Genomic DNA, 57,671 nt, shown 5'->3' with positions numbered 1-57,671 from the left:
GGATTAGGAAACTTAGACAAGTTTGCTTGGATAGGCGGATTTTCATCGGCTCCAAATACTAAGAAAACAGAAGAGTTAGTGCCTAATCCCGAAGAAACCAAAAAGAAATTGAAACTGCTTTGGATTTCTTGTGGAGACAATGACTGGCTGCTGGAAAACAGCAGACGAACTCACGATTACTTATTTAAAAACAATGTGCCTCACATTTATTATCTCGAACCTGGGGTTCATGATTTTAAAGTATGGAAAAACAGCTTATACATGTTCTCTCAGTTATTGTTCAAATCTGTGGACCAGTCAAGTTTTGCAAAATATACCGTTTTAGGAACGACAGCCCAAACAAACATACGTAACGCAAAATATCCTCAGATTCTGCCGGATAACAGGGTAGTATTCAAAGTAAACGCACCTGAAGCATCAAAAGTGCAGATAGATCTTGGAAGAAAGTACGATATGCTGAAAGACGGTCAGGGGATTTGGAATGTTACAACTGATGTAATAAACGGAGGATTCAATTATTACTCGCTATTAATTGACGGTGTGGCAGTTGCAGATCCATCAAGCGAAACTTTTTTTGGAATGGGGCGTATGGCCAGCGGAATAGAAATTCCTAAAAGAGATGGCGATTTCTATGAATTGAAAACCGTTCCGCATGGAGAAGTAAGAATAATGAAATATTTTTCTAAAGGAACTAATTCATGGCGTGAAATGTATGTATATACGCCTCCAGGATATGAAACTTCATCCGAAAAATTCCCTGTGCTGTATCTATTGCATGGAGGAGGTGAAGACCAAAGAGGATGGAGTACTCAGGGAAAAGCAAATTTGATTTTAGATAATTTAATTGCAGAAAACAAAGCAAAGAAAATGCTTATTGTAATGCTTGACGGAAACATGGGAAACACAGGTGGTATTGCAGGTTTTAGCGAAGAAACATTAAAAGCATTTGAAAATGAGTTGAAAAATGGAGCAATACCTTTTATTGAAAGTAATTTTAAAGTTGCAACAGACAGCAAAAATAGAGCTTTAGCAGGTTTATCAATGGGAGGGCTTCAGACGCTTTATGCAGGAATAAAAAACTCTGGTATGTTTTCAAGTCTTGGAGTATTCAGCTCAGGCTGGTGGGCAAATAATCCAAAATTATCAGATCCTCAATATGAATTTATAAAAAACAACGCACAGTCTATTAATGCTAATCTAAAAGATTTCTGGATTTCTATGGGAGGAAAAGAAGATATAGCCTATGAGAACTGTAAAATCATGATGCAGAAATTGGATCAATCAGGCATTAAATATAAATACAGTGAATATTCTGGCGGGCACACCTGGCCAGTATGGAGACATGATTTGTTCCTGTACTCACAGTTGCTGTTCAAATAACAGAATAAAACAGAATTTAAAGATTTTGATTTAAAATAAACTATCTGGAATGTATTGATAATAAACACCTCATGAAAAACTATTTGAAATTTATAAGCACTGTAATTATTGTTTTAATAAGTACTATTTCAAAGGCCTCTCAGCCCTTTATAACAGAAGAGAGAAACCAGAACGTTATGGTGCTGAAAGAAAAGTCTTTATCACTCTCTCTTTGGGTAAATCCAAATTTGGATGCAGGTATTTTGCGTGCTGTAAATAATCTTCAGTCAGATTTTGAAAAAGTTACCGGCCAGCGTCCTAATATTTTAAATCAAAATTCCAATACTTCATCACCACTCATTATTATTGGAATGATAGGGACAAATTCTGTTATTGATGATTTAATTAAACAAAAAAAAATCGAAGGAAAAGAACTCAATGGCAAAAATGAGAAGTTTATTATACAGCAGATTAAAAACCCTTTCAAGGGCGTAGATGAGGCGCTTGTAATTGCAGGAAGTGATAAACGCGGTACAATTTACGGAATTTATGAGTTATCCAGACAAATTGGCGTTTCTCCATGGTATTACTGGGCAGATGTACCCGTAAAACATAAAGAAAATATTTATTTTATTAAAGGAATTTATACAGATGGAGAACCAGCTGTAAAGTACAGAGGGATTTTCCTGAATGATGAAGCACCTGCATTAAGCGGCTGGGCAAAAGCTACTTTTGATGGTTTCAACAGCAAATTTTATGAAAAAGTTTTTGAATTAGTACTTAGGTTAAAGGGCAATTACATGTGGCCTGCAATGTGGGGAAATGCATTTTATGACGATGATGCGGCCAGTGGGCCTTTGGCAGATGAAATGGGAATTGTAATGGGCACTTCCCATCATGAGCCAATGGCTTTGGCGCAGACAGATTGGCGTCGATACATCAAAAAAAATAATCTGCCTAATATATGGGATTACTCCAAAAATAAGACAGTTTTAGACGAATTCTGGAAAACAGGAATTCAGCGAAGCAAAAATTGGGAAAAGCTGGTAACCATTGGAATGCGCGGTGATGGCGATGAAGCAATGAGCGAAGGCACTAATATTAGCTTACTGGAGAATATTGTAAAAGAACAGCGTAAAATTATTGAGAAAGAAACAGGTAAAAGCGCCAATAAAACACCTCAGGTTTGGGCTTTATATAAAGAGGTTCAGGATTATTACGATCAGGGAATGCGAGTTCCTGATGATGTAATTCTCTTGTTCTGTGATGACAACTGGGGAAATGTCCGCAAACTTCCAGATCTTTCAAAACCCTTACATAAAGGCGGATACGGAATGTATTATCATTTTGATTATGTGGGCGGTCCAAGAAATTCAAAATGGATTAACATAAGTCCGATACAAAGGGTCTGGGAACAAATGAATCTTAGCTATGAAAACGGGGTCGATAAAGTTTGGATTGTTAATGTTGGTGACTTAAAGCCAATGGAATTCCCAATCAGCTTCTTTTTGGACATGGCTTGGAACCCTAAAAATTTCAATTCTCAGAATCTCTTTCAATATACAGAAAACTGGGCAGCAGAGCAGTTTGGGAGCAAATATTCTAAAGAAGTAGCCAGACTATTAAATACCTATCCGAAATTTAATCGTCGCGTTACTCCAGAAATGCTGGACAGCAAAACCTATTCTTTAGAAAATTATAATGAATTTGAAACAGTTGTTAATGAATATAAAAACTTAGCCCTTGATGCTTATAGAGTCTACAATGAACTTCCTAAAGAATATAAAGATGCTTATTTTCAACTGGTTTTATATCCAATAGATGCCTGCTGTAATCTTTATGAAATGTATTTTGCACAGGCAAAAAATATGAAACTGGCAGCCGAAAAAAATAGGCTGGCCAATTATTATGCAGATCAGGTTAAAGTTAAATTTGAGCGAGATTCTATTCTTCAAAATAAATACAATAATGAGATTTCTGGCGGCAAATGGACTCATATGATGGATCAGATGCGTATAGGCTATAAAGCTTGGCATGATGGTCCTAAAAATATTCTTCCAGACGTAAAATATCTTTCTGATAAGGAAATTGTTGATCCGAAAGTTTTTATAGAAAAAGATGGCTATGTATCGATTAATGCAGCTCATTTTTCTAAAATGAATAATTCTAAAAAAATACATTGGGAAGTAATTCCAGATTTTGGAAAAACATTGAGTGGTATTACAACATTTCCGCAAAATAGTTACTCAATGGAAGCAGATAATGTTTTTGTGGAGTACGAAATTAATTTTACTTCAGCGGGAGAATTTACGGTAGAACTTTTACTTGCTCCAACGTTGAATTTTAACAGTAATAAAGGACTTCGATATGAAATATCTTTTGATGGAGAAAAACCACAACTCGTAAATTTTAATGGTCATTATAAAGGAGAATTAGGAAAATGGCAGGCAGAACACATGATTCATTCTGTCACTAAACATAACATTCTGAAATCAGGAAAACATATACTTCGTTTCAGGGTTTTAGATCCAGGAATTGTGCTTCAAAAAATTTTGATCGATACAGGCGGTTTGAAGCCTTCTTATTTGGGAGCTCCAGAAAGTGATAGAGTAGCTGAATAAGTTTTAGGAGACTTTTGGTAGATAAAAAAATATTAAAATGATTAAAAAAAACATGAAAAAGCATTTATTTAATCTGCTGTTTTTCTTTGGGTTTTCTACATTAGCTCAAGCGCCATCAGATCTAAAAGCCAATGTATCGGCTCAAATGCAGTTATTTGATTTAAGCGCAGTAAAACTAAAAGAAGGACCATTTAAAAATGCGCAGGATGTAGATCTGAAATATATTTTAGCATTAGATCCCGATAAACTTTTAGCGCCTTATTTATTAGAATCTGGGCTTCCGCCAAAAGCAGATCGCTACGGTAACTGGGAAAGTATAGGACTTGACGGACATATCGGCGGACATTATCTGTCTGCTTTATCTTTAATGTACGCATCTACTGGAAATAAAGTACTTAAAGACAGATTAGACTATATGCTTTCAGAATTGGCACGCTGTCAGGATAAAAATGGCAATGGTTATGTTGGCGGTATTCCGCAGGGTAAAGTGTTTTGGGACAGGATTCATAAAGGAGATATTGACGGAAGCAGTTTTGGATTAAACAATACCTGGGTCCCGATCTATAACATTCATAAACTTTTTGCTGGTCTAATTGATGCTTATCAGTATACTGGAAGCAAGAAAGCGAAAGAAATAGTAATAAAATTAGGAGATTGGTTTATAGAATTAATCCGTCCGCTTTCTGATGAGCAGATCCAGAAAGTTTTAGCTACTGAGCACGGAGGCATAAATGAATCTTTTGCCGATCTGTATATCATTACAAAAAACAAAAAATATCTTGAAACGGCTGAACAATTATCTCAAAAAGCTTTCCTGAATCCGTTATTGCAGAAAGAGGACAAACTCACTGGTCTGCATGCCAATACACAAATACCAAAAGTTGTTGGTTTTGAAAAGATTGCTGTTCTTTCTGATCATAAAGAATGGTTAGATGGGGCAGTGTTTTTTTGGGATAATGTTACACAAAAAAGAACAGTTGCATTTGGAGGAAACAGCGTTTCAGAACATTTTAATCCCGTAAACGATTTCAGCGGAATGGTCAAATCGAATGAAGGTCCGGAAACCTGCAATTCGTACAACATGGAACGTCTTGCAAAGGCTTTGTTTCTCGATAAAAAGGATGTGCATTATCTGGATTTTTATGAACGTACGCTTTACAATCATATTCTTTCCAGCCAGCATCCAGAAAAAGGTGGTTTTGTTTATTTTACGCCTATTCGTCCAAATCATTACCGTGTTTATTCTCAGCCCCAGACAAGCATGTGGTGCTGTGTGGGAACGGGGCTTGAAAATCATGCCAAGTACGGCGAATTAATTTACAGCCATTCCCAAAATGATCTTTTTGTAAACCTTTTTATTCCGTCGGTTTTAAAGTGGGAAGAAAATGGAATAGAGATAGAACAAACCACAAAATTCCCTTATGAGAATCAGACAGAGTTAATCTTAAAACTTAAAAAATCAAAAAACTTTACCTTGAATATCCGTTATCCAAAATGGGCTGAAAATTTTGAAATACTCGTTAACGGAAAAGAGCAGAAAACAGCATCTCAACCATCTGAATATGCTGCGATTTCACGAAAATGGAAATCGGGAGATAAAGTAACCGTCAGATTTAAAATGTCGGTACATTTAGAAAATCTTCCTGACGGCTCTAATTGGAGTGCATTTGTAAAAGGACCGATTGTGCTGGCTGCAAAAACTTCAACCGAGGGATTAGACGGTTTATTTGCAGATGACAGCCGAATGGGACATGCTGCCAGAGGAAAATTTATTCCACTTGATAAAGCCTATGCACTGGTTGGGAATAAAGCAGCTTATATTTCAAAACTTCAGGATTTAGGAAACTTAAGATTTCGTTTAGACTCATTAGAATTAGAACCTTTTTTCGAGGTGCATGATGCTCGTTATCAAATGTATTTTCAAACGTACTCCAAAGAAGAATATAAGGAAAAGCAGAAGTTGCTGAAACAGCAGGAAATCGAGGCTATGGCGCTTGAAGAGAAAACAATAGATAAAATAAATTGCGGAGAGCAGCAACCAGAAGTTGATCATTTGTATAAAGGAGAAAAAAGCAGTTCTGGCTACGAGGACGGAAAGTTCTGGCGAAATACAAGCTCTTATATTTCTTATCAGATGCTCAACAAAAACAGCGGCGGACGGTTTTTGCATATAAGCGTTTTAGATGAATTGAATATTGACAACATTAGTATTTTGATTAATGAAAAGCCGGCTGTAATAACTTCGGCCGATAAAAAAATGATCAAAATAAAAATAGACAGCAGGGATGTGCTGAATATTAAAATTCTAGCTAAAGACGGAAAAATCAGCCCGAAATTCTATCAGCTTAGAATTGTTACGAATTAACGAATAATATCTCGGCTGTACATTTTTCAGAAATTCCGAAAATAAAAACTAGGATGAAAACAAAAGATTTTATATATGCTGTTCTGGCAATTACATCGATCGTTTTGACGAGTCAGGCGCAAAAAGGACAGGCGCAGAATCCCATTATTTTCGCAGATGTCCCTGATTTGTCTATAATCAGGGTTAACGACACTTACTATATGAGCAGTACCACAATGCACATGAATCCTGGGGTGCCAATTATGAAATCTAATGACTTGGTGAATTGGCATCTTGTTAATTATGCCTATCTAACTTTAGAAGATAACGATGACAGACTGAATTTAAATCATGGCAAAAATGACTACGGCAGGGGTTCATGGGCGAGCAGTCTGCGTTATCACAATGGTGTATATTATGTGAGCACTTTTTCAGGCACGACGGGTAAAACCTATATTTTTTCTACAAAAGATATTGAAAAAGGACCATGGAAGAGGACTGTTTTAAACAATTCCTATCATGACCATTCCCTTTTCTTTGACGATAATGGTAAAGTCTACCTTGTTTGGGGTGGAGGAAAACTTCAAATTGTAGAATTAAAAGAAGATTTATCGGCAGTAAAAGAAGAAACTAAGAAAGTTTTAATAGAAAATGCCAATACTCCCGCGAAGAGTGATATTATGCTGCCGGCAGAAGGATCACAGCTTTTTAAAATTAAAGGAAAATATTATCTATTTAATATCTGCTGGCCCAAAAATGGGATGCGTACCGTAATCATACACAGAGCAGATAATATTATGGGGCCTTGGGAAGGAAAAATAGGACTTCAGGACTTGGGCGTTGCACAGGGCGGGATTATTGATACTCCCGACGACAGATGGTTTTCTTATTTATTTAGAGATGCAGGTGGTGTTGGCCGCATCCCTTATCTGGTTCCTGTAAAATGGGAAAACGGCTGGCCAATACTAGGAGAAAATGGTAAAGTACCTCAAACGCTAGATCTTCCAGTCAATAAAAGCTTAATTCCCGGAATTGTAAACTCAGACGAATTTAATCGTAAAAGTGGAGAAAATGACCTGCCTTTGGTTTGGCAGTGGAATCATAATCCAGATAATGCGAACTGGTCTGTTAAAGAAAGAAAAGGTTATTTAAGATTAAAAACATCCAGAATAGACAGCAGTTTTACGCAGGTAAAAAATATTTTGACACAAAGAACTTTTGGGCCTGTATGTTCTGGAACTACAGCGATCGAGATTTCAAACATGAAGGAAGGAGATTTTGCAGGGCTTTCATTGCTGCAAAAGGATTTTGGCTGGGTTGGAGTAAAAGTGGATCATGGAACAAAAAGGATTGTCATGATAGATGCTGAAAAAGGAAATCCAAAGGAAGTAGAAAGTGTTCCATTAAATCAGGACAAAATATATTTAAAAGCCGAATGTGATTTTAGGAATCAAGCAGATCAGGGAAGATTTTATTACAGTATAGATGGAAAAAAATGGATAAGTATAGGAAAATCTATCAAGATGCCATACACAATTCCGCATTTTATGGGTTACCGATTTGGGCTGTTTAATTACGCTTCTAAAACTGCTGGCGGTTTCGCTGATTTTGATTATTTCCGTATTGACGATAAGATTTCAAAAAACAATTAATCTTTATAAAAGGTTTAAAGTACAATCTAAAAATAGAAACAATGAAAATAAAATATTGGTTTGTCATAAGTTTGTTTTCAGCAGTTAGCAGTTATGCACAGCTGTTGCCATATAAAAATCCTTCTTTAAGTTCTTCCGATAGGGCAAAAGATTTAATTTCAAGATTAACGCTAGAAGAAAAAGCAGCGTTAATGTGCGATCAGTCTGATGCTGTTCCAAGACTTGGAATTAAAAAATTTAACTGGTGGAGCGAAGCTTTACATGGCTATGCAAATAACGATAATGTGACCGTTTTTCCTGAACCTATAGGAATGGCAGCCTCATTTGACGATCAATTACTTTATCGCGTTTTTAATGCTGTTTCAGATGAAGCAAGAGCCAAATATAACCAATGGATTAAAGATGGAAACGAAAACAAACGTTTCTTAAGTCTGTCAGTATGGACTCCAAATGTCAATATTTTTAGGGATCCGCGATGGGGGCGCGGGCAGGAAACTTACGGTGAAGATCCTTACCTTACATCAAGAATGGGAGTTTCTGTTGTAAAAGGACTGCAAGGGCCCGCAGACGCTAAATATCGTAAACTTCTAGCTTGTGCCAAACACTTCGCCGTACATTCAGGTCCCGAATGGAGCAGGCACGAACTGAATTTAAATAATGTAAATCCGCGCGAACTTTACGAAACTTATCTGCCAGCTTTTAAGGCATTGGTGCAGGAAGCAGATGTTCGTGAAGTAATGTGCGCTTATCAGCGTCTTGATGATGAACCTTGCTGTAGCAATACCCGATTGTTGCAGCGTATTCTCCGAGATGAATGGGGATATAAATATATGGTAGTTTCAGATTGTGGGGCTGTAACAGATTTTTATACCACACATAAAGTTTCTTCAGATGCTGTGCATGCTGCATCCAAAGCTGTACTGGCAGGAACAGATGTAGAATGTGTCTGGGAGAAATATCCTTTTAAAAATCTGCCTGAAGCGGTTGAAAAAGATTTAATTAAAGAAACCGATATCAATAAAAGTTTACAGCGTGTCTTAGAAGGCCGTTTTGAACTTGGAGAAATGGATGACGATGCGATAGTGCCATGGACGCAGATTCCAGCTTCAGTTCTTAACAGTAAAGAACATCAACAGCTGGCATTAGAAATGGCGCAGAAATCTATGACATTACTGCAAAATAAAAACAACATTCTGCCATTGGCTAAAACATCGAAAAAAATCGCAGTTATTGGACCTAATGCAGCAAATGAACCTATGTTATGGGGTAATTATAACGGAACGCCAGTCAAAACAATTACAATCAAAGAAGGAATAGAATCCAAGACTGGATCAGATAAAATCTTTTATGATAAAGCCTGTGATTTGGTAGAAGATAAAGTAAATCAAAGTTATTTCGATCAGATTTCGTTTGAAGGTAAAAAAGGAATGAGAGCCACTTATTGGAATAATCCAAACAGAGAAGGAAATAGTGTTATTTCAACGCAGATTACCAATCCGATAAAAATGACTACTGCTGGACAGCATGAGTTTGCTTCTGGAGTTAAGCTCGAAGGCTTTTCTGCAAAATATGAAACTGAATTTACCGCAAAAGCAACTGATAACCTTGTATTTAAAACCGGTGCGACAGGATTTTTTGAATTAATTGTTAATGGAAAATCTATTGCAAAATATACCAACTGGAGAACTGTTCCAGGAAATATTTCATTTCCAGTTGAAGCAGGTAAAACTTATAAAATTGAAATTCATTTTGCCCAGTCAAACAACTGGCAGGCTAATCTTGAATTTGATTTTGGAAAAGAATTTGACATCAATTTTGCATCTTTAATCCAAAAGTTAAATGGTATTGATACTGTAGTTTTTGTTGGCGGTCTTTCTACTTTATTGGAAGGAGAAGAAATGCCGGTTTCTTATCCGGGTTTCAAGGGAGGGGATAGAACCAATATAGAATTGCCGGCGGTACAGAGAAAATGTTTAAAAGAATTAAAAGAGGCAGGAAAAAAAGTAATTTTTGTAAACTGTTCTGGCTCAGCTATAGCTTTAACGCCCGAAACCACTAGCTGTGATGCTATTTTACAGGCATGGTATCCAGGAGAATCCGGAGGCCAAGCTGTTGCCGATGTGCTTTTTGGGGATTATAATCCTGCTGGAAAACTGCCTGTTTCATTTTACAAAAACTCGGAAATATTAAGAGATTTTGAAGATTATTCCATGAAAGGACGCACCTACAGGTATACGACAGATGTATTATTTCCTTTTGGTTTTGGATTGAGTTATTCTAAGTTTATTGTTGGTACAGGTAAATTGAACAAGAGTAAAATAAAATCAGATGAAAATATTCAATTGACTATTCCTGTGCAAAATACCAGTAAGCGTGATGGGACAGAAATTATTCAGGTGTATGTTAAAAAAGTAAATGATACTGATGGTCCTTTAAAAACATTAAAAGCCTTTAAGCGCGTTGCTGTCAATGCTGGAAATAAAGAAAACGTGATGATAGATTTACCCGCTTCGTCATTTGAATTTTTCGATGCAGCATCTATGGCTGTTAAAGTAACTTCTGGCGAATATGAATTGTATTACGGCACTAGTTCAGCGGCAAAAGATCTCAAAATGCTTAAAGTATTGGTACAGTAAAAACGATTTAAAATAGCAATATGAAATCTACATTAAGTCTTGTTTTGGTTCTGTTTACTATCGTCTGGTCGTACGGGCAAAAAGCAGTTTTAATCTCTCCCAATAAAAAAATAACTGTTGCATTATTTAACAGTCAGAATAATAGTTCTGGAAATTGGTATTTGCAGGTTAATTATGCTAATAAAGATAAACATGACGAAATAATTCCAAAAATAGATTTGGGAATTGTACGAAACGACCAATCATTTTCAAAAGGCTTAAAACTAAAAAAGATCGGCAAGGTAGTACTTATTAAAGAGAAGTACAAAGTATTGCATGGAAAGAAATCGGACTGTTCTAACACAGCAAATGAATTGGTTTTCTATTTTGAAAACGAATCGAAATCGCTCTTAAATGTAATTCTGAGAGTTTACAACGACGGTGTGGCATTTCGTTATGAATTTCCAGAAAAAAAAGGAACTTATACCATTTCAGATGAACTAACAGCTTATTCTATTCCCGAAGGTACAGAAAGATGGCTGGAGAAGTTTGATTTGTCTAATGAAGGCCTGTACAATAGCATGAAAAATGGAGATATACAGCAAGATTGGTGTTATCCTGCACTGTTTAAGGCAAAGTATAGCCCTAGCTGGTATCTGATTCATGAAGCCGATTTAGACAGAAATTATGTAGCTTCAAAACTGACTAATACCCAAAACAAAGAACGGTATAAAGTTACGCTGCCTGGAGCAGAAGAGGGCATAGGAGAGCCTTTTGCCAAAATAGCACTGCCTTGGAAATCTCCTTGGAGAGTTATAATTGCAGGAGAGCTTGGAGATATTGTAAAATCTACATTGGTTGATGATATATCGAAACCGTCTGTTTTAACTGATACAGATTGGATTCAGCCCGGTATAGCGTCGTGGAATTACTGGTCGAATAATCACGGAACAAAAGATTTTAAAACCGTAACCCAGTTTGCAGATTTAGCCGTTGCTATGGATTGGCCTTATACGCTTTTAGATTGGGAGTGGGATCAGATGGGCAATGGCGGCAACTTGGAAGATGCCATAAAATATATTCATTCGATAGGTATTAAGCCCTTAATGTGGTACAATTCAGGTAAGTTTAAATGGATCACTTCCACACCTGTTGACCGTATGCTGACTCACGAAAACCGAGTTAAAGAATTTGAGAAGCTAAATAAGCTTGGCGTTTATGGGATCAAAGTTGATTTCTTTTTAAGTGAAAAACAAGAAATCATAAATTATTACTTAGACATTTTAGAAGATGCAGCGAAGTATAAAATCATGGTTTATTTTCACGGATGTTTAGTACCGAGAGGCTGGCAGCGGACTTATCCGCATCTTATGACTTATGAAGCTGTCCGCGGAGCAGAATGGTACAACAATGGACCAGAATTAACCGCAACGGCGGCAGAACACAATAATATACTGGCTTTTACCCGTAATGTCGTAGGATCAATGGATTACACTCCGGTAACTTTTACAAATTCACAATTTCCTCATATTACTTCTTATGGTCATGAACTTGCATTAAGTGTAGTTTTTGAATCGGGAATACAGCATATGGCAGACAGACCGGAAGGTTATTATGAATTGCCAGATGCAGCCAAAACATTTTTAAAACAGGTTCCTGCCTCTTGGGATGATACCATCCTGCTTGACGGCTTTCCTGGAAAATATACGGTTATCGCAAGAAGAAAAGGAACAGATTGGTTTATTGGAGGTATTAATTCCGGAAGAAAAGAAAGAATCCAAAATTTAAAATTTGATTTTTTACCAGCAGGACAGACTTTCAAGCTCACATTAATTGCCGATGGAAATCATGATAAAGCTTTTTCTACGCAATATTTACTGGTAGATAAAACAACTTCGCTGGATGTGAAAGTATTAAATATGGGTGGTTTTGCAGCGTCATTAGTATTAAATAAGTAAATGTTTTTTAACCTAAATTAATTAACAATCAGATAATGTATTTTATAAAAAAAAGATTTTTAACAGCATTTATTATTCCTGTATTTAGTTTTGCTCAAAACCCAATTGTACAGACAAGCTACACAGCAGATCCAGCACCGATGGTTTACAATAATAAACTGTATTTATATACTTCGCATGACGAAGACAATTCTACATGGTTTACCATGAATGATTGGAAATTGTATACTACAGAAGATATGGTAAACTGGACAGATCATGGTTCTGTACTATCGTATAAAGATTTTAGCTGGGCTAAAATGAATGCATGGGCAATTCAATGCATAGAAAGAAAAGGCAAATTTTATTTGTATGCCCCAATTACAGATAATCAAGGACGAAATGGCATTGGTGTAGCAGTATCAGAGAGTCCGTATGGACCATTTAGAGATCCATTAGGAAAACCTTTGATACAAAACAGCAACGCCGATATTGATCCAACCGTTTTTATCGACGATGATGGACAAGCCTATTTATTATGGGGTAACCCTGTTTGCCATTATGTTAAATTAAATGAAGACATGATCTCTTACAACGATGAGTTAAAGATCTTTCCAAACACAATTGAATCATTTGGAAAACGTACTGGAAAAGAAGATACCCGCAGACCTACCACTTATGAAGAAGGACCATGGCTGTATAAGAGGAATAAATTGTACTATCTGTTTTTTGCCGCAGGACCTATTTCTGAGCATATAGGATATTCAACAAGCAAAAGTCCGCTTGGACCATGGAAATATCAAGGAGTTGTAATGCCAACACAGGGAGAGAGTTTTACAAATCATCCAGGAGTTGTAGATTTTAAAGGAAAAACGTATTTCTTTTATCATAATGGAGCTTTACCGGGAGGCAGCGGTTTTACCAGATCTGTAGCAGTTGAAGAATTGTTGTTTAATTCTGATGGAAAAGTCAAAGAAATGAATATGACAGAGGGTATAAAAAAAGGAATCAGTACTCTAAATCCTTATGCTAAGTCAGAAGCAGAAACGATAGCTTGGTCAAAAGATGTAAAGTCAATGCAGAATAAAGAAGTAGGCGTCTTCATTACTGCCATGAAAAACAATGCATTCACGAAAGTAAAAGATGTTGATTTTCGCGAATCGGGTGCTGCAAAATTTACAGCTCGTGTAGGTACCACCCACAATGGAAATGTGTCAATGGAAATTAGACTTGATAGTCTGGATGGGGAATTACTAGGAACAGTAAAAGTTCCTATGACGGGAGGAAATGACAGATGGGCTGTTGTTACAACAGATATTAAAAAAGTTTCTGGAGTGCATGATCTTTATTTTGTATACAAGGGTAATGCTTCTGATAAAATCATGTATTTTGATTACTGGATGTTTTCTAAATGACATTTTTAATTAACAATACTATTTCTTGCAATGAAAAGGAGTTCAATCATTAACAAAAAGATAAATCTTAAAAGGTCATGAATCTTAAAAATTTAATATTCGTATGTTTAGCGGGTTTCCTTAAACTAAACGCCCAGCCAGCAGTAAAAAGTCCAGACGGAAAACTTGCGGTGTCGATTTCTGTAAATAACGGAATGCCTCAGTATAGTGTAACATACAATGAAAAAACATTTATAGAAAAATCTCCATTAGGCTTAAAAACAAATGCGGGGGATTATAGCTCTGGATTAACTTTAGAAAAAAATAGCAGCCAAAATAAAATCGACGAATCCTATAAGCTCCGAAACATAAAACAAAGCAGTGTACATTACAGTGCTAACGAAGCCGTTTTTTCATTCACAAAAGATGGCAGACCTGCTTTAGATGTAATCTTTAGAGTAAGCAACAACAATCTGGCATTTAAGTATAAATTATATCCGCAGAAAGAAACACTTTCCTGCATAGTTCAAGAAGAAGTTTCAGGATTTTTACTGCCAAAAGGAACCACGACATTTCTTTGCCCGCAAAGTAATCCGATGACTGGATTTGCCAGAACAGCTCCCAGTTATGAAACTTCATATACACTAGATGATGTTCTCGGAAAGAATGGCTTGGGAAATGGATATACGTTTCCATGTCTGTTTAAAGTAAATAACAACGGATGGCTTTTAATTTCTGAAACAGGTGTAGACAGCGGATATTGTGCAAGTAGATTAATAGGACATGATAACGGATTATATTCTATTGGATTTCCGATGCCGGGAGAAAATAACGGAAACGGGACAACAGGACCAGGAATACCGCTTACAGGAGAAACGCCATGGCGTACTATTACAATTGGAGAAACACTTGCTCCGATAGTTGAGACCACTATTCCGTTTGATTTGGTTAAGCCAAAATATGAAGCCTCTAAAGAGTATCAGTATACAAAAGGAACTTGGAGCTGGATCATGAAAATGGATAACAATACCACGTTTCCTGTACAAAAGCAGTATATTGATTTTAGTGCTTCAATGGGATATGAAACCATTTTAGTTGATGCACTTTGGGATACGCAGATTGGTCGTGATAAAATAGCAGAATTAGCAGCATACGGTAAACAAAAAGGAGTAGGACTCTATTTATGGTATAATTCAAATGGATACTGGAATGATGCTCCTCAAGGCCCCAAAGGACTAATGGATAATACAGCACTCCGTCGAAAAGAAATGGCATGGATGAAAAGCATCGGAATTAAAGGCATTAAAGTTGACTTTTTTGGAGGCGATAAACAGGTGACCATGAAATTGTATGAAGATATTTTGACAGATGCTAATGAATTTGGAATAATGGTAATTTTTCATGGCTGTACTTTACCTCGAGGCTGGGAACGCATGTATCCAAATTATGCTTCTAGTGAAGCAGTTTTGGCTAGTGAAAATCTGCATTTTGGACAGCAAAGCTGTGATAATGAAGCTGTAAGTGCAGCAACACATACTTTTATTAGAAACACTGTAGGAAGTATGGATTTTGGAGGAAGCGCTTTAAATAAATTCTATAATAGTGATAACATTGCCAATAAAGGCTCCAAAAGAATGACCTCTGATGTATTTGCGTTAGCGACTTCGGTACTTTTTCAAAGCGGCGTGCAGCATTTTGCCTTAGCACCAAATAATTTATATGATGCTCCAGACTGGGCTATACAATTTATGAAAGAAGTACCAACAGTATGGGATGAAGTTCGTTTTTTAGAAGGATACCCAGGAAGGTATGTTGTAATGGCCAGAAGAAAGGGGGCAAAATGGTATATCGCTGGAATTAATGCTGAAAATAAACAGTTAAAGACAAAGATAAAACTAGAAATGCTTAATTCTGGTACGGCAGTAAATTACTATGCAGACGATGACCAGTTAAACGGAAAAGTGAGTAAACTGACAATAAGTAAAAACAAAGAAGTTGAAATAAGCATACCTCACAACGGAGGAATATTAATAACAAATTAAAAGCGTAAGAAAGTTGATGTCAACACTAAAATTAAATAAAAAAATATAATAGCAATTTATGCAGCAGTAATTGGTATTCTGAATAGTACATAAATGAGTTTCAATTGAAAATTTTGAGCCTGGTGGAAATTAATTATTAATTACCACTAGGCTTTTTTGTTACAATATTTATTATATAAAGAAGAAATATTTTTTAGCAACCGATTGTTGTTTTGATCTGTATAATCTATTTTTTTTCTTTTAAGTATAAGGTAAATTTTATAAAACTTTTTATAAAAGCCTTTTTAATAGTTTTTTACCTATATAATCGCCCTTTTAATCAATTTTTTATTGTTTTTTTAATATTATGTTTTTTGTAGAAAATCTGTCATTTGGCTGTTAAATCCATTGTTTTTTATTTTTAAATTAATTTTGAAATGAATAATTATTATTATTTAAATAAAAATATTATTCTTTATGTTTTTATATTGGTGTTTTTTTATATATAATTTAAAAATATCAATAGACAACCGATTGTTTTTTAAATTGTTTTTTTATATTTGTTACTGATATATTTAGTGTATTAGATTGATTCACATTAAAGTACTCAAAGATTAATTAAAAAGAAATTATGAACCACTAATTCAATTAAAACAAAAACAAACCACTAAACTATTTAACCAAACTAAAACAATAATTATGAAGTTAAAACTCAAAATTGCACTAATCGGACTGCTGATCGCGAGCAGTCATAGTATAATGGCGCAGTCAAAGACCATTAATGGCGTTATTACAGACCCTTCAGGATTTCCATTACCAGGTGCCAGTATTAATGTAGAAGGCAGTCAGAATAGCACATCAACAGATTTTGATGGTAAATACACTTTAAAAGGAGTTAATCCTACTGATAAAATAACTTATTCCTTTGTTGGTTTAATTTCACAAACAATTACGGTTGGAGAAAGAAATTCAATAAATGTTGCCCTTGTGCAATCGACACAAAATTTAAATGAAGTTGTAATAGCCTACGGTACTCAAAAAAGAACAAAGATTACGGGAGCAGTTTCGACAGTAAGCTCAAAAGATATTGCGGCAGTGCCTATTACGAATGCTGAATCAGCATTACAGGGACGTGCTGCAGGGGTTACAGTTGTAAATGGTGCGCCAGGTTCTAATCCTACAGTTAATATTCGTGGGCTGGCTACAATGGGAAACAGTGCACCCTTATATGTCATAGACGGAGTATTAACAGGTAATCTTTCAGGTTTAAGTCCTAATGATATTGAGAGTATCTCTGTATTAAAAGATGCATCGACCACAGCTTTATACGGTTCTAAAGCTTTTAATGGTGTAATTGTAGTTACTACTAAAAAAGGTAAAAAAGGACCAGGGCAGTTAACTTTTAGCACTTATGTGGGCGGGCAGGAAGTAACTAAAAGATATAGTGTTTTAAACACTCAGCAGTATCTTCAATATGCGAAAGATTTAGGAAGTGATTTAACAGCAAGAGCAGCTGAATTTGGAAACATAAATACAAATTGGCAGGATCAGATTTTTCAAACGGGAATTATGCAGGATTACAATTTGAGTTTTTCAAATGGTACAGAGAATTCTACAAGCCGTTATTCTGCAGAATATATGAAGCAGGATGGCGCTATTGTAAATACAGGTTTCGAACGTTATTCTTTTAGAGCTAATAACACGCAGGATATTGGTAAATTAAAAATAGGAAGCAACATTGGAGTTTCTTTCAGCACCATTAATCCAGAACGTACGTCAGGAGGAAGAACATTATTAGAGCATGCTATTAAAATGGCGCCGTACTTGCCAATTTACAATGAAAATAGCTTAGGAGGCTATCAAGGACCAAGTGCTATTGATGGGAATGATGCAGAAAATCCTGTTCGTGTCGCTAATTTAGGATATCAGAAAATTAATAACTTGTCTATAATTGGTAATATTTTTGCTGAATTAGAAATTTACAAAGGATTGAAATTCAGATCACAAGTTTCTTTAGATTACTATACAAGTAAAGACCATACTTTTATTCCAAGCTTTCAGGATGGTTCTTATCACAAACAGGCATTTTCTTCAACAAACGAAACAAATTCACAAGGGCAGACTATCGTTTTTGACAATAGCTTAACCTATAAAACGACTATTGCTCAAAAGCACAATCTTGAAGTGTTAGGAGTTATTACTAAAATTGATGGAAAATCTCAAAATCTAGCAGCCGGAAGCCGTTATTATATTTCAGATGAAATTGATCAGCTTCGTTATAATGAAGGAAGTTTAGGATCTGCTAATTACGAAGAAAAAAACATAGGATACATTGCCCGTATCAACTACGACTACGATGATAAATATCTTCTTGCTGTTTCAGGACGTAGAGATGCATCTTCTCGTTTTGGAGCTAATAACCGCTGGGGGAATTTTTATTCTGTTGCAGTTGGTTGGAATATAGCTAAAGAAAATTTTATGCAAAATTCTATTTTCAGCACATTAAAACTTAGAGCTAGTACTGGAACAACAGGAAACGACAGAATAGATAATTATCAATATAGTGCCACTTTATTGGCAAACTATAATTACCCTATTGGAGGAGCAAACGCACCCGGTGTTTCTTTGGGAGTTGCCGCTAATCCTAACTTAAAATGGGAGTCAAAATTAGATAGAAATATCGGTTTAGATTTTGGTTTTTTTGATGAAAAACTAACGGGTTCATTCGAATATTTTAACAATAAGAGTAGTGATATTCTGTTTGCAGTTCCTCTTGCAGCTTCTGTTGGGTCTGCAGGCGGCGGGACTCAGATTCAAAATATTGCAGACGTAAAAGTAAGCGGTTATGAAGTTTCAATAGGTTTCAATGACAGAAAAGGGGACTTTACATGGTCTGCAGTGGCAAATTTAGGGACAAGTAAAAATGAGGTAGTAAGTTTAGCGCCAGGAGTAACTAGTGTATTAGGCGGACCTTCGGCAAGAGCAGGTTTAGAGAATTTTTCAAGACTAGAAGTAGGTCAGCCGTTATTTTACTTTTATGGATATCAGACCAATGGAATTTATCAAAACCAAGCAGAAGTTGATGCGGTTTTTGGACCAGGACAGACTACAATTAAACCAGGTGATCTAAAAATTGTTGACCGCGATGGCAATAAAGTAATCAACGCAGATGACAAAACAAACATTGGAAATCCATATCCTGATTTCACTTATGGTTTAAATCTTAGTGCCGCATATAAAAACTTTGATTTCAATTGTTTCATAACTGGAGTTGCAGGTAATGATATTTACAATGCAAACACCTTTGATCTAAAAGGAATGAACCGTTTGTTTAACGCAAGCACAGATGTTTTAGATAGAGCAGTTGTTGTAAATGGCGTTGTAACAAATCCTTCAGCTACATTACCAAGAGCACAGGGAGCTGATATAAACTGGTCTTCAGCCAACCAGCGCTACATCGAAGATGGTTCTTTTACAAGATTAAAAAATATAGCCTTAGGATATACACTATCAGGAGATTCATTTAAGAGTTATTTCTCAAAAGCAAGATTCTACGTAAGCGGACAGAACCTTATTACTATCACAAATTACTCAGGTTTAGACCCAGAGATTGCACGTGCAGATGGTAATGCAAATTCAGCAGGAATTGATTTAGGAAGGTATCCACAGCCAAAATCTGTAATTTTTGGAATTGATGTTACATTTTAATATTTAAAGATGATGAGAAAAATAAAATATATACTTATAGTACTGTCTGGGGTTTTAACCATTACTTCATGTGACACTAGCGAATTAGAATTGAATAATCCCAATACTTTATCGCCTGAAACTTTCTTTAAAACCGAAGCACAAGTGCAGTCTGCAGTAAATGCTTCGTATGCAAATCTTCAGACAAGAGGACTCTATGGCAGAAATCTTTTCTTCGCGATGGATCTTATGGGGCATGATGCTTTAGGAAACCCACAGTTAGAAGGTAACAAAAAACCTTTCCAGGATTTTTCTTTTAACGGAGGAAACGATATTATTCAATATTACTGGGAATCTTGTTATATAGGAATATCCAGAGCTAATTTTGTGCTGGATAACGAAGAAAAAATCAATGCTCTTCCAAATTCTGTTTTATCTCAGGAAAAAAAGAATAAATATTTAGGAGAAGCTCATTTTTTAAGAGCATACTATTATTTTCTATTGGTAAGACGTTTTGGAGATTTACCAATTTATAAATCAGGTACTATTATTGGAAACGCAAGAAGCCCTAAAGCAGAAGTGTATGCCTTGATTGAAGAAGATCTTGTATTTGCATCGCAAAATCTTTTACCCAAAGCATCAGAATCAGTAGGAAGGGCAAATAAAGAAGTGGCTTATGCACATTTGGGTAAAGTATTGTTATATCAAAAAAAATACGATGAAGCCTTAGCAGCCTTTAATAATGTGACCAGTTACAGCCTCGAAGATAAAGGCAATTTTTACAACAACTTTATGGAAGAAACAGAACATGGTAAAGAATCTATTTTTGAAATTGAGTTTGACGAAAAAAATGGAACAGGTGATCAATGGGGAGCTGTTGGTGATAGCGGAGGAACAGGCTTTGATGAGTCAACGCTTAGAGGTCAGGAATATGGAAATCTTAGCTGGTACAATGTTTATCCGTCAGATAATCTTTTAGATTCATATGAAGCAGGTGATAATCGTTTTGGAGATACTTTTTATGTGCCAGGTTCCTCTTATTTAAAAGGAACAAAGGTAATGGTAGCAGGTAACTTTACTACCTCTGCAGGTATTAGAAGAGCCGGCTGGAAAAAATACCAAAACTATTACAATAGAGAAGATGAAGCAACCCGATCAAGCATTAACTTTAAAGTAATGCGTTATGCAGATGTACTGCTGATGAAAGCCGAATGCGAAAACCAAAGAAACGGCGGTTCTCAGACAGCTGCAATAGCATACATTAAAGAAGTGCGCGATAGAGCAAATCTGACAACTAATATTGCACCAACAAAAGACGCTGTTTTTGCAGCAATTGTGCACGAGCGTCAGGTAGAATTTGCCGGGGAACAATCTCGTTTTGATGATATCATAAGATGGGGTATAGCAAGTACTGTATTACAAGGAACAGGTTTTACTGCTGGTAAAAGCGAGTTATGGCCAATACCAAACAGAGAAACCTCGTCTAATCCTAAAATAAAACCAAGTGATAATAATCCTGGTTATTAAGGTTTTAAATTTTGGTTAGTTTAAGTTAAGTTAGTTTTGTATAAACAGCGCATTTACTGCGCTGTTTATTGTTTACGGTTTTCTGATTAGGAATATATTTAAAAAAATAAATATGGTTGTATATAAAAAAAACTCAAGCAGGTCTGTAATTAAAATTTCGTTTTTTTTAATGATCGTCATGATGACAACACCCATTCGAGTTACTGGACAGGAAAAAAAGAAGACGGAAAAAACACAATCCGAAAGACCGCAATGTAGAAATCTATTTAAGGAAGCAGGTTACAGCCAAGACGAAATAGACAAGAAAGTAGCCAAAGCCTATTATGATATATTCGAAGGGCCAAACAAAGTATATTTTGAAGAAGGAGAAACTTTAGGATATGTTTCTGATGTTAAAAATAAAGATGCCCGTACAGAAGGAATGTCATACGGAATGATGGTTGCCGTTCAGCTCAATAAAAAAGATGTTTTTGATCGTTTATGGAGGTGGTCTGTAAAATACATGCAGCATCAAGAAGGACCAAGAGAAGGATATTTTGCTTGGAGTGTAGATCCAAAGACCAAAAAACAAAATTCTCTCGGCTCTGCCTCAGACGGGGAATTGTATTTTATAACCAGTCTGCTTTTTGCTTCTAATAAATGGGGTAACGATACAGGAATAAATTATTATAAAGAAGCCAGAAGAATTTTAGATGCCATGTGGAAAAAAGATGGTACAGCGAATGTTCATAATATTATAAATATTGAGCACAAACAAATTTCCTTTGTGCCAGAAGGAGGAGGTTACAACTGGACAGACCCTTCTTATCATGTTCCTGCATTTTATGAAATATGGGCATTGTATGCTAAAGACGGTCATGAGCAGTTTTATAAAGAATGCGCCGATGTTTCGCGTAATTTTTTACATAAAGCCTGTCATCCTGTGACGGGGCTAAATTCAGATTATACAGAATTTAATGGAGAACCGCATCCGACACCTTGGATGCCTCCTGGATTCCGTTATGATTCTTGGCGAGTTCCTATGAACATTGCCATGGATTATACTTGGTACGGAAAAGATAAAGAATGGCAGGAAGATTATGCGAAGCGTTTTCAAAATTTTCTAAGATCTAAAGGATTAGACAAGTATGAAGATCAGTTTAATCTTGATGGTTCTACTCCCGATTTTATTCTTCAAGCCGGCCCTGTTAAAAAACTCAGACATTCAATTGGTTTAGTAGGAACCGCCGCTGCAGCATCGTTAGTAAATAAAGATAAAGCAAGCATGGATTTTGTTCACGCTGTCTGGAATGCCAAACTTGAACCTTATGAAGACGGTTACTTTGATCCCTATTATGATGGATTAATGTATCTCTTCAGTTTAATGCATCTTAGCGGGAACTACCAGATTATAACTCCAAAGAGTTAATTAGAATTTAAACTTAAAAGTAAAAGTATGAAACAGTTATCAGTTATAATACTATGGATATTTGTTTTGATAGGCGCTGCAGGTTTTGCACAGACAAACCCAGCTTCTGTTATCGAAGATTTTAAATCATCAACAATAAATCAGCCTGGGCAGGAATATCCAAAAGTCAATTCTCAAGGTTATGCACGATTTCAAATTTTAGCTCCCGAGGCTAAATCAGTTGTAGTAAGCCTTGGGTTAGGAGGAGCAAAAGGAGGAACGGTTCTAACAAAAGATCAGGATGGTTACTGGAGAGGCACCACGGCAGGTGCAATGGATGAAGGGTTTCATTATTATCATGTTACTGTTGACGGTGGAATTTTTAATGATCCAGGTGCACTTAACTTTTTTGGATCTACCCGTTGGGAAAGTGGTATAGAAATACCAGCGCATGATGAGGATTTTTATGCATTGAAAGATGTTCCTCACGGAAATGTACAGCAGATTCTTTTCCCTTCAAAAAGCACCAATACCTCACGTAGAGCTTTTGTTTACACACCACCTGGGTATAATAAAGATAAAAACATCAAATATCCTGTTTTGTATTTACAACACGGATGGGGAGAAGACGAAACGGCTTGGAGCAATCAGGGACGTGTAAATTTAATTATGGATAATTTGATTGCTGAAGGTAAAATAAAACCATTTATTATCGTCATGGCATATGGCATGACAAATGATGTTAAATACGGAGGTCTGGCTAGTTTCAAGATAGAACCGTTTCAGACTGTTCTTGTAGAAGAGTTAATTCCTTATATTGACTCAAATTTCAGTACAGTTCCTAATCAGGCCAATCGTGCCATGGCTGGTTTGTCGATGGGTGGAATGGAAACACATTCTATTACCCTTAACAGGCCTGATGTTTTTTCTCAATATGCACTTCTAAGTGGAGGTATTTATAAGCCGGAAGAGATTAAAGATAAATCAAAAGTAAAGTTGGTTTTTATAAGCTGTGGAAGTCGAGAAAGACCAGAGAATGTAGAAACTGCTGTAAAGACTTTGAAAGAGGCAGGATTCAATGCGGTCTCTTATGTTTCAGAAAATACAGGACACGAATTTTTGACTTGGCGCAGAAGCTTCCAAAAATTAGCACCGCTTTTATTTAAGTAAATCGAATTTTTCAGCTCAGTGCTGCGGTTCTCATATTCATTATCATTAATAGTATATAATATTTCTTTTAACTGTTTTTATCTTATTTTGAACAGTGAAGTACGGAAAAATAGCTCAGGTTGATTGTTTAGTACAAGGATTAGACAAAAACCTGAGTATTTTTTTTATTCATGTATCAAAAGGGAGTTTTTTGTGTCTTCTTTGTCTTTTAATTAAAAATAATCTTATATTTAAGGTTATTATTAACTGTTGTAAAGATTATAGATTATTAAATTAGATTATATGTTAAGAAAAGAGATATTTCTTGTGGATGATGATGATGACGATATTACCAATTTTATAGACGCCATCAGCTCTCTGAACAAAGAAGTGAACTGCCGCACTGCGGGCAATCCTATAAAAGCGCTTTCAGAACTCAATTCTACTGATAAACTTCCTGATTTGATATTACTGGATTATAATATGCCTTTTATAAATGGGCTGGAATTTATACGCCGTCTGCGCAGTTATGACAGGCTGGCAAATATTGAAGTGGTAATGTTTTCAACACCAGATGAGCATATTATGATTCCCTGGCTTTTAAAAAACGATACGATCGTAAAATATATTTCAAAGCCTGATACATTCGAGGAACTAAAATCTGTTCTAGATGAAATATTATAGGCAGCTCTCAGGCGAAGTCCTTTTGTTATAGCCAATTTGTTTATAGCATTGTACTGGCGTGCTTTTTAATTATATCTGACTTAATTATCTATGTGAAAAAACACATACAGCCATTCAAATCTTGGCAGATATGGATTATAAATTTCACAAATCATTACTATTAACGATGTGATTTTTTTCGAGACAGAATCAATAAGTCAGTTTTGTACTCATAACTGATTTCAATAACTTTTGTTTTCTTCTCGGTGCTTATTGCGCTGCATATCCTTATGGTGATGCTTTTTAGAGCTTTCCTTTTTCCTTTTTAATCATTTAGTTTTTTTCTTAAATCAGCCTGCACCTGCAGGTTATTTTTTTATATAGAATTTTCAAATTTAAGCCTGTCCATTTCACGCCCTAGTTTGTCCGTTTGGGATATTTTCTGATTTTAAAACCAGAACTGCAGCCATACTTTTGGCTAATAAATTAACTAATAGGTAAATGATTAAAACATCAGGATTATGAAAACAATATCAAAAATCACCAACCGTATAACAGCTTTAACTTCTAAGGTATTTTTAATTGCTGCTCTTTTTTTAAGCTTTAATGCTGTCAATGCACAATCAGAAAACCAGAAACCAAATGCAGTAACAATAAGTCCTGCTTTGGGAACACTAAAACAAGTTAATGCTGGTTTATTAAACGTAGGCTATACTGAAGCTGGGCCTTCCAACGGAACTACTGTAATACTGCTCCACGGCTGGCCTTATGATATTCACAGTTATAAGGAAGTGGTTCCTATTTTAGCTGCAAAAGGCTATAGAGTAATCACTCCATATTTAAGGGGATCTGGAACTACGACATTCCTTTCGAAAGATACTTTTAGAAACGGACAGCAAGCAGCATTAGCAACTGATATTATTGCTTTGATGGATGCGCTTAAAATTGATAAAGCCATTATTGGAGGTTTTGACTGGGGAGCTAGGACAGCGGTTGTTATGGCGGCACTTTGGCCTGAACGTTTACAAGGATTAGTTTCTGTCAGCGGTTATTTGGTTGTAAATCTTGAAGCTAATTTAAAACCGCTGCCTCCAAAAGCAGAATTAGGATGGTGGTATCAATATTACTTTGCAACAGAAAGGGGAAAATTAGGATACACTCAAAATACCTACGAGTTTAATAAACAAATCTGGCAGATCGCCTCTCCATTATGGAAGTTCGATAAAGCGACTTACGATCAAACGGCGCAGTCTTTTGATAATCCGGACCACGTAGCAATCGTTATTCATAATTACAGATGGAGACAATCACTTGAAGCGGGAGAATCTAAATACGATAGTTTAGAAAAACGTTTAGCAGCAAGACCTGCAATTAAAGTGCCTACTATTACAATAGGAAGCGATTTTGACGGTGCTTTCGCCGATGGAAAAGCGTACGCAGACAAATTCAAAGGAAAATATGAACACAGAATCCTCAAAGGCATCGGACATAATGTTCCTCAAGAAGATCCACAGGCATTTGCAAAAGCAATTATAGACGTCGATAATTTAAGTAAAAAATAAATAAAGTAAAAAGCAAGCACAACACACAATTAACATTTCACAACACACAATTAAAAAATTATGGAAACAAAAATTTTATACACAGGCAGGACACACACGACTGGCGGCCGCGAAGGAGCATCACAAAGTTCAGATGAACAATTGAATATTAAACTTAGTTCTCCAGGTTCTTCACGTTCTGGGACAAATCCAGAACAACTTTTGGCGGCAGGCTGGTCAGCATGTTTTATTGGTGCAATGGGAATTGCCGCCTCAAAGTTAAATATTAAACTTCCGTCGGATACTTCGGTAGATGCTGAAGTAGACTTGTGCGTGACAGAAGGTGCATATTCTCTTCAGGCAAGATTGAATATTAGTCTGCCAGGTCTAGATCCTCACACAGCAAGAAAAGTAGCGGATGAAGCACATCAGACCTGTCCTTACTCTAAAGCAGTAAGAGGAAATATTAATGTTGAAATTAATATCCTTTAAACATTTAAAATCAAAAGCCTCTTCGAATGAGGCTTATTATAGTCAATTTACATCATGAAAAAGATACAATTATTACCAGTTTTCATCACATTGATGCTTTTAATAGGAATGACTGTGTTAGGGCAAAATCCAGATAAAAGAGCAGAGAAAGGTTTTGCTTTATTAGAATTATACACTTCTGAAGGCTGCTCAAGCTGTCCGCCTGCAGATGAACTGATGGGAAGAATCCAAAATGAATATAAAAACTATGAGGTTTATATTTTGGCTTATCATGTCGATTATTGGGACAGACAAGGATGGAAAGATGTCTTTAGCAATTCAGCTTACACCAAAAGGCAGTACGATTATGCAAAATTTCTGGGAAAAGAACCAATTTATACACCACAGCTGGTTGTAAACGGAAAAACTGATTATATTGCTTCGCAGGAAACTACTGTTAGAAATGGAATCAAGTCTGCACTTTCAAAACCTGCAGCTGCCAAATTATTTCTCGAAGGCACTCAGGCCAATAATAATCTTAAAGTAAATTACAATATAGAAGGCGTTTTTAAAAACAGCAGCTTGTTACTTGCAATTGTTCAGAAAACAGCTAAAAGCAATGTAAAAAGAGGGGAGAATGCTAACCGCATTCTATCGCATTATCAAATTGTTCGTCATTTACAGTCGTCAGCTTTAAAAGATAAAAAAGGAATAGTATGGATTCATCTGCCAAAAAAAATTAATACAAAAGATTTTGAAGTGATTGGTTTTATTCAGGACAATAATACAGGAAGTGTTATGGGAGCATCACGAGCTGTGTTACAACAATCTCCGATTTTATGAAAACAGTTTTTTTAAGCTTATCCTGTTGCAGTAAAATGCCGGAAGCAAAACGTACCAAAAGTTTTAAGCGTAATAAAAGTGATCTTATTATAAAAGAAAATATCATGTTGTTAATGCAGGAGAATAAGGCACTTTGGCTTTGAAATTTGAACTTACTAAAGATAAAATCGGAACAGAAATATTTTGTTCCGATTTTTTTAGGGATTAAAAAATACTTTCAAAATATCCTATCTTTGACAAAGCGAGATCTAAAAACACATAAAAATATATGGAAAAAGTAAAAAACTTTCACGTTTCACGAAAGGTGATTTGGGGAAGTTCTATAGCATTGGCGGTTCTTGCTTCGATACCAAAGTTATTTGACGCTGGATCAACTCCTGGAGATATTGTCATCAATTCTTCGATTACCTTAATGTTCTCTATATTTATTTGGTATTATAATATTTACAGCCTTCCAAAGTTCTCGTCGCAGCGTACCAATAAAAGTTTGTTTAACTGGAAACTTTTGCTAAGTGTGATATTGGGGATTCTAATTATGGTTATTCTGGTAATTGGGCATCAGGAACTTTTTCAGATTTCTAAAATGGATGCTCCAATCATGTTTGAATTGCGGGGCGTATTAATTAATCTGATTGTTTATATGTTTCTGCATCTGCTTTTTCAAAACTATCAGACCCAGAAGATGGGACTGGAATTAGAACGCACGCATGCTGTTAATCTAGGAGCGCAGTACGAATTACTGAAACAACAGGTAAATCCCCATTTTTTATTTAATAGTCTCAATACGCTGAAATCTATGGTAGAAATTCAGGATCCGCAGAGTGCTGACTTTATTTTAAAATTATCTGATTTTTACCGTTTTACACTCGAAAGCCGAAAGTTAGATTTAATACCCTTAAAAGAAGAACTTCAAATTTTAGATTCTTATGTATTTCTGCTCAAAGCGCGTTTTGAAGATGGATTCGTTCTGATAAATGAAGTGGATCAAAAACAATACGAGTCTGTAGTTCCCCCTTTTACTGTTCAGTTATTAATAGAAAACTGCATCAAACATAACGTGGTTTCCCTTGAAAAACCATTGCGAATCAAGTTATACTCAGAGAACGATTTTTTAGTTATTGAAAATCCAATACAGCTCAAAAGAGGTGTTTTGTCAACAGGTGTTGGTCTGGATAACATCAATAATCGACTTATGCATTTAATTCATAAGGAAATTCAAATTGATAAAACCGAAACTATATTTAAAGTAAAAATACCAATGATCTATGACTATCATAATAATTGAAGATGAGGTAAAAACAGCCAAAGCGCTTGGGCAGCTTATTCTGAGCATCAGACCTGATACTCAAATTTTGTCGTATATACAGAGCATAGACGGTGCCGTGAGCTATCTGTCAGAAAATGATCAGCCAGATCTTATTTTCATGGATATTCAGCTGGCAGATGGTCTGTGTTTTGAAATTTTCAAAAATGTAGAGGTTGTATCACCAGTAATATTCTGCACCGCATTTGATGACTATGCAATTGAGGCATTTAAGTCAAACGGAATTGACTACGTATTGAAACCATTTTCAAGAGAAAGTATTGCACAGGCTATTAAGAAAGCAGCAGAACTGAAGAATTTCTTCCAAAGAAATAAAAAGATGATACCAGATTTCGAGTATTTATTGACACGAACTGGCGAGAATAAAGGGAAAAGCAGTTTTTTGGTTTTTAAAAACAATAAATACCAAACAGTTTTAACCGAGAATATTGCTTTGTTTTATATTAAAAATGAAACTCCAACCATCATGTGTTTTGATAAAACTGAATATCAAATTACACAATCATTAGATGAGGTTCATAAGCTGTTATCGCCCATACAATTCTTCAGGATCAACAGGCAGTATTTGGTGAATTTTGCAGCAATTAGAGAGGCAGAACATTATTTCTCTCGTAAGTTAATTATCAAATTAACCATTCCAACAGAAGAAAAATTGTTGGTAGGAAAAGAGAAAGCAACCGCCTTTTTGAACTGGCTGGAAAATAGGTAAAGATTAGTTTTTTTGTTTGATGTTTGATGTTTCATGTTTTGAAACTTAGGGATTAAGTTTCAAGTTTCAGTCCCGAAACCTCTGGCTCAGGTTGCCAAACGGGCAAAAAGAAAGATTATATAGATATCTGGACGACATGCCGTATAAACCAGAACTTTAGACATGAAACATGAAACCTGAAACAAAAAAAAAAATTAAAAGACCTTCGAAGGAGACAATCCATATTGTTTCTTAAAGGCAAATGAAAAATGGGAAAGGTCTTCAAAACCTACTTCAAGATAGACTTCAGTTGGGGTTTTTCCTTTTTCTTTTATCAGATAATAAGCCTTCTGTAATCTTTTTTGTAATAACCAACGGCTTGGCGAAACTTCAAAAATACGCTGAAAGTCACGTTTAAAAGTGGCCAAGCTTCTACCAGTGAGGTAGGCAAAACGGTCTAACTGTACATTAAAATGAAAATTCTTTTTCATGAAAGCTTCCAAATCAATTTTCCCCGGCTCATTAAAATCAAATAAAATATCTTTGAGTTCGGGTTTACATTGCAATAAAATGGTAATAGCTTCATTTACTTTTAAAGTTTGAAGTTCTTCTGTAATTAATTGATCTTCGTTGATATAAGGAATCAAAGATCCCATTAAACTTTTAAGCAGTGGAGTTTCTTCTAATTGAAAAACAGTTTCTGTTTCAGGACTTTTAATTAAACTGGTCTTCTGATTGTGTTTTATTGAGAAATCACGCAATGCTTCCTGATTCAAATAAATTGAAATGGATTGAAATGCAGCATTAGGATCAGGCTGTTTATTGAATTTTATGAGCTGATTCCTTTTGATAAATCGAAAATCTCCCGGTTTGAAAATATACTCTCTGATGCCGTTGTTTAAAGTAAGTATTCCTGAAATCTGAAAACTTAAAACATGTTCTGCAGCAAATTGTTCACCTTCGCGATTTTGGGTATAATAGCACGAATAAGCAATTGCTGGTGTTTTCTGATTTATTTTTGAATCGTTCATATTACAAATTTATAAAAAATGGTCAGCAATATTTAGTACTGACCATTACAGAATGTATTTAAATTATTCTTTTTTAGTATTATTGGTATACCATTTTCCTTGTGCGGTATCAAAAAAGCTTCCTGCTTCATCATGATCTGTTGATATACTAACATTCATCCAATTTTCCATTTCTTCTGTTCGCTTTTGGTCAGCATTTTTTAATATACCAATTGCTTCACTACCTAGTACCAAGTGTACTGGAGGGTTTGGATGAGACGCTAAATCCACCATCACTTTGGCTGCTTTTTCAGGATCACCAACAGCAACAAATTGTCCTCCTTTGAAAAAATCAGTACGTTGTTTTACCATTTCGTAGCCTTCTATTTCAGTTGCGTAAGACATAGAAGCGCCAGCCCAATCGGTACGGAAACCGCCTGGTTCGACACTAGTTACCAATATTCCTAACGAAGAAACTTCTTTGGCCAAAGCTTCGGTAAAGCCGCTTAGACCAAATTTTGCCGCCTGATACATCGTTAGGCCTGGATTACCAACGCGTCCGCCAATAGAACTGATTTGTAAAATCCTTCCTGACCCCTGTTTGCGCATATAAGGAAGGACGGCACGCGTAATCTCAATTGGGGCATATAAATTAGTTTCTAACTGACTGCGGACCTGCTCACTGGTGTACGCTTCGGCAGCCCCGATAATTCCGAATCCTGCATTGTTTACCAAGACGTCAATTCTTCCAAAATGTTCTGCAGCCGTTTTAACCGCACTATACACTTGTTCATAGTTAGTAACATCTAAGGCTAGCGGAAAGATTTGATCTTTGTAAAGAGCCTTCAAATCTCTTAACTGATCGATATCGCGGGCCGTTGCCACAACTTTATCACCGCTTTTTAAAACTGCTTCTGTAAGATTACGTCCTAATCCTCTTGAGCTTCCTGTAATAAACCATATTTTATTCATTGTAATTGTATTTAAATGTTCAGTACAAAATTACGGCAGAAGCAGGGATGAGTATTTTGTTAAAAAGCTCAAATTTATTTGTTAGAAAGCTCATAATTCTATAACGAAAAAGCCTGAGATAATCTCAGGCTTTACTATTCCAATAAATACTAAATCTATTCAGTTTTATGGGTAATGTAGTGAACAGTGTATAATTTTCTAAACATTAAATAAGTTATGCTTACCATTATAAAAGCAATAACAGCGTCAGTTACTGCAGAAAAGCCTAGTACTGCGAGTTTTGAAAAAAACGCAAAAGTGATATCAAAGAAAATACCCGCAAAGACCCATTCTTTCAACCGCAGTAACTTATTTGGAATTAATAACACGATAACTCCTGCGGCTTTAAACACACCAAGCAGGTAGATGAAATGTTCTGGATATCCTAATTGCTGTGTAATTCCCCAAACAATAGGATTTGTAGTAAGTTCGAAAAAACCGCTGGCTCCAAACCATAAAGAAGTTAAGATAACACCTGTCCAATAAATAATTTTTGTTGTTTTTGCATTCATGATTTTAAAATTTTAAGCTGTTAAACAGGGCAAATTTGCATCAGAACACTCTCATTAGATAATCATAAGTAATTGAAGTGGACAATTTCGATGTTTAAATAGACAATTTAGAGGCTAATTTTATTTAAAGCTTTACAATTTGATCGAAATAGTCATCATTGCTCTTTAATTTTATTTGATTTTTTGGAACGATTTTGGCTTGGTCCCAATATGTTCCTCAAAAACCTTGGCAAAGTGACTTAAATTAGAAAACCCCATCTTAAAGCCAACCTCTGACACAGTCATTTTATTTTCTTTTAGTAATCGTGCTGCTTCTTTCATTCGGAATTTTTGGTAATAACTAAACAAACTGTCCCCAAAAATTTGTTTAAATAGTCTTTTAAACTTTGATTCGCTCATTCCTACTTCTGAAGCCAGTTGCTTTATAACGGGAGGCGCAGCAATGTTATTCAAAATTGTATCTCGCACTTTATAAATTTTTTGAACATCTATTTGATTTAGTGCATGTGTAGTTGGATTTTCTCTTTTAAAAAGTTCTTTTAAAGTCAGACAGATTAATTCCTCGGCTTTAATTTTAAAAAAGAAATCATTGAGGGAAGCTGGAATATCAGCCTGAATAATTTCCATAGCCACCTGCTCAATTTTTGGCGAAAGCAGCTCTTCAAATAAGATCGACTGTTCGCTGGTAATAATATTTCTGAAAATTTCATTGTCAATATTCACTCCTAGAGTTTTGGCTAATTTATCGGAATCGATTCCAATAAAAATAGAATTGAATTTAGTTCTACCCGGATAGAATGTTTCAATATTAAGTTTTCCCTTAAAAATCTGAATTGAAGGGAGATTTCCTGAATATTTGTTTTTTGAATCGGCATCTGGAAAAATATTATTAAAAGAAAATAGTATTCTATTCAGTGTATTTTGACCTCCTAGTCTTTTCGCAAGCACATTGTCATTAAACTCATAAAAACTTACAAGCATATTTATGGAATTGTCTAATCTAAATCCTCTTAGATAGCCTTTCCCTTTATTGTCGGGTATCACTAATATTCCATTTTTTACCTCTGTACCTAATAAATCCGCAAAACCCGCTAAAAAACCGAATTCCTCCTTTAAATGTAATTTCATTAGAATGACCTTTTAGAGCTATTATTGTGCCAAATATAGCTATTTTAATCCTTATTGACTAGATAACTTTGCCTAAAAATTAATTTAAATAATTCAAAATGACTACTATTAAAACTAAAGCCATCAGCAATGTAAATGTGTTTGATGGCAAAAATGTAATTGGTATAAAAACAGTTGTCTTTAGTGACGGCGTAATTACTTCCATTCTAAATGAATTACCAAAAGACATAAGTGAGGTTATTGACGGATCAGGCTGTACTCTGCTGCCTGGTTTAATAGATGCCCATGTGCATACCTCCGTAGAATTCTTAAAAGATGCATTAAAATTCGGTATCACTACCGAATTAGAAATGATGGGAGGATTTACCAGTAAAGGACGTGAAACCCAATTAAAAGGAGTTACAGGTGCTGCCGATGTGCGTTCTGCCGGTATGGGTCTAACAGCTCCCGGCGGTCATCCAGACGAGCTTATTCCTAAAGGTGATGGTATTCCGGAATTCGTGTTAAAAGAAATGGAGAAAATGAGTGAAGAAGAAAAGGCCATTTTTTTAGCTGCTCACCAAGCTCAAAAGGAAGAAGAAGAAATAGGTGCCGATGTTACCTCAATTAGCGGAGCAATAGATTTTGTTCATCGTCAGGTAAATAATGGTGCAGATTATTTTAAAATAATGATTGAGGAAGGAACTGTAATGAATGCACCGGGTTTACCTGTCATTGAAACTCCGGTATTAAAAGCAGCAGTTGATGAAGCTCATAAATTAGATAAGATTGCAATAGCCCACGTTTTAACGGCAGAAGCGGCCAAAACAGCGGTCGAAATTGGTGTCGACGGCTTGGCACATCTATTTATTGACAGACCAGATTGGACCAAAGGACTCATTGAAGCTATTGCGGCCAAGGGAATTTTCGTAACACCTTGTCTGGTATTAAATTCATCGATTATAGGTAATTCTGCCTGTCATGTTGCGCATGATGAAAGAGTTGAGAAAAAATTAAATGAAGACTGGAAAATGACCATGTGTTCTTGTTTCAATACTTTTCCCGAAGGCAATATGAAAGATAACTTTGACAACGTGAGGGATTTACGCGACGCAGGAGTAGATATACTTGTTGGAACAGATGTATCTGTACCGATGCCCCATTTGGGCGGACTTGCACATGGTGTGAGTGTTCATCATGAAATGCAGCTGTTAGTAGAAGCGGGATTAAGCCCAATTGAGGCATTAAGAGCAGCCACATCAGTACCATCTAAAAGATTTAATTTATTAGACAGAGGATCAATTGCTGAGGGATTGAGAGCAGATTTGCTTTTAGTTAAAGGTGATCCTACTATTAATATTTCTGATTCTCTATCTATAGTGGGAATATGGAAGGAAGGTGAGTCTTATCACAGCTAAATCGGTAGGATTTTATAATCCATAATAATCATAACTCCACTTTTGTCCACTTCATTTCTCACTTTGTCCATTTGGGGTATAGTATCATTTCAATGCCAGTAAAGCCTTGGTACTTTTGACAAGAATATTAACAAAAACAACAAATTAATTAAAACGATTAAACATGAAAACTTTAAATTTTGCATCAACTACAGTTTTTGCCCTTAGCCTTTTAGCATTGATTGTTACCAATACTGTTTCTGCCCAGCAATCAGGAATAAAACGTACTGATTTGCAGCGTTACGATCTTAGTGTACCGGGATACGAAACGGTTCAGGCACGCATCGATTTTGATGCTCATACTGCTTTTGGAAAGCATTCTCACCCTGGAGAGGAAGTTATTTATGTTCTTGATGGCGTATTGGAATATGAAGTCGAAGGTCAGTCTCCTGTTACTTTAAAGGCCGGAGAAGTACTTTTTATCCCTGCTGGCGTAGTTCACTCTGCAAGAAATAACAGTCATGCAAAAGCTTCGGAACTGGCAACATATATAGTGGAAAAAGGAAAACCTGTCTTGGTAATGAAAAAGTAAACTATACTGAAAATCTATTTATAAGATAAATTAGTGATTCATTCCTGCTTAAAAAAGATTGAATCATATGGAAACTCTAAATGAATTGAAGTTCTGATTAAACAAGATTATAAATAAAATTTATATATACTAAAAATTATTAATTTTTTTTATAATCGTAGAATTATCAATTTTGTCCTGTCAATAAGAAATGACAGATATAAATAAAAATTTTAAATAAATTAAAACCTAAAAGAAATGAAAACCAATTTAAAAACAATCGTAACAACAAGCTTCGCTATTTTTTTATTAGCTGTATCAACAGTATTTGCTCAAAGTCAAAGAAAACCGGCAAGTTTAGGAAGGGAAGAATATATTGAAGTAGAGAAAAATGTAAAACTGCATGTAACGGATTTAGGAGAAGGAAAACCAGTAGTACTGATTCACGGATGGCCATTAAGTGATGCGATGTATGAATACCAATATGCAGAACTTATCCAGAAAGGATATCGCGTTATCGGAATTACTTTAAGAGGTTTTGGATTATCAGACAAACCGGGGGGGGCGTACAACTATGATGTTTATGCAGATGATATCAAAGTAATCCTAGACAAACTTAAAATTGAAGGAGCAACAATCGGCGGATTCTCTATGGGAGGCGCAACAGTGATTCATTATGTAGCCAAATACAATGCAGCCCACGTTTCAAAACTGGCTTTGTTTGGCGCAGCGGCTCCCTTATGGACAAAAAGAGCAGATTTTAACTACGGTTTCTGGACAAAAGAAGATGTAAACGGTCTTATTGCCCTTAATAATACTAACAGACCACAATTGTTTGAGAATTTCGGAAAAATATTCCCAGCCAATGAAACAAGCGTATCTGCAGGACAAGGTGCATGGTTAGGAACTATTCAGGCACAGGCATCTCCATATGCAATGGGAGAATCTATGAAAGCACTTCGTGATACAGATTTAAGAGAAGATTTGAAAAAAATAAAAATACCAACTCTTATACTTCACGGAACACAGGACAAAATTTGTTCTTACGAATTAGCTGAACAAATGCACAAATCAATTGCCAATTCAACTTTGGTTCCATTCGAGAAAAGCGGTCATGCCTTGTTTATCGAAGAGCTTCCAAAATTTAATGCCGAATTGATCAAATTCATAAAATAATAAGATAAATAAAAACAAAAATAAGGAAAGTCGTCTTTTAAAGATGACTTTCTTTTTTAGATAATTATAAGAAGGAAATAATGAAAAATATAGTAATACTTGCATTAGTACTATTGAGTTTTAATTTGTCAGCACAAACTCCAGAGCAAAAGTTAAGTCAATTAGGAATTCAATTGCCGCAAATACCAGAATCATTAGGAAGTTATGTGGATATGGTAAAAGTTGGAAACATGGTTTTCCTGTCGGGAAGAGGACCGCTTAAAGCAGACGGGAAATACATTACTGGAAAAGTAGGGAGCAGTCTCACCACCGAAGAAGGTTATCAGGCCGCCAGGCTGACAGCCATAAATCAGCTGGCGGTACTTAAACGTGCTTTTGGAAGTCTGAACAAAATAAAACGCATAGTAAAAGTAAATGGTTATGTAAATACCGCCGAGTCGTTTACTGACCAATCAAAAGTAATGAATGGTTTTTCTGATTTATTAATTGAAGTGTTTGGCGAGAAGGGCAGGCATGCGCGTACTTCTGTGGGTGTATATACACTTCCGCAAAACATGGTAATTGAAGCCGAAATGATTGTTGAAATGGAATAACTGTACAGTATTGTTTTATCATATTTGCCATCGAAGCTTTTTTCTTAAATCGTATTGGATAATTTATTTAAGGCAAAAACAGACAGTCTTAGCTTTTTGCCAAACAGTGTTATGAATTCACTTTAATAATGTGTCATAAAAATATAGATTAGTTATATGGCATTTTTTCATAGAGGTGATTCATAGTTAGGCTAAAATTCAAAAGAATAAATTATTATAATTTCGTGTATGAAATATACTTTTTAGTATATTTGCTGTCTAATTAATTTCAAAATGATGACTAAGGCCGAAAAAACAAAACAATTCATATTAGAAACCGCGGTTCCTCTTTATAATGAAAAGGGCATTTCGGGAGTTAACATTGATGATGTTCTTGAGGCGACCAAGCTTACCAAAGGATGTTTATATGGTCATTTTGAAAATAAAGAAGATTTGTCGGACCAAGTAATTGACTTATCTCTTAAGATGGTTTCTGATAGAATAAGAGCTGCTGTTTACGGCTCAAAGACAATGAAGGGCAAAATACATGCCTTTTTAGATTTTTATAAAAACCCTATTGATACCTATATTTCAGGCGGATGCCCGATATTTAATACTGCAGTAGAGGCAGATGATAATTATCCCTTTATAAGAGAAAAAGTGGCTAAAGTATTTAAAAAAGGTCAACAGGAATTAACCGCTCTGCTTCAAGAAGGAATTAATAACGGAGAATTTTCTGCTAAACTAGATCCCGTTGTTTTTGCTTTTAAATTGGTAGCTTCTGTTGAAGGGGGAATAGTAATGTGCAGAGTTATGCAGACTGCAAAACCAATGCAGGGTTTGGTAAAAAGTCTAAAGTCTGAATTAGAACAATACGTCATCTAATTTTTTTTAGTATGAAATAAACTAAAAAGTATAATTTAAAATAGACTTTTTAGTTTGTTTTCAACAAAACAATCTGTTGATCAGAGAACCAAAAGCATAAAATTAATTTAAATAATTATGAAATAAAAAAACAGCAAATACAATATTTATAAGCGGCGGAAGTGACCGAATAAGATTCGCAATTGCAAACAAAAAACTAAACCCAAAGCAGTTAGTAAAAGCTCTTATTTCTGAAATCAAAAAGAGCAATTTACTATTAGAGTTGGTAATTCTAAATTATTATTGTTAGCAGGTTTTTTCCAAAACTGGCTTTCAATCTGGTAAATTCTAAAAAAACTACGCTGCCTTAAGCAGTAATTAAACTTTAAAACATCTAAAATGAAAGCATTTGTAATTAATAAATACAGTAAAAAGCAAAGTCTGCAGCGTGTAGAACTTTCTTTACCAGATGTAAAAGAAAATGATATATTGGTCGAAATCCATGCGGCAGGTGTCAATCTTTTAGACTCTAAAATAAAAACAGGAGAATTTAAACTCATTCTACCCTATAAACTGCCGCTCATTTTAGGTCATGATGTGGCAGGAATAGTTGTAAAAACAGGAAAGAATGTAAAAAAGTTTAAAACTGGGGACCAGATCTATGCGAGAGTCTCAGATTACCGAATAGGTACATTTGCCCAGTTTATTGCCATTGACGAAAAAGATGCCGCCCTGAAACCTACAAATCTTTCGATGGAAGAAGCTGCATCTATTCCGCTGGTAGGGCTTACATCTTGGCAGGTTTTGGTTGAAAGAGCTGGAGTAAAATCAGGTCAAAAAGTGTTTATACAGGCAGGATCTGGTGGAGTTGGAACTTTTGCTATTCAGCTGGCCAAACATTTGGGTGCTGTAGTTGCTACTACGGCAGGTGCTCAAAGTACCGGCTTATTAAAAAACCTTGGAGCTGATATTGTTATTGATTACAAAAACAGTGATTTCGAAAAAATCTTGAGTGATTATGATGCAGTCTTAAATAGTCAGGATCAGAAAACACTCGAAAAATCGCTGCGAATATTAAAACCAGGTGGCAAACTAATTTCTATTTCCGGACCGCCGACACCTGTTTTTGCAAAAGAAATCAAAGCTCCTTGGTTTGTAAAAATTGTCCTGTCATTACTAAGTTCTAGTATCCGTAAAAAAGCAAAACATAAAAACGTAGACTATTCTTTTTTGTTTATGAAAGCAGATGGGGAGCAGTTAAGTGAAATTACCAAACTTATCGAGTCTGGCGTAATCAAACCTATTGTTGATAAAATTTTTCCTTTCGAAAAAACAAACGATGCGTTGTCTTATGTAGAAAGCGGAAGGGCTAAAGGAAAAGTTGTCATTAAAATAAAATAACATTTTTACCCGAAAGCAAAGGTTTTTATGCATTCATATTTGTGATGTAAAAACTTTTTCTAAGATTTTAATCGGCACTTTTCAGTTTCAAATTAGCATTTATTTCACCTGATAGTTATGAATATTTTTCTTTTTCATTATTCATTGTGGCCCTAGCAGGTAATTTATAAACGATAATCAAATATTGTTTAAATTGGAAAATACTGTTTAACTGATTTGCAGTATAAAAAATGCTTTTTTGAATCGAAAGTGCCAGATTAATAATTATAAAGATTAGAACCTAAAAATCCGGAAGAACTTGATTGGTTAGTACGTGAAACTAATTTGGGAGTTGCAATCAATATAATTCCTAACTATATGCGAACAGGCGCTCCTTTTCTAAATGACATTCTCTAATTATACTTGTAAGTATCCTACACTTACAGGGATGTCCCTCCTTAATTGCACTTTTTGTCATTAATACTTTTAAATCTTATAGAGTAAAATATAAGCATGATTATTATTTTACATCAGATATATTATTCGCTCATTTGTGTACATGAAATAAAAGTTTAATTTTACTTTTTTAATTATTAGATTTTCTTACCGCTTGTTATAGTAAAAATATTCCTTCCTAATTTTTTTCACAAGCAGCTGGCTCAATAAAGTATTGTAAGAACTTATTTTTTTATTTACATAAACCCATAATTTCGATGTATAAATTTTTAAAATATACTTTGATACTTTTTATAGTGTCATTAGGTCTAATCTCCTGTAAACAAAAACTGAGTGATAAAATAAAAGTTGGATTTTCTCAGGCCATGACTACTGATGACTGGCGTAAGCAGATGAACAGCTCAATGAAAATTGAAGCCTCATTGCGGCCTGAAGTCGATCTGACTATAAAAGATGCCAATAACAGCATAGAGAAGCAAATAGAAGATATTGAAGGATTCATATCTAATAAAGCAGATGTCATTATTGTATCCCCAATCCAGTCTAAACCTTTGACGGCAGTTGTAGAAAAATCAATAAAAGCCGGAATTCCTGTTCTTATTGTAGACCGGAAAATTGAAGGAGAAAACTATACTGCTTATCTTGGAGCTGATAATATTGAAATTGGCAGAATTGCAGCGCGATATATTATTTCGCACGGTAAAGGTTCAGGTAAGATTATAGAAATAACAGGAGCAAACGGTTCTTCACCAGCGTATGAGCGTAGTTTAGGGTTTGATCAGATTATCAAAGAAAATAAACGTTTCAAAATTGAAAAAATCATATTTGGTGATTGGGAAAAAGAGTCAGTTAAAGCGCCCCTAAAAGCGATTCTTTTGCAAAATCCTGATATCGAATATATTTTTGCCCATAATGACCGTATGGCTTTAAGTGCCTGGGAAACTGCCAAAACTGCCGGACTGGAAAAGAAAATTAAATTTATTGGTGTTGACGGACTCAACACAGTGAATGGGGGAATAGAATTGGTTAAAAACGGAGTTTTAGACGGAACAGTGCTGTATCCGACAGGAGGAAATGAAGCATTGAAACTGGCTTTAAAAATGTATTATAAAGAAGCAGTTGCAAAAAATAACATACTCAATACAATCGTAATAGATAAGAATAATGCTGAAATTATCGAAAATCAAATGGATAAAGTCGATCAGCAGCAGACAGTTATTGAGTCTCAGCAGGGAGCAATAAAAGTTCAGGAAAGAGAATATGCTTCGCAGAACAATCTGGTTCGATTATTGAGTTTTTTCTTAGTGATTATTTTGAGTCTGACTATCTACAGCATTTATTCAACTATTTCTATTTCAAAGAAGAAAAAACAGCTTGAAAAAATTAATCAGACTGTTATTGACCAGAATAATGAAATTCAGGAAATGGCTCAGCTTGCGGCTAAAAGCAATGAAGCAAAACTCAATTTCTTCACAGGACTTTCACATGAATTTAAAACTCCTATAACTTTGATTATGAGTTATGTAGAGTCGCTGATTGAAAATGAAAAAATTAAGGGAACTGCCCTTATCGATGAAGTAAAACTAATTCATAAAAACTCAAACAGATTATTGCGTTTGATCAATCAGTTATTGGATTTCAGGAAAATTGAAGAGCAAAAATTTACCCTTAGGGCTTCCAGTACAAAAATTTACGATTTCACAAATGAAGTCATGGCTAATTTTAAAGGCGAAGCTGCCAGAAGAAATATTGATTTTCAATTAAGCTGTAAAAACAAAAATCTGGAACTCTTTATTGATCGCGGTTTAATGGACAAAGTATATTTCAATTTGCTGTCAAATGCTTTTAAATTTACGCCCGATAATGGTAAAATTAGTATTTCAATTGTCGAAAATCAGGATAATACAGTACAGATCCATTTTAAAGATTCCGGAATTGGAATCCCTGATGATGAACTTTCAAATGTTTTTGATCCATTTTTCAGGGCTTCAAATAATAATAAAAACAGTTCAGGCATTGGATTGCATTTGTCAAAAGAGTTTGTGCTTTTGCATCAAGGAATTATCGAACTGAAATCCAAGCAGGGTAGTGAATTTGTCATTACATTATTAAAAGGAAGCAGTCATTTACAGCCTGGTGAAATTATTCAAAAAGCCGAGAACCTAACCAGTATTCCAAACTTAATTACTGATAATTTAAATATAGAACCCGATTTAAAAGAATCAAACACCATTTCTGATGCTGAGAAACACACTCTACTAATCATAGAAGACAATGTAGATTTGGTTAACTTTTTAAAAGCAAAACTGTCCAATGAATATGTAGTGTATAATTCTGATGGAAGCGATGCGATTCAAAAAGCATTAGAAATTATTCCGGATATTATAATCTGTGATATTAATTTAGTAGATAAAGATGGTTACGAGATTAGTAAAGAATTGAAGAAAGATCTTCGTTCTTCTCATATTCCAATTATTATTTTAACTGCGCAGAGTAATAAAGAATCTGTTTTGAAAGGATTGCAAAGCGGAGTAGACCAGTATCTTACGAAGCCTTTCAGCCTTTCTATTTTGAAACAATCTATATCAAGCTTGCTTTTTAATAGAGAGAAACTTCGTTATTATTATACTAATAATATTTATCGTGTTGAGCCTGAATCGAAATTTGGCAATCAGGAACAATCCTTTATTACCAAAATGAATGATATTATTAAAAAGAATGTCGAAAATCCTAAATTCTCTGTTGAAGATTTAGCCGATAAACTTGGAGTTTCCAGAGTTCAGCTGTATCGAAAAGTAAAAGCAATTATCGGAATTAATATCAGCGACCATATTAATAATGTAAAATTAGAGAAGGCGGCAGAGCTTTTAAAGTTAAATAATATGAATATTTCTGAAATTGCTTACTCGCTGGGATTCTCTTCTCCCAATTATTTTTCTACAGCTTTTAAGAATAAATTTGGAATTTCACCAAAGGAATACAAATCCTCAAATTAATATTGGTTTAAAATTGATACAAATCAGGTATCATTTTTAAACCTAATGTAACAAAATCGAAACTACACGGTTTTCGTAAATAAGTTTTAAATTATGTAAAGCCTTGCAAATAAAGCTTTTAGTGTAAAAATATCAAACTGTCAATAATTATAGAATAAAATTGTAACATCATTAAAAATAAGTTGTTTTTATTGCGGATATCTTAGCAACAAGTTTTTAATACATCTACAATGAACAAGATATTGATTTGGTCTGTTACTGCTGCACTGGCAGGTTTTCTATTCGGTTTTGATACCGTAGTTATTTCTGGAGCTGATAAACAACTACAGCTTCTCTGGCATTCATCTGATGCTTTTCATGGATCTGTTGTTATGGCAATGGCACTGTGGGGAACAGTCGTAGGTGCTATTTTTGGAGGAATCCCAACCAATAAAATAGGACGTAAAAAAACCCTGTTTTGGATCGGAATTTTATATTTCATTTCTGCCGTTGGTGCTGCTTTTGCCAATGATCCTTATGTTTTTGCTGCTTTTAGGTTTATTGGAGGTTTGGGTGTTGGCGCTTCAACCATTGCTGCTCCGGCGTACGTTTCAGAAATTGCTCCAGCTGAAAAACGAGGCAGATTGGTTGCTTTGTATCAGTTTAATATTGTTCTGGGTATTTTAATCGCGTTTATATCTAATTATTTTTTAAAAGACATTGGAGAAAATGCTTGGCGCTGGATGGTTGGGGTTCAGGCTATTCCGTCTGTTGTTTATATTCTTTTTATCATAACAATTCCAGAAAGTCCAAGATGGCTCCTGTCCAGAAACCGTGATGAAGAAGCGCGTAAAGTACTCCTTAAAATCGATCCCTCGGCCTCTCTTTCTTCCATTATGGATGATTCCAGAGAAAATGGAGTGACGAAACATGAAAATATATTCATGAAGAAATACCGTTTCCCTTTAATCCTAGCTTTTTTAATTGCTTTTTTCAATCAGTTTTCAGGAATCAATGCTTTTTTATATTATGCACCCAGAATTTTTGAAGAAGCAGGTTTAGGACAGAACACGGCTTTATTAAGCAGTATCGGCATTGGGATCACCAATCTTATATTTACTTTAATTGGAGTAGCATTAATTGACAGATTAGGAAGGAAGTTGTTAATGTATATTGGTTCTATTGGATATATCATTTCTTTAGGATTAGTTTCTGCTTCATTTTATTACAATTGGGGAGGATTATCAGTACCCATTTTTCTTTTCCTGTTTATCGCTTCACACGCCATCGGTCAGGGAGCCGTTATCTGGGTTTTCATCTCAGAAATTTTTCCAAATCATATCCGTGCATCGGGACAGGCATTTGGAAGTTCAGTGCATTGGGTTCTGGCAGCGATTATTCCGTCTTTAATTCCAATGTTGTTTTCAGAAATAGGACCAGATGCCGTATTCTTAATTTTTACACTAATGATGGTATTACAGCTCCTGTTCGTAATTTTTATGATGCCGGAAACTAAAGGAATCTCTTTAGAAGTATTAAGCGAAAATCTAACCAAAAAAAATATTAAAAAAAATGAAATCAAAGAAACATCTGCCGCTGGCATTCTATAGTGCGATACTCCTTTCAGCAGGGGGATTTATACCGTACTCGGCTGTTGCACAAACAACTGCTGTTTCAGTATCAGCCTCGGCTGAGGAACAAATGTACCGCCCTAATTTTCATTTTACACCCAAAAAAGGCTGGATGAATGATCCTAACGGAATGTTCTATGCAGATGGGAAATATCATTTATTCTACCAGCATTTTCCTGATGGAAATAAATGGGGACCAATGCATTGGGGGCATGCAGTCAGTAAAGATCTGATTCAATGGGAAGAATTGCCTATCGCAATTTACCCGGATAAGGATAAGTATATTTTCTCAGGAAGTGCTGTTGTAGATATAAATAATACATCAGGTTTAGGTATCGGAAATACGGCGCCAATTGTAGCGGTTTATACGCTGCATGATATGACAAAGGAAAAAGAAAATAAAATTGATGTTGAGCAGCAGGATATTGCGTTCTCAAATGACAATGGTTTTACATGGCAGAAATTTGAGGAAGGAAATCCTGTCGTGAAAAACCCGGGAATTCGTGATTTTCGTGACCCAAAAGTGACTTGGGATGAAACCCATAAACAATGGATAATGGTTTTAGCAGCGCAGGACCGTTCCCAATTTTATAAATCCAAAGACTTAAAAAGCTGGCAATATTTATCTGATTTCGGGAAAAATATTGGGGCACATGGAGGTGTTTGGGAATGTCCAGATTTTTTTGAAATAAAAGTGCAGGGTACAAATGAAACCAAATGGGTTTTAATTCAGAGCTTAAATCCAGGAGGTGCAAATGGAGGTTCTGGAACGCAATATTTTATTGGAGATTTTGATGGAACTGCTTTTACATTAGACCCAAATTTTGCCAAAAGAATAGAACAGGAAAAAGCCGTCTGGATAGATTACGGAAAAGATAATTATGCCGGTGTAACCTGGAATAATATTCCAAACTCGGACGGGCGAAGATTATTTATCGGCTGGATGTCCAATTGGGATTATGCCCAAGATGTACCGACAAATGTCTGGAGAAGCAGCACTACGATCGCTAGAGAAATTCAGCTAATAAAAAAAGGAAATGAGTTCAGTCTGGTTAGCATTCCTGTAAAAGAAATCAATCAATATATTTCTAAAACAATCAAAGGCAAAAGCTTAAAAGGTAAAGGTAATCTTTCTATTCCAGAAGCTGCAAAAGTTGATTTAACTAAGGCAATTATTGATTTTAAGCTAAAAAACATAAAACAGGATACCTACACTTTTATGCTTTCAAATGATAAAGGCGAGTCTTTGACATTCGGAATCAATAATGCAGCTCATTATTTATTTGTGGACCGTTCAAAGTCTGGAAAAAATGATTTCTCAGAAAAATTTGCTGCAACGATTACCAAAGCATCTTTAGGCGGCAGTCAAAGAGAGGGTGCTTTTAAAATTATTCTGGATAAAACATCTATTGAAATATTTTACAATAATGGCGAAAAAGTTATAACCGAAATCTTTTTCCCGCAGCAGCCATTTACATCTCTTTCGGTGTCTTCAAAACAGACAATAGAATTAAACAACCTCGTAATTAACCAATTAAATAAAAACTAACTAAAAACCACTAACCTCATGAAAAGTAAAATTATTTATTTTCTATTTTTCTTCTTTCCCATGCTGATGATGACAGCTCAGGAAAACGGAGTAAAGGGAACGGTAATTTCGGCAGATGACGGAATGCCGCTTCCAGGAGCAACCGTAATTATTTCGGGTACAAATACCAGTACAGCAACAGATTTTGATGGAAATTTTTCCTTTCAAAATGTTGCTTCAGATGCCGTACTTGTAATTTCGTTTATCGGATATGCGCCGCAATCTATTTCTGTTAACGGGCAGAAAACGATCAATGTAACGCTGAAAGTTGATAACAATCAATTGAATGAAGTTGTAGTAACCGGTTATTCCAAACAAAAGAAAACGGATATTACAGGAGCAGTCGCAGTTGTGAACATGAAAGAAGTCATGAAACAGCCAGAGCCAAACCCGATCAAAGCTTTGCAGGGAAGAGTTGCCGGAGTAAAAGTGTCTTCAGATGGTTCGCCAAGCGGAGGAAATACAAAAGTAGTGATCCGCGGTGTCGGGACGCTGAACAATACAGATCCGCTCTACGTAATTGACGGAATGCCGACAAAATCTGGAATGCATGAATTAAATCCTAACGATATTGAAACCATTCAGGTGCTGAAAGATGCTTCTTCAGCCAGTATTTATGGCTCCCGAGCTTCAAATGGTGTGATTATCATTACAACCAAAAAAGGAAAAGAAGGTAAAATGAGAATCAATTTCAGCACATATGCTTCCTTTTCTGATTATTCAAGAAAGTTAGATGTTCTCAATGCGAACCAATTTGGTCAGGCACTTTGGCAGGCCAATATAAACGATGGTTTAAATCCAAATAATAATAACCTTCGTTATCAGTTTGACTGGTCGGTAAATAATAATAAACCGCAATTGAATAAAGTTCTGGTTCCAGAATATTTAGATGCCGAGCAAACCATAAAAGCTTCAAATACTGACTGGTACGATGCGATTTCTCAAACTGGAGTTGCCAATTCTTATGATTTGTCTGTTTCGAATGCTTCAGATAAAGGGAGCTACGTTTTTTCATTAGGATATTACGGGAACGAAGGCGTGGTTAAAACAACAGATTTTGAAAGAATCTCTGCCCGCATGAATGGGTCGTATAAATATTTTGACGGAAAGCTGGTTATTGGCGAGAATTTCAGTTTAAACAGAACTAATGAAGTGACAGATCCTGGTGTTCTAGACCCCGCACTTAGAGCTTTACCAATTATTCCGGTGCACACTGTAGACGGAATTGGCTGGGGAGGACCAGTCGGAGGGATGAATGACAGACAGAATCCAGTTCGTCTTTTAGAATACAATAAAGATAATAAATACGATTATCTGCGTCTTTTTGGTAACGCTTACGCGGATTTAGAAATCATTAAAAACCTGCACATCAAGACCAGTTTCGGAATGGATTACGGCTTTTACAAAAAACGTACACTGCAGAGAAGCTACAAATCTGGTTATCTGCAAAACGATCAGACTTCTGTTACCATCGATCAGTCTATCAGTGACAAATGGACATGGACAAATACTGCAATTTATAGCCTGAATTTTGGAAAAAGCAATCTGAATCTGATGGCAGGAACAGAGATGTACAAAGATACTTATGATACAAATACGCTGCGTAAGAACGACTTTTTGATTGAAACTCCAGATTATATGTATCCCGATGCAGGAACAGGAGAATCTTTTACCAGCGGAACTTCTACTGTATATTCTTTACTTTCTTATTTCGGAAAAGCAGATTATGAGTTTGATAATCGATATCTGGTTTCGGCTACAATTCGTCGTGATGGTTCTTCCCGTTTTGGAAAAAACAATCAGTTTGGAACTTTTCCAGCAGTTTCAGCAGGATGGAGAATCAGCAACGAAAATTTTATAAAAAACAATGCTTCTGTTTTTTCAGATTTAAAATTAAGAGCAGGCTGGGGACAGACTGGTAATCAGGAAATCAGCAATACAGCGGTTTATTCGCTTTATCTGGCAAGTTATGCGGGTGGAAGTCCAACATGGGCAACTTCTTTTGGAACAGCTTACGATATTGCAGGAAACGGAAACGGATTACTTCCGTCTGGTTTTATTGCGACTCAGTCTGGAAATGATGATTTGAAATGGGAGACAACTACACAAACGAACATTGGTTTGGACTTTGGTTTATTCAAACAAAAATTAAGCGGATCTGTAGATTATTATATCAAAAAAACAGATGATATTCTAGTATTGCCACCTTATTTAGGAGTTATTGGAGAAGGCGGAAACCGTTGGGTTAATGGAGCTTCTATGGAAAATAGAGGTTGGGAGTTTTCTTTAGGCTATCACGATGAAACTTCATTTGGACTGAAATATGATATTTCCGGAAATATTTCGTCAAACAAAAATAAAATTACACAATTGCCAGATGAAGTAAAAAATAACTACGGCGGCGACGGACTGGATGATAATATTTTAGGGCGACCAATCAATTCGATGTACGGATATGTTACTGACGGATTGTTTACAAGTCAGGATCAGGTGGATAATTCGGCAATTCAGGAAGGGAAGGGTCTTGGAAGAATCCGTTACAGAGATTTAAATGGAGACGGGGCAATTACAGATAAAGACCGCACGTGGATTGGAAATCCAAATCCTGGACTGCTATACGGCATTAATTTAAACTTGTCTTATAAAAACTTTGATTTTACAACCTTTTGGGAAGGAGCAAGCGATGTAGATGTTATCAATAATACCAAATATCAGACTGATTTCTGGAGTGTTGATGATGTGGGATCAAACAAAGGAACCCGCCTGCTTAATGCATGGTCTTTAGACAATCCAAATTCTACAATCCCAGCATTGACAACTGTTGACAGAAATGCAGAGTCGAGATTTTCAACTTATTATGTAGAAAATGGAAATTATCTTAAACTTAGAGTTTTGCAGTTTGGATATAGTTTTCCTAAAGAATTACTGAAGAAACTAAATATGGAGAGTTTTAGACTTTACATAAGCGGACAGAATTTATTGATTATTGATGCCAAAAGCTTCACAGGAGTTGATCCGGAAAATGCAGGTTTTGGATATCCTCAGCCGACAACCTTTACTGCCGGTCTTAATTTTACTTTATAATAAAAGATTGAAAAAATGAAAAAAATACTATATATAGCAGGATTTGCAGTGATGGGTTTTTTGGCTTCCTGTTCCGATTTTTTAGAAAATGATCCGCGTGGGGTGTTGTCAGAAGAAGATATTGTTACACCTCAGTCCGTTGAAGGATTTATGAATGCAGCTTATGCACAGTTAGGAAACGATCATTATGATTCTCCGTATAGTCTGTGGCCATTCGGAAATGTCCGCTCAGATGATGCTTACAAAGGAGGAAGCGGTACAAATGATATTCAGGATTTTCACTTTTTTGAAGTATCCAATAATATCAGACCTGATTTTGGAGAGTTGGATTCTTTCTGGTATATCAGCTATGTAGGAGTTTCAAGAGCCAATAAAGCCTTAAAAGCATTAGAGCAGCTCTCAGAAGCGGATTATCCACTGAAAAAAACACGAATGGCTGAAATGCGTTTTTTAAGAGGACATTTTTATTTTATGCTGAAAATTATGTTTAGAGATGTTCCTTACATAACAGAAGATATTCCAGTAGAAGATTATAAAACAATTTCAAACAAAGCGCTTTCAAACGAAGAACTTTGGAATAAAATTGCAGAAGATTTTCAAGCTGCTGCAGATAATCTACCCGAGACACAGCCACAGGTAGGTCGCGCCACTAAAAAAGCGGCTTATGCTTATCTGGCAAAAACAAGATTGTATCAGGCCTATACGCAGGATGAAACATTTAAAGTTACAGGCATAAATCAGCAGCATCTGCAGGAAGTAATTGCGGCAACAGATAACGTAATTGGAAAAGCTTCTTTAGAACCTGATTTTGCAAACAACTTTCTTCCCGGAACTTACGAGAACGGACCAGAATCTATTTTCTCAATCCAGTTTTCTGATAATGACGGAACACTTTATGGAAGGCTGAATTTTTCAGATGTGCTTTCTACTCCCCAAGGTTTAGGATGCTGCGATTTTCATAAGCCAAGCCAGAATCTAGTGAATGCCTTTAAAACAGGCGTAAATGGTCTGCCGGAATTTGATACTTATAATGATCAGGATTTTGATTATAAAAACATAGATGCTAATACAGTTGATCCGAGATTATATCATACCGTTGCAATGCCAGGTCTGCCTTATAAATATGATCCTGAATTTCTATATGTTGAAGCCTGGGTTAGATCTCCAGGAACGTATGGTTATTTTGCTTCTCTAAAGGAAAATGTTGCACCAAGCTGCAGCTGTGTGGTAAATATTGATCCGTTTTATGGAAATTCAAAAAACAGAATCCAGATTCGCTATGCTGATGTGGTTCTGATGCGTGCCGAAGCTTTGATTGAATTAGGAAGACAATCTGAAGCTTTGCCTTTAATTAATGAAATAAGAGAAAGAGCTGCACAGAGTACAGGAAGACTGCCTTACGTAAACAATTTTAAAATCAATACATATGTGGACGGAAGCAATTGCAACTGGACACAGGATTTTGCCCGTAAAGCTTTGCGCTGGGAACGTCGTTTAGAATTGGCTATGGAAGGAAGCCGATTCTTCGATCTTGTTCGCTGGGGAATTACAGATCAGGTTATGAATGACTTTTATGCAAAAGAAAAAACAAAACGTACCTATTATCAGGATGCTTTTTTTGATGCACACAAAGAAGAATACTGCCCAATTCCGTTGAAGCAAATTAATTTCAGTCAGGGATTGTATAAACAGAATCCAGGTTATTAATCCTTAAAGAATCAGCAAAATGAAAAAAGCTTTAAATAAATATTGGACTAAAATGTCTATAGTTTTGGCAATGATTTTTATGGTTACTGCCTGCGAAAACAGTTTTGAAACTGGCGGATTTGATGTGAATTCGCCTTCAAATGTACTTTCATTTAAATTAAACGGAGTTTCAGGAAGCATTAATCAGACAACAGGGAAAATTACTGTTGTAATGCCTTACGGATCAGATATAACAGCCATAAAACCAGAAGTTGTTTTTGAAGAAGGAGCAACGTCAAATCTGGAATTAAATTCAGCTATTAATTTTACAAATCCAGTAAAATTCAGAGTGGTTAACGGTAATTTATACAAAGATTACACAGTAACAACAACCGTTTTAAGTCCAATTAAAAGTTTCACGATCAATGGTGCAGCAGCAATTGTAAACGACATCAGCAGAACAATTAATTTGACCTTACCTGAAAATACTGACTTAACAGCGCTTAAACCAGTGATCGAAGTTACAACAGGCGTTACAATTTCACCAGTTTCAGGAGCAACAGTTGATTTTACAAATGCAGTCATTTTTGTAATAACATCAAATGGCAAAAGCGTTAATTATACTGCAAATGTCGGAGTTCCAGTTACAGGATTAACAGTTGCATTTTTAGGAACTGCAGCTACAAGGTCAGGAATCACAAACATGGATGAAGTTACAACTTCAAACTGGTTATTTGATAATTTCCCGGGAGCTAAATATATTTCCTTTGAAAGTCTTCAGAACGGCGCAGATTTAAGTGATGTCGATGTGATTTGGTGGCATTTTGATTCGGCTGCAAATTTACCTTCTATTGCTTATAATCCTGCCGTTACCACTGCACTTAAAAATTTCAGGGCAAATGGCGGAAACCTGCTTTTGACTTCTTTCGCTTCACAATACGTTGATGCTTTAGGAATTGTTCCATCAGGAAAAGGACCAAATAATGTTTTTGGTGATTTTCCTCCAAATGGATTTGTAGACGGAAATTCATGGGGAATGTCATTTGTTGGTCATGAAGCCCATCCAATATTTCAGGGTTTAACCACTTTTGAAGCTGGAAAAGCTAATTTACTGCAAAGCGGCACTTTCAGATTAAATCATACCGCATGGTGGTTTTTACCGGAATGGGGCGGATACAATAATGGAGAAGGTTGGAGAAACCAAACAGGAGGAACCAATCTGGCAAGTGAAGCTTGGGATAATGAACTGAACGGAAGGGTTACCATTGCAGAATTTCCAAATACAAGTACAAATAAAAATGTAATTGTTATTTCAATGGGGGCTTACGACTGGTACAATGAAACCAACAGCAGCGGCGTGCCAAGCCAGTCTAATGAGTTTATTGCAAACATCAGATTGCTGACACAAAACAGTATCAATTATCTAGCGGGAAAATAAATCACTTGAATTTAATACAATGAAATACAGAAATATAATTACAATTGCTCTCGCTTTCTTTTGGCTTGCTTCGTGCAGTCAGGATGAAACTTATATTGGAGGTTCGATTTCAGGAGGCAATTCTGAAATAACAAGTGTTTTTCCTGTTCCGCCAGCGCAATGGATGGGCGCAGACGATCCGTACTATAGCGCGGGTTATACTGGAGATGTAATGCCTTTTTTTGATAACGGAAAATTTCATATCTACTTCCTGCATGACGCACAAAATAAACCAGCTGGAAAAGGATTTCATGATATTCATGAATATCAGAGCATAGATCTAGCACATTTTACTTATGAAGGCCAAACCATTCCGTATGGTTCAAACCTTGAACCTGATTTTGCGATTGGCAGTGGGTCAGTTATCAAAGCGGGCAGTCTTTATTATTTCTATTATACTGGACATAACGAAACTCCAGCTTTTGTTCAATCCAATGCAAGAGAAAGCGTATTATGCGCAATTAGCAGCGACTTGAAAAACTGGAAAAAAGTTCCGTCCTTTAAAATAACTGCACCGACAGGATATTATAACTATGATTTTAGAGATCCTCATGTATTTTACAATGATGAACTGAAAAAATATTCAATGCTGGTAAGCACACAGACAGAACCGGGAAGGAAAGCCGTTCTGCTACATTTTACAAGTGCTGATCCTGCATCAGGAAAATGGGATGTTGAAGCTCCACTTTATACTACAACTTCAGAGGATAATTATCTAATGATGGAATGTGCGGATATTTTCAAGATGGGAAGTAACTGGTATTTAATGTTTTCTGAGAATTGGAGCGGAAGTAAAGGTACACATTACAGAATTGCATCATCTATCAATGGTCCCTGGACAAAACCTGAGAATGACAGAATTGACGGAGAATATTTCTATGCAGGAAAAACGGCTTCTGACGGAAATAAAAGATATGTTTTTGGATGGAATGCCAGAAAAACACCTGAAAATGATTTAGGAAATAAAGATTGGGCGGGGAATATGGTTATTCATGAATTGATTCAGAATTCAGATGGAACTTTAGGGACTCAATCTCCGAAGTCAGTAAAGGATTTATTTTCTAAAAAGAACGCTACTGCTGAAGTAGATGCCATTTCAGCAAATGCAACAGCCAATAATGGAACCTATTCTTTATCGGGAGAAACAGAAAAAGCAACGGTAACTTTTAAAAGTATTGGAAAGAAGGTCAAAATAAAAGCAGAAGTTACTTTAACGAAATCTTCAGGAACAGCTGGATTTGTTTTTCATACCAATGATACAGGAAGTTACTATAAAATTGTTTTTGATATTGCTAATGGAAAAATAAGCGGTTATAATTCGGCTTCGCAGGAAGTTACTCGTTTGCCTTTTGCCTTTCAGACAAATGTAAAATATGATGTTGAAATAATTGCCGAGGGAAGTGTTGTTATGCTCTATATTAATGGAAAAGCAGCGCTCACCAACCGCATTTACGGAAGAGACAAAAACAAATGGGGATTAATCGCTGAAGGACAGACAAGCACAATCTCAAATCTTCAGATAACTCAGCCAGAATAGAAATTAATAATAAAATATTTTAGAATGAATAACGGAAAAAACCTTAAAGCGGTGGCGTACGGAGAGGTACTTTGGGATGTTTTTGCCAATGAGAAAAAGATTGGAGGGGCACCGCTTAATGTCGCCCTGCGCATGAAAACTTTTGGCTGCCAGGTGGCTATGATTAGCTGTGTAGGAAACGATCAAGATGGCAGAGTGATTAAGGAAGAGATAAAGAGTCTGGGACTTAAAATCGATACAATAGTTACCTCAGAAGATTTTCCAACTGGTCTGGTAAATGTCACTTTAAACGAACGAGGTTCGGCAAGTTATGAAATCAGCTACCCGTCAGCATGGGATAAAATTGTATTGAATGAGCAGGCTGAAAAAATAGTGAAGCAAGCAGATGTACTTATTTATGGCAGCTTAGTCTGTCGAGATGCTGTTTCAAGAAAAACTTTAAAAGAACTGTTGAATTCAGTGGCTTACAAGGTCTTTGATGTCAATTTAAGAAAACCGCATTATTCCTATGAAATTTTGCAGGAATTAATGAACTCAGCTGATTTTATTAAGTTCAATGATGAGGAATTGCTAGAGATAGCAACAGCTATTGAATCTCCTTTTACAAGTCTGGAAGACAATATGCATTTTATTGCAGAGAAAACAAAAGTAAGGGCTATGTGTGTCACTAAGGGAAAACACGGAGCCTTATTAATGTGGGAAGGAGAGCTTTATCAAAATGGAGGATATCCTATTAAGGTATCTGATACAGTTGGAGCAGGGGATTCCTTTTTAGCGGCTTTAATCACATCACTGCTTACCGATAAAGCACCTCAGAATGCCATTGATTTTGCCTGTGCGGTAGGAGCTCTAGTAGCCGAAGCTCCAGGAGCAAATCCAGAAATTTCACCTTCAAGAATTGAAAATCTGCTGGGAAAAGTTAAAATTTGATTTTAAGCTTAAGCGAAGTATTAATATTTATCTACGAAAGTAAGCCTGATGCCTTTTGGCATCAGGCTTTTGTTTTTCAAACCAGAAAAATCTAAAGGATTACAAAAGGACAATAGTCTCTGTTTTTTGATTAAAAAATTAAAAGTAAAAAAATAAACAAAAAATAGACAGACAAGTTTGTCTGTTTTGTTTTTTTGTTTTAAATTTGTCCTGTCTAATTATTACTAGATGTATAATCGAAATAAAGGACTAAGAAAGTATTAACAATTTAATTTATTAAAAAATGGAACAGAAACATCCACTACCACCGTTTACATTTGAATCAGCACTACAGAAAATTCAATTTGCTGAAGATGCATGGAATTCCCAAGACCCTGAAAAAATTTCTAAAGCATACACTATTGACAGCGAGTGGAGAAATAGAGATAAATTCGTAAACGGCAGGGAAGAAATTGTCAAGTTTCTTGCCGATAAATGGAAAAAAGAGCAAAATTATAAACTGAAGAAGGAGTACTGGTCGCATACCGATAACCGCATTGCTGTAAGGTTTGAATATGAGTATATGGATGAAAAAGGTGATTGGTTTAGGGCGTATGGTAATGAAAATTGGGAATTTGATGAGAATGGGTTGATGGCCAAGAGATATGCCAGTATCAATGATTTGCCAATCACAGAAGAACAACGAAAGTTTTAATAGCGGAAAAATGTATTAGAAACAGGATTAGCAAAATTTTACTGCAGCTAGTTCTGTTTTTTTTATAAATCAAAGTCCAAAAGACATTTTTTAGCTAGATTTGATTTAGGAAAGTCAGCTATTAAATATTATTTAATAGACAGACAGGTTTGTATGTTTTTTTTTTTTAGTTGTATATTTGTTCCAAAATAAATCAGCTCATGATATCTCCAAAAGAAAGAATTATGGATGTAACCTTTGGCCTCTTTGCTAACCAGGGTTACAATTCGACCGGTATTAATCAGATTATTTCTGAAGCAAAAGTTGCCAAGGCTAGCTTTTACCAACATTTTAAGTCCAAAGAAGATCTATGCGTAGCATTCTTAAACGCAAGACATACATATTGGTTCAATGAACTCAATAATTTTATAACCGACAAAAAAGATACTAAATCAAAGATTTTGTCATCGTTTGATTATTTAATTTACATGAACTCTAAGGAAAATTTCAGAGGGTGTAGCTTCTTAAATATTTTATCTGAAATCCCTAGTGATAATCGTAAAATACTGAACGTAATTCAGGATCATAAGAAAGATCTAAGGAAATTTTTTTCAAATTTTATTAAGGATGAAGTTTTATCGGATCATATATATATGCTTTTTGAGAGCTCTCTAATAGAGAGTCAGATGTTCAAGTCTAATGAAATGATAGAGAAATCTAAAATCATTATCAGCGGTCTAATTTAAAATTGCCCTCAATTAGTTTTTTCTTAAACAGATACTTCTTGTTTTAAAAAATTTACACTTAGTTGCCGGGGCTTGCCAATCACTGGCTGACAGGAAAACAACAAAACCTATTGATGTTTTCTAAGAAACTAGTTTTGAAACTTGTCGTATTTCTCATTTGCTTTCAAAAAATAATTTGTCAGTCGCCTACAGAAATTGTGGCAATACGAATAAATAATAACCGCTCAAAACTCTTTGTATTAAAAGTACTAGAGTTCTTAGATTAATTTTATCCGTTTTCTTTAGTAATTTTAAGATCGGTGAAATGGGCCAATGTTCCAGGACCAACCCAAAGGCCAATACTTCCCCGCAGATTTTTACCCTGTTTCAGATCGCTGACAATGAGTGTTGGCTGTGAAGCTCCGTTGACGTAAAGTTTTGCGGTTTCGTCCTTTATCTCAATCTTTATTTTGATCCACTCTTCAGGCTGCATGTCAGCATAAGCTTCATATTTTTCAGGAGTTTCTTTCCTTAGTTTTTCCCATGGATATCCAGGAACTGAGATATATTGTGTGGAGTGGTTTCTACGAACCTGATCATTTGCCCGGCCGTTTGTAGGACGCAAATAAAATACTTCCATTTTAGAGGCATCATTACTCACGCGAAAAGCAATACCAACAAATCCGCGTGCGGTTTCTCCAGCACTGGCAAGCGTTTGTCCAGAAATAGACGCTTCAATTGTTCCGTTGTGAAAATCAATATCCTTCAGGATCGCAAGTGTTTTTTCATCATTGGATAGTCCCTGAACCTGTAATGCTTTTTTACCTTTGTAATCAACCTGCTCTACAGTAACCTGTGAGCAAATTACCTTATAAGGACTAAGTGTAATATTTTGAGCTTTGGTCTGTGCATGGACCAGAAGACCCAATGCAAACGTAAACAGCAAGTTTTTTATCATCTTATATATTCGTTTTACTCTTATTCTTTGCAATATAATAAAAATGATGTAAACAGATAGTCAAATGGAGCTAGGCCGATACTATAATCGAATTTCTCGTTATTAAATTGTAAAAATGAAATGCAAGAAACATTTATTTTTTACTTAATGTAAAAGATACCGTCTTAACTTTTGTGGCAAAAAAGGTTTCCATTTCAAAAACTAGATTATTTCCGTTTTGTTTTAAGTTACAAATTGGGATAAAAATGTAAAAGGATTTGTTTTGGAGTTTCTATAACTTGTCTGCGAATTGGGTCAAACCATTCGACTTCTTTCGTTACCTCTGCACAGCATTCATTTTTTGAATTGAAAAAAGAGCTTTTAATCCTGATTTTGTCATCGATATAAAAATGTTTGAGCTCAACAAAAAAATGCTGGGTAAACATTAAATCTTTATAACAAATCAGTTCATGATTTCCTTCGTGCAGATCGAGATTCAGAGTGTTCAGTTTCTCTTTTGAAAAACCATTATAAAATAAAAAGTGATACAATAATCGGACTGAGTATGAAATGTATGCGGCACTTTCCATAACCATAAAATCATTCACATCTTCTCCAGTAACTACGTAGTTTTTGCAGATCATCTAATTTTGATTGAGGTTAAAAAAAAGAGGCCAGCTTATATAAAAACTGACCCCAGAACATTAGTCATGTTTAATGAGGTTCTAAATCAATAATTCGATCCAGATCTTTGAAGAGTGGTTTCTTTGCTAAAAAGCACCTTTTAAAAGATTACTTAACTAATAAAAAATTGTAATTGATTTTTATTTTATCAGCAACTTTCTTTCTAACAAGACTTGGTATTTCAATATCAAAATCTTCTGGTTTTACTTCAAAAGAACCAATTGCATTAACTCCGTTCGCAGCTTTAGAAATTTTTATGATTACTGTTAAAGGTTTTGTTTTGCCGTGAATGGTAAGATCGCCTTTTAAGGTAAAATTTTTAGGAGTATTGGTAATCTTAGAAATATCAAAATCTTCTATTTTGCCTTTTAAAGTTGCTTTCGAGAATTTTTCAGATTCCATGTAATTTTCATTAAAATGCTCTTCCATTAATGCAACTTTGAATCGGAATCCTTTTATTAAAAC

At 35.5% G+C, this 57,671-nt stretch carries 41 protein-coding genes (2 of these 41 only partly in view); 34 read left to right on the top strand and 7 right to left on the bottom strand.

The window, feature by feature from the left end; translation table 11 throughout:
• The 18 genes from EDB96_RS14030 to EDB96_RS13945 all read left to right on the top strand — a co-directional run.
• Positions 1 to 1,380, top strand: the 3' portion of a protein-coding gene (locus tag EDB96_RS14030) for an alpha/beta hydrolase-fold protein (protein WP_134141448.1). 1,338 nt of this gene lie to the left of the window's left edge; 1,380 of the gene's 2,718 nt are visible here — the last part of the coding sequence; its start codon lies beyond the left edge, outside the window; it ends in the stop codon at positions 1,378 to 1,380.
• A 71-nt stretch (positions 1,381 to 1,451) separates the two neighbouring features.
• A complete protein-coding gene (locus tag EDB96_RS14025; protein ID WP_134141446.1) occupies positions 1,452 to 3,980 on the top strand; it encodes a glycosyl hydrolase 115 family protein in 2,529 nt (842 codons plus the stop codon).
• Positions 3,981 to 4,032: 52 nt separating this feature from the next.
• Positions 4,033 to 6,345 (top strand): glycoside hydrolase family 127 protein, encoded by a 2,313-nt coding sequence (locus EDB96_RS14020; RefSeq protein ID WP_134141445.1) that lies wholly within the window; start codon positions 4,033 to 4,035, stop codon positions 6,343 to 6,345.
• 53 nt (positions 6,346 to 6,398) lie between these two features.
• Positions 6,399 to 7,976: a glycoside hydrolase 43 family protein gene (locus EDB96_RS14015; protein WP_134141443.1), complete on the top strand. Its 1,578-nt coding sequence runs from the start codon at positions 6,399 to 6,401 to the stop codon at positions 7,974 to 7,976.
• 41 nt (positions 7,977 to 8,017) lie between these two features.
• On the top strand, positions 8,018 to 10,612 hold the full coding sequence (xyl3A, locus tag EDB96_RS14010; protein WP_134141441.1) for a xylan 1,4-beta-xylosidase: 2,595 nt from the start codon (positions 8,018 to 8,020) through the stop codon (positions 10,610 to 10,612).
• A gap of 20 nt (positions 10,613 to 10,632) precedes the next feature.
• Positions 10,633 to 12,549, top strand: coding sequence for a glycoside hydrolase family 97 protein (locus tag EDB96_RS14005; protein WP_134141440.1), 1,917 nt, complete (start codon positions 10,633 to 10,635; stop codon positions 12,547 to 12,549).
• 35 nt (positions 12,550 to 12,584) lie between these two features.
• Positions 12,585 to 13,943 carry a glycoside hydrolase family 43 protein gene (locus EDB96_RS14000; protein WP_134141439.1) on the top strand — a complete coding sequence of 453 codons (1,359 nt, stop codon included), beginning with the start codon at positions 12,585 to 12,587 and terminating at the stop codon, positions 13,941 to 13,943.
• A gap of 77 nt (positions 13,944 to 14,020) precedes the next feature.
• Positions 14,021 to 15,964, top strand: a complete 1,944-nt coding sequence (locus tag EDB96_RS13995; protein ID WP_134141438.1) for a glycoside hydrolase family 97 protein — start codon at positions 14,021 to 14,023, stop codon at positions 15,962 to 15,964.
• A gap of 678 nt (positions 15,965 to 16,642) precedes the next feature.
• Positions 16,643 to 19,651: a SusC/RagA family TonB-linked outer membrane protein gene (locus EDB96_RS13990; RefSeq protein ID WP_057118144.1), complete on the top strand. Its 3,009-nt coding sequence runs from the start codon at positions 16,643 to 16,645 to the stop codon at positions 19,649 to 19,651.
• A 12-nt stretch (positions 19,652 to 19,663) separates the two neighbouring features.
• Positions 19,664 to 21,157 carry a RagB/SusD family nutrient uptake outer membrane protein gene (locus tag EDB96_RS13985; protein ID WP_134141436.1) on the top strand — a complete coding sequence of 498 codons (1,494 nt, stop codon included), beginning with the start codon at positions 19,664 to 19,666 and terminating at the stop codon, positions 21,155 to 21,157.
• A gap of 178 nt (positions 21,158 to 21,335) precedes the next feature.
• Positions 21,336 to 22,565, top strand: coding sequence for a glycosyl hydrolase family 8 (locus tag EDB96_RS13980; protein WP_134141819.1), 1,230 nt, complete (start codon positions 21,336 to 21,338; stop codon positions 22,563 to 22,565).
• 27 nt (positions 22,566 to 22,592) lie between these two features.
• A complete protein-coding gene (locus EDB96_RS13975) occupies positions 22,593 to 23,714 on the top strand; it encodes an alpha/beta hydrolase-fold protein (RefSeq protein WP_134141435.1) in 1,122 nt (373 codons plus the stop codon).
• Between the two features lie 282 nt (positions 23,715 to 23,996).
• On the top strand, positions 23,997 to 24,377 hold the full coding sequence (locus EDB96_RS13970) for a PleD family two-component system response regulator (RefSeq protein ID WP_134141434.1): 381 nt from the start codon (positions 23,997 to 23,999) through the stop codon (positions 24,375 to 24,377).
• A 500-nt stretch (positions 24,378 to 24,877) separates the two neighbouring features.
• On the top strand, positions 24,878 to 25,918 hold the full coding sequence (locus tag EDB96_RS13965; protein WP_134141432.1) for an alpha/beta fold hydrolase: 1,041 nt from the start codon (positions 24,878 to 24,880) through the stop codon (positions 25,916 to 25,918).
• Positions 25,919 to 25,978: 60 nt separating this feature from the next.
• Positions 25,979 to 26,389 (top strand): organic hydroperoxide resistance protein, encoded by a 411-nt coding sequence (locus EDB96_RS13960; protein WP_134141431.1) that lies wholly within the window; start codon positions 25,979 to 25,981, stop codon positions 26,387 to 26,389.
• Positions 26,390 to 26,443: 54 nt separating this feature from the next.
• Positions 26,444 to 27,211 (top strand): DUF1223 domain-containing protein, encoded by a 768-nt coding sequence (locus EDB96_RS13955; RefSeq protein WP_134141429.1) that lies wholly within the window; start codon positions 26,444 to 26,446, stop codon positions 27,209 to 27,211.
• 268 nt (positions 27,212 to 27,479) lie between these two features.
• On the top strand, positions 27,480 to 28,496 hold the full coding sequence (locus EDB96_RS13950) for a sensor histidine kinase (RefSeq protein WP_134141427.1): 1,017 nt from the start codon (positions 27,480 to 27,482) through the stop codon (positions 28,494 to 28,496).
• Complete coding sequence (locus EDB96_RS13945; RefSeq protein ID WP_057118131.1) at positions 28,477 to 29,244, top strand: LytR/AlgR family response regulator transcription factor; 768 nt, start codon at positions 28,477 to 28,479, stop codon at positions 29,242 to 29,244. The genes EDB96_RS13950 and EDB96_RS13945 overlap by 20 nt, the downstream gene beginning before the upstream one ends.
• A gap of 194 nt (positions 29,245 to 29,438) precedes the next feature.
• Here EDB96_RS13945 and EDB96_RS13940 read toward each other — a convergent pair whose 3' ends face one another.
• From EDB96_RS13940 to EDB96_RS13925, 4 genes are all read right to left on the bottom strand, one after another.
• Positions 29,439 to 30,254 carry a helix-turn-helix domain-containing protein gene (locus EDB96_RS13940; RefSeq protein WP_134141426.1) on the bottom strand — a complete coding sequence of 272 codons (816 nt, stop codon included), beginning with the start codon at positions 30,252 to 30,254 and terminating at the stop codon, positions 29,439 to 29,441.
• Between the two features lie 63 nt (positions 30,255 to 30,317).
• Positions 30,318 to 31,205 carry an oxidoreductase gene (locus tag EDB96_RS13935; protein WP_134141425.1) on the bottom strand — a complete coding sequence of 296 codons (888 nt, stop codon included), beginning with the start codon at positions 31,203 to 31,205 and terminating at the stop codon, positions 30,318 to 30,320.
• Positions 31,206 to 31,360: 155 nt separating this feature from the next.
• On the bottom strand, positions 31,361 to 31,756 hold the full coding sequence (locus EDB96_RS13930; protein ID WP_057118127.1) for a DoxX family protein: 396 nt from the start codon (positions 31,754 to 31,756) through the stop codon (positions 31,361 to 31,363).
• A 171-nt stretch (positions 31,757 to 31,927) separates the two neighbouring features.
• Positions 31,928 to 32,884 (bottom strand): AraC family transcriptional regulator, encoded by a 957-nt coding sequence (locus tag EDB96_RS13925; RefSeq protein WP_134141423.1) that lies wholly within the window; start codon positions 32,882 to 32,884, stop codon positions 31,928 to 31,930.
• A 98-nt stretch (positions 32,885 to 32,982) separates the two neighbouring features.
• On the opposite strand from EDB96_RS13925, the gene EDB96_RS13920 reads away from it, so the two are divergent.
• From EDB96_RS13920 to EDB96_RS13845, 16 genes are all read left to right on the top strand, one after another.
• Positions 32,983 to 34,281, top strand: coding sequence for an amidohydrolase family protein (locus EDB96_RS13920; protein WP_134141422.1), 1,299 nt, complete (start codon positions 32,983 to 32,985; stop codon positions 34,279 to 34,281).
• A 163-nt stretch (positions 34,282 to 34,444) separates the two neighbouring features.
• Positions 34,445 to 34,852 (top strand): cupin domain-containing protein, encoded by a 408-nt coding sequence (locus EDB96_RS13915; protein WP_134141420.1) that lies wholly within the window; start codon positions 34,445 to 34,447, stop codon positions 34,850 to 34,852.
• Positions 34,853 to 35,089: 237 nt separating this feature from the next.
• Entirely contained in the window at positions 35,090 to 36,007 is a 918-nt protein-coding gene (locus EDB96_RS13910) for an alpha/beta fold hydrolase (protein ID WP_057118121.1), read from the top strand.
• A 125-nt stretch (positions 36,008 to 36,132) separates the two neighbouring features.
• A complete protein-coding gene (locus EDB96_RS13905; RefSeq protein WP_243839346.1) occupies positions 36,133 to 36,600 on the top strand; it encodes a RidA family protein in 468 nt (155 codons plus the stop codon).
• Between the two features lie 273 nt (positions 36,601 to 36,873).
• Positions 36,874 to 37,464, top strand: a complete 591-nt coding sequence (locus tag EDB96_RS13900) for a TetR/AcrR family transcriptional regulator (protein ID WP_057118118.1) — start codon at positions 36,874 to 36,876, stop codon at positions 37,462 to 37,464.
• A 378-nt stretch (positions 37,465 to 37,842) separates the two neighbouring features.
• Positions 37,843 to 38,844, top strand: coding sequence for an NADP-dependent oxidoreductase (locus tag EDB96_RS13895; RefSeq protein WP_134141417.1), 1,002 nt, complete (start codon positions 37,843 to 37,845; stop codon positions 38,842 to 38,844).
• Positions 38,845 to 39,536: 692 nt separating this feature from the next.
• A complete protein-coding gene (locus EDB96_RS13890) occupies positions 39,537 to 42,275 on the top strand; it encodes a substrate-binding domain-containing protein (RefSeq protein WP_134141414.1) in 2,739 nt (912 codons plus the stop codon).
• Positions 42,276 to 42,505: 230 nt separating this feature from the next.
• Positions 42,506 to 43,864: a sugar porter family MFS transporter gene (locus EDB96_RS13885; RefSeq protein WP_057118115.1), complete on the top strand. Its 1,359-nt coding sequence runs from the start codon at positions 42,506 to 42,508 to the stop codon at positions 43,862 to 43,864.
• The gene (locus EDB96_RS13880) at positions 43,827 to 45,434 is read left to right on the top strand and encodes a glycoside hydrolase family 32 protein (protein ID WP_134141412.1); all 1,608 of its coding nucleotides are present in this window, start codon (positions 43,827 to 43,829) and stop codon (positions 45,432 to 45,434) included. Before EDB96_RS13885 ends, EDB96_RS13880 begins: the two co-directional genes overlap by 38 nt.
• A gap of 18 nt (positions 45,435 to 45,452) precedes the next feature.
• Positions 45,453 to 48,557, top strand: coding sequence for a SusC/RagA family TonB-linked outer membrane protein (locus EDB96_RS13875; protein ID WP_057118113.1), 3,105 nt, complete (start codon positions 45,453 to 45,455; stop codon positions 48,555 to 48,557).
• Positions 48,558 to 48,572: 15 nt separating this feature from the next.
• Entirely contained in the window at positions 48,573 to 50,264 is a 1,692-nt protein-coding gene (locus EDB96_RS13870; RefSeq protein ID WP_057118112.1) for a RagB/SusD family nutrient uptake outer membrane protein, read from the top strand.
• A gap of 19 nt (positions 50,265 to 50,283) precedes the next feature.
• On the top strand, positions 50,284 to 51,681 hold the full coding sequence (locus EDB96_RS13865) for a DUF4960 domain-containing protein (protein WP_134141410.1): 1,398 nt from the start codon (positions 50,284 to 50,286) through the stop codon (positions 51,679 to 51,681).
• Positions 51,682 to 51,700: 19 nt separating this feature from the next.
• Positions 51,701 to 53,257, top strand: a complete 1,557-nt coding sequence (locus EDB96_RS13860) for a glycoside hydrolase family 32 protein (protein WP_134141408.1) — start codon at positions 51,701 to 51,703, stop codon at positions 53,255 to 53,257.
• 24 nt (positions 53,258 to 53,281) lie between these two features.
• On the top strand, positions 53,282 to 54,187 hold the full coding sequence (locus tag EDB96_RS13855; protein WP_134141406.1) for a carbohydrate kinase family protein: 906 nt from the start codon (positions 53,282 to 53,284) through the stop codon (positions 54,185 to 54,187).
• Between the two features lie 283 nt (positions 54,188 to 54,470).
• Positions 54,471 to 54,881 (top strand): nuclear transport factor 2 family protein, encoded by a 411-nt coding sequence (locus EDB96_RS13850; protein WP_057118108.1) that lies wholly within the window; start codon positions 54,471 to 54,473, stop codon positions 54,879 to 54,881.
• Between the two features lie 200 nt (positions 54,882 to 55,081).
• Complete coding sequence (locus EDB96_RS13845) at positions 55,082 to 55,606, top strand: TetR/AcrR family transcriptional regulator (protein WP_057118107.1); 525 nt, start codon at positions 55,082 to 55,084, stop codon at positions 55,604 to 55,606.
• Between the two features lie 268 nt (positions 55,607 to 55,874).
• Here EDB96_RS13845 and EDB96_RS13840 read toward each other — a convergent pair whose 3' ends face one another.
• The 3 genes from EDB96_RS13840 to EDB96_RS13830 form a co-directional block, all read right to left on the bottom strand.
• On the bottom strand, positions 55,875 to 56,513 hold the full coding sequence (locus tag EDB96_RS13840) for a hypothetical protein (RefSeq protein WP_128414985.1): 639 nt from the start codon (positions 56,511 to 56,513) through the stop codon (positions 55,875 to 55,877).
• Positions 56,514 to 56,770: 257 nt separating this feature from the next.
• Positions 56,771 to 57,166: a hypothetical protein gene (locus EDB96_RS13835; RefSeq protein WP_134141405.1), complete on the bottom strand. Its 396-nt coding sequence runs from the start codon at positions 57,164 to 57,166 to the stop codon at positions 56,771 to 56,773.
• A gap of 148 nt (positions 57,167 to 57,314) precedes the next feature.
• Positions 57,315 to 57,671 carry the 3' portion of a YceI family protein gene (locus EDB96_RS13830; RefSeq protein ID WP_243839345.1) on the bottom strand. Its footprint extends 198 nt past the window's final position, so only the last 357 of its 555 coding nucleotides appear in the window; the start codon falls outside the window, past its right edge; its stop codon occupies positions 57,315 to 57,317.

Origin of the sequence: Flavobacterium sp. S87F.05.LMB.W.Kidney.N (genome assembly GCF_004366435.1) — a bacterium.
GTDB lineage: Bacteria > Bacteroidota > Bacteroidia > Flavobacteriales > Flavobacteriaceae > Flavobacterium.
Note: the sequence above shows the minus strand (reverse complement) of the source record. Positions and strands in the feature narration are given on the sequence as shown.

Coding starts and splice junctions, on each gene's coding strand:
- EDB96_RS14025 (WP_134141446.1), top strand. CDS start 1,452: ATGAAAAACTATTTGAAATTTATAAGCACTGTAATTATTGTTTTAATA.
- EDB96_RS14020 (WP_134141445.1), top strand. CDS start 4,033: ATGAAAAAGCATTTATTTAATCTGCTGTTTTTCTTTGGGTTTTCTACA.
- EDB96_RS14015 (WP_134141443.1), top strand. CDS start 6,399: ATGAAAACAAAAGATTTTATATATGCTGTTCTGGCAATTACATCGATC.
- xyl3A (WP_134141441.1), top strand. CDS start 8,018: ATGAAAATAAAATATTGGTTTGTCATAAGTTTGTTTTCAGCAGTTAGC.
- EDB96_RS14005 (WP_134141440.1), top strand. CDS start 10,633: ATGAAATCTACATTAAGTCTTGTTTTGGTTCTGTTTACTATCGTCTGG.
- EDB96_RS14000 (WP_134141439.1), top strand. CDS start 12,585: ATGTATTTTATAAAAAAAAGATTTTTAACAGCATTTATTATTCCTGTA.
- EDB96_RS13995 (WP_134141438.1), top strand. CDS start 14,021: ATGAATCTTAAAAATTTAATATTCGTATGTTTAGCGGGTTTCCTTAAA.
- EDB96_RS13990 (WP_057118144.1), top strand. CDS start 16,643: ATGAAGTTAAAACTCAAAATTGCACTAATCGGACTGCTGATCGCGAGC.
- EDB96_RS13985 (WP_134141436.1), top strand. CDS start 19,664: ATGAGAAAAATAAAATATATACTTATAGTACTGTCTGGGGTTTTAACC.
- EDB96_RS13980 (WP_134141819.1), top strand. CDS start 21,336: ATGATGACAACACCCATTCGAGTTACTGGACAGGAAAAAAAGAAGACG.
- EDB96_RS13975 (WP_134141435.1), top strand. CDS start 22,593: ATGAAACAGTTATCAGTTATAATACTATGGATATTTGTTTTGATAGGC.
- EDB96_RS13970 (WP_134141434.1), top strand. CDS start 23,997: ATGTTAAGAAAAGAGATATTTCTTGTGGATGATGATGATGACGATATT.
- EDB96_RS13965 (WP_134141432.1), top strand. CDS start 24,878: ATGAAAACAATATCAAAAATCACCAACCGTATAACAGCTTTAACTTCT.
- EDB96_RS13960 (WP_134141431.1), top strand. CDS start 25,979: ATGGAAACAAAAATTTTATACACAGGCAGGACACACACGACTGGCGGC.
- EDB96_RS13955 (WP_134141429.1), top strand. CDS start 26,444: ATGAAAAAGATACAATTATTACCAGTTTTCATCACATTGATGCTTTTA.
- EDB96_RS13950 (WP_134141427.1), top strand. CDS start 27,480: ATGGAAAAAGTAAAAAACTTTCACGTTTCACGAAAGGTGATTTGGGGA.
- EDB96_RS13945 (WP_057118131.1), top strand. CDS start 28,477: ATGACTATCATAATAATTGAAGATGAGGTAAAAACAGCCAAAGCGCTT.
- EDB96_RS13940 (WP_134141426.1), bottom strand. CDS start 30,254: ATGAACGATTCAAAAATAAATCAGAAAACACCAGCAATTGCTTATTCG.
- EDB96_RS13935 (WP_134141425.1), bottom strand. CDS start 31,205: ATGAATAAAATATGGTTTATTACAGGAAGCTCAAGAGGATTAGGACGT.
- EDB96_RS13930 (WP_057118127.1), bottom strand. CDS start 31,756: ATGAATGCAAAAACAACAAAAATTATTTATTGGACAGGTGTTATCTTA.
- EDB96_RS13925 (WP_134141423.1), bottom strand. CDS start 32,884: ATGAAATTACATTTAAAGGAGGAATTCGGTTTTTTAGCGGGTTTTGCG.
- EDB96_RS13920 (WP_134141422.1), top strand. CDS start 32,983: ATGACTACTATTAAAACTAAAGCCATCAGCAATGTAAATGTGTTTGAT.
- EDB96_RS13915 (WP_134141420.1), top strand. CDS start 34,445: ATGAAAACTTTAAATTTTGCATCAACTACAGTTTTTGCCCTTAGCCTT.
- EDB96_RS13910 (WP_057118121.1), top strand. CDS start 35,090: ATGAAAACCAATTTAAAAACAATCGTAACAACAAGCTTCGCTATTTTT.
- EDB96_RS13900 (WP_057118118.1), top strand. CDS start 36,874: ATGATGACTAAGGCCGAAAAAACAAAACAATTCATATTAGAAACCGCG.
- EDB96_RS13895 (WP_134141417.1), top strand. CDS start 37,843: ATGAAAGCATTTGTAATTAATAAATACAGTAAAAAGCAAAGTCTGCAG.
- EDB96_RS13890 (WP_134141414.1), top strand. CDS start 39,537: ATGTATAAATTTTTAAAATATACTTTGATACTTTTTATAGTGTCATTA.
- EDB96_RS13885 (WP_057118115.1), top strand. CDS start 42,506: ATGAACAAGATATTGATTTGGTCTGTTACTGCTGCACTGGCAGGTTTT.
- EDB96_RS13880 (WP_134141412.1), top strand. CDS start 43,827: ATGAAATCAAAGAAACATCTGCCGCTGGCATTCTATAGTGCGATACTC.
- EDB96_RS13875 (WP_057118113.1), top strand. CDS start 45,453: ATGAAAAGTAAAATTATTTATTTTCTATTTTTCTTCTTTCCCATGCTG.
- EDB96_RS13870 (WP_057118112.1), top strand. CDS start 48,573: ATGAAAAAAATACTATATATAGCAGGATTTGCAGTGATGGGTTTTTTG.
- EDB96_RS13865 (WP_134141410.1), top strand. CDS start 50,284: ATGAAAAAAGCTTTAAATAAATATTGGACTAAAATGTCTATAGTTTTG.
- EDB96_RS13860 (WP_134141408.1), top strand. CDS start 51,701: ATGAAATACAGAAATATAATTACAATTGCTCTCGCTTTCTTTTGGCTT.
- EDB96_RS13855 (WP_134141406.1), top strand. CDS start 53,282: ATGAATAACGGAAAAAACCTTAAAGCGGTGGCGTACGGAGAGGTACTT.
- EDB96_RS13850 (WP_057118108.1), top strand. CDS start 54,471: ATGGAACAGAAACATCCACTACCACCGTTTACATTTGAATCAGCACTA.
- EDB96_RS13845 (WP_057118107.1), top strand. CDS start 55,082: ATGATATCTCCAAAAGAAAGAATTATGGATGTAACCTTTGGCCTCTTT.
- EDB96_RS13835 (WP_134141405.1), bottom strand. CDS start 57,166: ATGATCTGCAAAAACTACGTAGTTACTGGAGAAGATGTGAATGATTTT.